Raw genomic sequence first — 56,209 nt, forward strand, 5'->3', positions numbered from 1 at the left:
CGCCGGTGGCGCCCGCCGGGCCAATGGCGCCGGTGCCGCCGCTGCCGCCGCTGCCGCCTGCTGCCGCCGCGCCACCGCCCGGACCGGTGACCCCGACGGCGCCGTTCGCCCTGACCTGGGGCTCCGACCTCGACAACGAGGATGCGATCCGCGCCGCCTTCCGCAGCCTCTCCGAACCCGGATCACCCGCCGCGTCCCCGGAGACGGCTGCGCCGGCCGCGTCAGCGGCACCGACGCCCCCCGTCCCGCCGACGCTCCCGACGCACGCGCAGCAGCAGGCTGCCGCGCCGCCGTTCGCCGGCTACTCCTCGCCGCCCGTCGCACGCCAGTCCTTCACGCCGGTCCCCACCGGGCCGACGTCGGTCCCGCCGATCGCGCCCGCGACGCCCGATTCCAGCGCCTTCGACGAACGGCCCTCCTTCCCGCCGGAAGACCCTCCGCGGCATCCGATCGCACCGTCGACCGCCCCCGCCGGGTGGGACGAGCGTGCGGCAACGTCGGCTCCGCTCGGCACGCCCGTGACCCCTGCTGCGCCGGCGTCGTTCGGCACGGCGGCTCCCGCCGCGGGCTTCGACGCGGAACTCTGGTCGGCGCTCACCACTCCCGACGAGCCGGCCGCGGCGCCGCCGAGCGCCGCCGCGGCGTCCGAAGCGGGCCGGACGCCCGAGGCGATGCCGGTGCCCGAGGCGATGCCGATGCCGGAAGCGACGCCGGCAGTCGATGCGACGCCCACCGGGCGGTTCACCGCCTTCGCAGCCGAGACCGCCGACCCCTTCAGCGCGCTGTTCGCCGACCGTCCGTCGTCTCAGGGCCCGGTCGCGGCATCCGGTGACGCGGGACGCCCGGGTGCGGCATCCGAGTCGCCCGCCTCTCGACCCGAGGTGAACGCCGATGGGGGCCAGACGCCGGTCGCCGGCACCGGCTTCCCGTTCATCGAGGTGCGTGGCGCTGCCGGAACCCCGGTCTCCGAGCCTGCCGGCCTTCGCGCCGAAGCGGCCGCCACCCGTCGACCGCCCTTCCCGGCGTTCGCGTCGGCCCGCGACGACGAGCCCCAGCGGCCCCCGCAGACCGGCGAGCCGGTGGACGACCTCCTGGCCGCGCTCGGCTCCGGCTCCGCCTCCGGTCGCTCCCGAGACGACGAGCGCGCCGACGTCGATGTGCCGTCCGACGCATTCGGCTCGGGTACGCCTGCCCGCGGCGGCACGCCACCCCCCGGCGATGACGACGCGCTCGGCGCCCTGGGCCTCGGCTTCGACGACGACGTCGACGATGACGACGACGTGGACGAGCGCGAACCGCCGCGCGCGCCCCGTGGCCGCCTCTTCGGACGCGACAGCTCGCTCGACGACGTCGATGAGGCCACGCACGCCGACCGGCTGGGTGACGCGACGGCCGGCGATGGATCCCAGATCGCCCGTGAGATCGAGGAGACCGGCTACTTCTGGAACCTGACGCCCGATCCGTCGGCGCCCGACCCCAAGGCAGATCCCGAGCGTGACGCGAACGGGCTCGAACGACCGTTGCCGTTCGTGGCGGCGGGGCTCGACACCGATGGCCACGCCTCCGATGTCAACGCTTCCGAAGCCGGCCCGGGCGACCCCATCATCGAGCCTGAGGCACAGGCCGAGCCCGAAGCGGAGCCCTTGCCCGATTGGCGGTTCGGCGACGATGCACCGACGGCCGCGTACCGCACCGACGACGCGACCGCGGGGTACCGCACCGACGACGCCACCGCCCGCTTCCCGCAGGCGCCCGAACCCGCGGCATCCGCGGCTCACGACGGCGACCCGCTCGCCGCACTGTTCGGCGGCGCTGCCGCAGCCGCGGCGCCGACCGACCCGTGGAGCCCGGCCGTGAACGCCGCGCCCGCGTCGGCCGCGCCCGTCCGCCAGCAGCCGACCGCGCCGGCCTCCACGCCTGCGGCGACCGCGCGAGCGTCGAGCACCGCGACCGGTGGCGCGTCGGGCGGCACCGGCTCACGCGGTTCCGGCGGCTCCGGCGCGGGAGGCTCCGGCACGGGCGGTTCCGGCGCCAAGAGCTCCGGTGACAAGCGCACCGTACGCACGCTCATCTGGGTCGCGGGCGGACTGGCCGTGCTGCTCGTCCTCGCCGGTCTGTTCTACCTCGGAACCCTCCTGTCGGGCGGATCGGGCGGAGCGCCCGACGCGGCGTCGCCCTCGGCCACGCCGAGTGCCACCGAGACTCCGGTCGCCGCGCCCACGGGCCCGCAGCCGGCCGGCGTGCACGCCTGGAACACGCTGTTCGGCGGCGAGTGCGTCGACCCCTACGCGAATCCGTGGGCCGAGGAGTTCACGGTCGTCGACTGCGCGGCCCCGCACGCCGCACAGCTCGTCTACCGCGGCGCACTCCCCGGCGACGCGGCAGCGCCCTTCCCCGGCGAGGCCGAGATCGCGTCGCAGATGGGCCTGCTCTGCACCGCAGACGGCGTCATCGACCAGGCCGCGATCTCGGGCATCACCGACCTGCAGGTGCAGGCGGCGTTCCCGGTCACCGAGGAGCAGTGGGCCGCAGGCGAGCGCACCTACTACTGCTTCGCGAACCGCTCGGGCGGCGAACCGCTCACCGCGAGCATCGCGGGCCCCGGCCCCGCGGCCTGACGTGGCGGCATCCGCCCGGGTCGTGGTCGTCGGCTCGCTCAACGTCGATTCGACGAGCTACGTCGAGACGTTCCCGGCGCCGGGCGAGACGATCCTCTCGCACGCGTTCCAGGTGGCGCTCGGCGGCAAGGGCTCGAACCAGGCCGTCGCCGCGCACGTCGTCGGAGCATCCGTCGACCTGGTCGCCCGCATCGGGGCGGATGCCGCGGGCGACTTCGCACTCGCGACCCTCGAGCGGCTCGGCGTGCCCACGAACGCGGTCGACCGCGAGACGGATGCCCCGACCGGCGTCGCCCAGATCACGGTCGCCGACTCGGGCGAGAACACGATCATCGTCACGGGCGGCGCCAACCTCGCCCTCACGCCGGCGGTCGTCGACGCCGAGCACGAACGCCTCGCGGCGGCATCCGTGGTGCTCACCCAGGGCGAGCTGCCCGTACCGACGATCGAGCGCATCGCCGAGGTCGCGGCCGAGTCGGGCGTGCGGTTCGTGCTCAACCTCGCACCCCCGGCCCCCGTCAGCGCCGCGACTCTGCGCTTCGCCGATCCGCTCGTCGTGAACGAGCACGAGGCGCGCGCGGTGGGCATCGCGCCCGTCGCCGACACGCGCGGCCTCGACGCGGGCGACCCGGATGCCGCGGGCGGGTCGATCGACGCTTGGCGCGCCGCCGCGGCCTCCGCGGTCGGCCGCATCGCCCAGTCCGTGGTCGTGACGCTCGGCCCCGCGGGCGCCGTGGCCGCGGCGAGCGACGGATCCTGGGTCGCGGCCGCCCCCCGCGTCGACGCCGTCGACACCACCGGAGCCGGCGACGGCTTCACCGGTGCGCTCGCCGCCATGCTCGCGGAAGGGCGTTCGCTCGACGAGGCGGTCCGCGTGGCCGTCGCCGCCGGCGCGCTGGCCGTGCAGGCGCGCGGCACGGTCGACTCCTACGCCGGCCGCGAGGCCGTGCTGCGGGCGGCCGGAGTCGGCTCCGCCCGGCCGGCCGGCGACGACCCCGTGGGATCCGCATGACGGTGCCCGTGATCGTCGACTGCGACCCCGGGCACGACGACGTCTTCGCGCTGTGGCTCGCGGCGGGGCATCCGTCGCTCGACCTGCTGGCCGTCACGACGGTCGGCGGCAACGTGCCGATCGAGCACACGAGCCGCAATGCCCGCATCGCGCTGACCGTCGCGGGCGTCGCCGGCGTGCCCGTCGCCGCCGGAGCCGCAGGCCCGCTCGCTCGCACGCTCGAGACCGCCGAATGGATCCACGGGGAGAACGGGCTCGGCGGACCCGTGCTGCCCGAGCCGAGCGTGCGGCTCGACCCGCGGGGCGCCACCGAGCTCATGGCCGACACGCTGCTCGCCGCCGACGAGCCGGTGGCGATCGTCGCGACGGGACCGATCACGAACGTGGCGATCCTGCTGCGCGACCGCCCCGACGTCGCCGACCGCATCCGCGAGATCGTGTGGATGGGCGGCTCCACGGGGCGGGGCAACGTCACGCCGTACGCGGAGTTCAACGCGTGGGTGGACCCCGAGGCGCTCGCGCTCGTCGTGAGCAGCGGCATCCGCTTCACGATGGTCGGACTGAACGTGACGCACCAGGCGCTCGTGACGGCCGGGGTGCGCGAGCGGCTGGCCGGCGTCGGCAACGTGACCTCAGCCTTCGGCGACGAGCTGCTCGAGTTCTTCTGCCGCACGAACGACGAGGTGTTCGGCATGCCCGACGGGCCGTTGCACGATCCCGTCGCCGTGGCGGTGCTCGCCGACCCGGCCTGCGTGCAGCTCGTGCGCACGCGCCTCGACGTCGAAGTCGCCGGCGCCGAGACCGTGGGCGCGACGAGCGTCGATCTCGACGGGATGCTCCGCCGCGAGCCGAACGCGTGGGTCGCGACCGGCCTCGACGTCGACCGCTTCTGGGGCGTGCTCGAGACGGCCATCTCGCGCCTCGCCTGACGGCGCGGCCGACCCACCTGCTCCGTGCGTCAGCCGAGCGTGCGGATGACCCGCGCGAGCCGCCCGACCGCCTCGTCGACCAGGGCGTCGGAGAGGTTGCCGTAGCCGAGCACGAGCGCCTCGGCAGTCGGCGTACGACCCGACGCTCGATATCGGTTCAGGTCCGAGACGCCGACGTCGAGCTCCGCGGCGGCACTGCGCACGTCGGCCGCCCGTACGCCGGGCGGCAGCTCGAGCACGGCGTGCATGCCGGCGGCGACGCCCGTCACCGCGAGGTCGGGCAGCTCCAGGGTGAGCGCCTCCAGCAGTGCAGCCCTCCTCCGTCGGAACCGCCCGCGAGCCGCACGCAGGTGGCGTTCGAGGTCGCCGCTCGTGATGAAGTGGGCGAGCGCGACCTGCTCGAGGGTCGAGGGGCGCGCCGACTCGGGCAGGCGCACACGTGCCCGGATCTCGGCAGGGATGATCGCCCAGCCGAGCCCGAACGCCTGCGCGACCGACTTCGACAGCGAGCCGACGAGCACGATGCGCTCGGGTGCGAGCCCCTGCAGGGCCGCGATCGGCCGCCGGTCGTAGCGGAACTCGGCGTCGTAGTCGTCCTCCACGAGCAGCCCGTCGACCCGCCTCGCCCAATGCACGATCGCCTCACGTCGGGCCGGTGACAACGCCGCTCCCATGGGGAACTGGTGCGCCGGCGTGATGAGCGCCGCGCGGGCCCCGGTGCGCTCGGCCGCCGCTTCGAGCGCCGCCACGTCGACGCCGTCCGCATCGACCGGGACCGGCACGGGCGTGAGCCCCGCGGCCGCCGCGACCTCGCGCATCCCGCTCCACCCCGGGTCCTCGACGAGGAGGCTCCGATGCCCGGCTGCCCGCAGCCCCGCTGCGAGGCCGACCATGGCATCGCCGGCGCCGTGCGTGATGACGACGTCGTCGGGCCGGGCGACCGCGCGTCGCGACCGCACGAGATACGCCGCCACGGCGGTGCGGGCGAGCGGATGCCCCAGCCGATCGACCACGGCGAGTTCGGCGTCGGGCAGCAGTTCGAGCGCCCGCCGCACGGCGGCCGACCACCTGGCGCGCGGCACGTTGCGCAGGTCGGGCACGCCCGGGCCGAGGTCGTACGCCGGCCGCCGGTACTCGGCGCGAACCGAACCCGACTCGGCCGATCCGACGGTGGGCGGATGCCACGAGCCTGCCGCCACCCGAGTGGCCGCGCCCACCCGGGCGTCGAGGAGCCCCTCGGCGACGAGCTGCCCGTACGCCTCGGTCACCACCCACCGGGAGACGCCCAACGTCTCGGCGAGGCCCCGGCTCGGGGGCAGCGCGGCGCCGGCGGGGATCCGCCCTGCCTGCACGGCCTCGCGGATGGCGCCCTCGAGGCGATCCCGCAGCGCTGCGGTGCCATCGCCGAGGTCGAGCAGGGTCTCCCACGCGAGGGTCGGCGCGGCGGGCGGTCGCGGCATCCGGAGCCCCCTTCGCGGGCACGGTCATCGAATTGGTCTGGCAGAACGGTAGCCGATTGGAGTGTATGCCCGTGCCGGTACGTTCGTACGCTCGATCCATCACCGGATCGAAAGGATCATCATGCGCTACCGCACCATCGGCGACGGACGCACGTCGTTCGACGTCTCCACCCTCTGCCTCGGCACCATGTGGATGGGGACACGCACCGACGAGGTCACCTCGTTCGCCATCCTCGACCGCTTCGTCGAGGCCGGAGGCACGTTCCTCGACACCGCCAACAACTACAACGCGTGGGGGTTGGGCCACGGCCACGACAGCGAGGACGTCATCGGCCGCTGGCTCGCCAGCCGCGGCATCCGGCACCGGGTCCGCATCGCGACGAAGCTCGGCGCGGCGAAGAAGGACCCCGCGCTGCCGCTGTCGACGAGCGAGCCCACCAACTACCAGGGCCTCGCCGCAGACATCATCGCCCGGGAGTCACGTGAGAGCCTGCGCCACCTCGGCGTCGACCACCTCGACGTGCTCTACGGCCACGTCGACGACCGCGACACCCCGCTCGCCGAGACCGTCGGCGCCTTCGGCGAGCTGCAGGACGCCGGGCTCGTCGGCATCACCGGCATCTCGAACGTCGCCGTCTGGCGCGTGGTCGAGGCACGGGAGGAGGCCATCAGGCAGGGCCTCGCGCCGTACGGGCTCGTGCAGCAGCAGTACAGCTTCATCCACCCGGCGCCGAAGCCCGGCCGCATGAACTTCGTCACGCCCGAGCTGCTCGACTACGCCGACGCCAGCGGGGTCGACGGCCGGCCGCCGCTGGCCGTGACGGCGTACTCGCCGCTGCACCAGGGCTCCCTCGCCCGACCCGACAAGCCGCTCTGGGGCGGAGTCGACCACCCCACCACGCACGCCCGGATCCGGCTGCTGCACGAGGTCGCCCGCGACGTCGGCGCGACGCCCAACCAGGTCGCCCTCGCGTGGCTCCTGGGTGGCGAGGTGCCGGTCATCCCCGTCGTCGGGGCCTCCAGCGTCGCCCAGCTCGACGAGGTCCTCGGAGCGGCCGAGCTCGACCTCGACGCGTCGGTGCGCGAGCGCCTCGACGCCGAGCCCATGGAGCGGCTCGCGGCGGCGTGAGCCCGGGACGCTGGCCGGCGTCACCCCGCCCGTCTCGGCGCGTGGCGGGAGGAGTTCGGCGCGGAGGGAGGTCGGAGCGGGGGAATCCGACCTCCCCTCGGCCGAATCGCCTCCCCCGCCTCCGGCCTCCCGTCACCCGGGCCGCGCCAAGCAGCCCGCGATTCAGGCGATCGGCGGCTGGTCAGGCCGAACGGCGCCGAATCGTCCTGAATGGCGGCTGTTCGCCTGAATCGCCGCGCCGCGCCGTGCGGGGCGGCCGGCGCCGGGGCCTCGCGCAGCCCTACAGCTCGACCTCGACCGGCTCCGATCGCACGAGCTCGTGCACGCCCGAGAGGATCTCCTCGGGCCGGAACGGGTACCGCTCGATCTCGGCCTGGTCGCTGATGCCCGTGAGCACGAGCACCGTGTGCAGGCCGGCCTCGATGCCGGCGACGATGTCGGTGTCCATGCGGTCGCCGATCATCGCCGTGTTCTCGGAGTGCGCGCCGATCTTGTTGAGCGCCGAGCGGAACATCATCGGGTTCGGCTTGCCCACGACGTAGGGCTCCTTGCCGGTCGCCTTCGTGATCAGGGCGGCGATCGCCCCGGTGGCGGGCAGCGGCCCGTCGGCCGACGGCCCCGTGGCATCGGGATTGGTGACGATGAACCGGGCGCCGTTGCCGATCAGGCGGATCGCCTTGGTGATCGCCTCGAACGAGTAGTTGCGGGTCTCGCCGACCACGACGAAGTCGGGCGCGGTCTCGGTCATCACGAAGCCGGCCTCGTGCAGCGCGGTGAGGATGCCGGCCTCGCCGATCACGAACGCCGTGCCGCCGGGCAGCTGCTGCTTGAGGAAGTCGGCCGTCGCGAGCGCGGAGGTCCAGATGCGGTCCTCGGGCACGTGCAGCCCGCTCGCCCGCAGCCGCGCCGAGAGGTCGCGCGCCGTGAAGATCGAGTTGTTCGTGAGCACGAGGTAGGGCGTGCCGGCGTCCTCCCACTGCTGCAGCAGTTCGGCCGCGCCGGGCAGGGCGTGGTTCTCGTGCACGAGCACGCCGTCCATGTCAGTGAGCCAGCACTCGACTTCATCACGTCGTCCCATGCGCCAAGCCTAGGCCGACGAGATGAGCGGTCCATGACCGTCGGATGCAGCGCCTACGCCGTCACCCAGATGGCCTCGGCGGCGGCGCGCGGCAGCGTGTGCGCGGGCGGCTCGCCGGACCCGCCGGCGTCGCCGACGGTCACGTGCACGGATGCCGCCGCGGCATCCGTCACCCGGAGCACGGTGTCGAGGCCGATCCCGGCGTCGTCGAGGTCGCGCAGCACGGCGGGGTCGCGGTCACTGATGCGGACGACGGCACCCGAATGACCCGGGGCGGCATCGGCGAGGAGCACGGCGTCGCGCATCTCGAGGATGCCGGCCGCCGAGGGGATCTGGTCGCCGTGGGGGTCGCGGGCGGGGCGGCCGAGCCGGTCGTCGATGGCCTCGAGCAGCCGGTCGGAGATCGCGTGCTCGAGGATCTCGGCCTCGTCGTGCACCTCGTCCCAGCCGTAACCCATCTCCTGCACGAGCCAGGTCTCGATGAGCCGGTGCCGTCGCACCACCGCAAGCGCGCGCGCCCGACCGGCATCCGTCAGCCGTACCGCGCCGTAGGGCACGTGGGAGACGAGGCCGGCCGCGGCCATCTTCTTCACCATCTCGGTGACCGACGAGGGCGCGACGCCCAGCCGGTCGGCGAGCACCTTGGGGGTGATGGCGTCGGGCTGCCACTCGGTGTGGGCGTACACCGTCTTGAGGTAGTCCTCGATCGCGGGGCTGGTGGCTGGCATCGGCCTCAGGATATCGGGAGCGGTCACGCGACGCGGCCGGCGCCAGCGACTCTGAATCGTGTCAATTTGTTCGCGAAGGGTTGACCCGTCCCCGTCCGGGGGATACCTTCGACCCTGCACGGAAAGCGCTATCCCACCGACGGGCCATGAGCCCAGAGAAGGATTCGACGATGAATCTCGGTCAACATCCATTCCGCGCGGCACTGGCGGTGGCCGCCGCCGGCTGCCTGATCGCCGGTGCCGCCCAGTCCGCGGCCGCCGCCCCCCTCGACTCCGCCCGAGCGAACGCGGCGACGAACGCGGCGACGAACCCCGCCACCGCCCCGGCCCCCGTGCCAGACGGCGTGCCCCAGCTCGAGCAGCTCGACCGCGGCCTCGTCGCGGTCTCCACGTCCGAGGGCGTCTTCCTCAGCTGGCGCCTGCTCGCCTCCGAGGCGACCGGCGCGACCGACACCGGCGTCGCCGGCCCCGACTTCGCGGTCTACCGCGACGGCACGAAGATCGCCACCGTCAGCGACAGCACCAACTACGCGGATGCCGCGGGCACGGCGACCGCGCAGTACACCGTGGCTCCCGTGGTGAACGGCATCGAGCTCGAGGCATCCGACGCGGTGTCGGCGTGGGCGCAGGGCTACACCGACCTGCCGCTGAAGAAGCCGGCCGACGGCGTGACGCCGCCGAGCGTCATCCCGAACCAGCCCACGACCTACACGTACTCGGCCAACGACGTCTCAGTCGCCGACGTCGACGGCGACGGCGCCTACGAGTACGTCGTCAAGTGGGACCCGTCGAACTCCAAGGACGTCTCGCAGCGCGGCTGGACCGGGCCCGTCTACCTCGACACCTACGAGCTCGACGGCACCCTGCTGAACCGGCTCGACCTCGGCGTGAACATCCGCGCCGGCGCGCACTACACGCAGTTCCTCGTCTACGACTTCGACGGCGACGGCCGGTCCGAGACCATGCTGAAGACGGCGCCCGGCACGAAGTCGATCACGTACAACGCCGACGGCACGGTCGCGAGCGAGCGGTACATCACGATGCCAGAGGCGGATGTGGCCGCGGGCTACGCGCACACCGACGACTACCGCATGAGCGCCGCCGACTACGAGCAGCACCTCGTCGAGCTGTTCCAGGGCTGGACCGAGCACCCCGAGGTGGTCGCCGGACACTGGCCGGCGACGCTCGAGCAGGCGTGGGGCATCCCCGTCACGCACGAGTACCCGCTCTCGGAGGCCGACGCCCAGGAGCTCGCCGACTACTTCATCGACGTGTATGCGCCGAGCCGCAGCGCGAACAACAAGCTGCGCGAGTTCGAGGGCTTCATCGTCGACGGTCCTGAGTACCTCACGGTGTTCGACAGCGCCACGGGCGAGGAGCTCCAGACCATCGCCTACCCAACCGGGCGCGGCGACGACGGCCTGCTCTGGGGCGACTACGCGATGTCCCGCATCGAGCCGGGCAACAGGGTCGACCGGTTCCTCTCGGGCATCGGGTACTTCGACGGCCAGCACCCGTCGGCGGTGTTCGCCCGCGGCTACTACACGCGCACGACGATCACCACGCTCGACTGGGACGGCGAGACGCTGAGCCAGCGGTGGCAGGTCGACAGCGGCCACGTGCCCCTGACGAACCCGTTCAACGACGGACCCCACGGCCGTGACGGCACGAACCCCGAGTTCGCGACGATCACCACGCAGGGCGACCACTCGCTGAGCCTCGCCGACGTCGACGCCGACGGCAAGCAGGAGCTCGTCTACGGCTCGGCGACGATCGACGACGACGGCAGCCTGCTCTACAGCTCGTTCGACGTGCTGCCTCCCGGCAGCGCCAACCCGGGCGCGACCGTGCGCCTCGGCCACGGCGACGCCATGCACGTGACCGACATCGACCCGTCGCGCGACGGCGTCGAGGTGTGGACCGCCCACGAGGGCGCGACGGGCGCCCCCTACGGTTCGGCGATGCGGGATGCCGCGACCGGCGAGGTGCTCTTCGGCGCCTACTCGGGCCGCGACACCGGCCGCGCCATGATCGGCGACGTGCGCAGCGACGTGCCCGGCATCGAGGTCTGGTCGAGCCTGCCCGGCGGCACCGACGCGAGCGGACTGCTGAGCGCCAAGGGCGAGATCCTCTCGGCGGCGACGCCCGGCACGAACATGTCGATCCGCTGGGCGGCCGACCTCACGACGCAGATCGTGGGCGGCGGCCTGGCCGGCAACCCGCAGGTGCAGGTGACCCCGACCGTCGACGACTGGACCCGGGGCAACCTGCTCACCGCGACGGGCACGTTCACGAACAACGGCACGAAGGGCAACCCGTCGCTCGTCGCCGACGTGTTCGGCGACTGGCGCGAGGAGCTGCTCCTTCGCACGACCGACTCGAGCGCGCTGCGCATCTACACGAGCACCGAGGTCACGACGCACAAGCTGCCCACGCTCATGCACGACGTGCAGTACCGGGCCGAGACCGCCCGCCAGCAGACGACGTACAACCAGCCGGCGTACACCTCGTTCTACCTGGCGAGCGACATGGACTTCGCGAACGTGCCGATCCTGACCACCCCGGTCACGCCCGGCGAACCGAAGTTCAAGGACCGTCCCGGCACGAAGAAGGACGAGATCCAGGTGCCGAACGACCGCACCGGCGTCGACTACTACGTCAACGGCGAGCTCGTCACCTCGGCGAACGGCAAGGTCGCGGTCGTCGGCGACGCCACGGTCGTGGCCGTGCCGTCGCCCTGGTACCGCATCGCCGACGGCGCGACGGCGGAGTGGACGGTGTCGTTCGACGACTGACCGTCCGAAGGCCCGGTCGGGCGACGGATGCCGCGAGCCGCACGGGTTCGCAACGCTCCGTCGCTCGGCCGCACCAGACGACCGCCCCGGGTACCGCAATTCCGTGCCGGCACCCGGGGCGGTCCCACGCCCGCACGCGGCATCCGCCCATCACCTCATCGGACGCTCGGCTCACGCCCCCGTGAAGACCAGCCAGAGCAGCAGGCCGTTCAGGGTGATGAGGAACACGGATGCCGCGACGCCGGCGGCCGTCGTGCCCCAGTGGTTCGCGTAGCGCCCGAGCACGCTGCGTCGCGCGGTGACGGACACGAGCGGGATGAGCGCGAACGGGATGCCGAACGAGAGCACGACCTGGCTGAGCACGAGCGAGACCGTGGGGTCGAAGCCGAGCGCGAGGATGACGAGCGCGGGGATGAGCGTGACGAGGCGGCGCGCTATCAGGGGCACGCGCACGTGCAGCAGCCCGCGCATGATCTCGGCGCCCGCGTAGGCGCCGACCGAGGTCGAGGCGAGCCCCGAGGCGAGCAGGCCGACCGCGAAGAGGGTGGCGACGAGCGGACCGAGCGAGACCTGCAGGGCGGCGTACGCGCCCTCGAGGCTGTTCGTGCCGGCGACGCCGGCGAGGTTCGCGGCGGCGAGCAGCAGGATGCAGAGGTTCACGGTGCCGGCGATCGCCATCGCGATCGAGACGTCCCAGCGGGTGGCCACGAGCAGGCGGCGGGTGGGGATGCGGCGCCCGGCCTCGACGGGGTCGCCCGCGTCTGCCGCGACATCCGCCGGCGGCTCCCCGAAGGGGCGCGCCTGGGGCGAGAAGCGGTCGCGGCTCAGGGCCGAGTGCGCGTAGATGGCGTGCGGCATGATCGTGGCGCCGAGGATGGATGCCGCGAGCAGCACCGAGTTGGCGTCGGCGAACCGCGGCACGAGCCCGCCGATGACCCCGGCGGCGTCTGGCGGGGCGACGAAGACGCCGACGCTGAAGCCGATCGTGATGACGACGAGCAGGCCGATGATCACGAACTCGAACGGTCGTGCTCCGCGGCGCGACTGGATGACGAGGAGCACGAGCGAGACGCCGCCCGTGATGAGGCCGCCCCAGACGAGCGGGATCCCGAAGAGCAGGTTGAGCGCGACCGCCCCGCCGATGACCTCGGCGAGATCGGTGGCCATGGCGACGAGCTCTGCCTGCAGCCAGTAGGCCCGCCGCCCCCAGCGGTTGCCGATGCGTTCGCCGAGCACCTCGGGGAGGCTCTTACCGGTGACGACGCCGAGCTTGGCCGAGAGGTACTGGATGAGCCACGCCATGGTGTTGCCGAGCACCACCACCCAGACGAGCAGGTAGCCGTATTGCGCTCCGGCCGTCATGTTGCTTGCGACATTGCCCGGATCGAGGTAGGCGACGCCCGCCACGAGCGCCGGGCCGATCAGCCAGGCGAGCCGCGGCAGCGAGGCCGGCGGGCCGCCGGCTGCCGTCGCAGCCGCCCGCGTCGGGGACCGCGTCGTCGCGGCATCCGCTGATTTAGGCATGCCGAAAGATTACCCGGATTTCGGTGACCCGAAAAGACTGATGGCGTCGCCGGGACAGGAGTATGGTGCGTCGCATCGGGCGGCCTGCACTGGGCCGGGGCCTCACCATGTTGGGGCGCATCGTGGTCGTCCGGCACATCACCCGGAGGTGGAACATCATGAAACGAGCAGTCATCGGCTGCGCCGTCGCACTGGGCCTCGTGCTCGGTGGCGGTGCCGGAGCGGCATTCGCCGGCGAGACCGGCGGCCATGGCCAACCAGTCCCTGGAGCGGAGACGGCCAATTCGGCCTGCGCCTACTCCGGGCGGGATGTGCCCGATGCGATGGAGGGCAACCCGCCCGGCTTCGATGACGACTTCGTCACCGGCGGCCACGTGCAGAGCTACGGCCAGTGGGTCCGCGGCGGATACAAGGACGCCGTGCCGAGCCCCGGTGACGCCTGCCGTGGCGGCGTCGAGTTCGGAGGTTGATGCGCTTCCGCACCACCAACCGACCCCGGCGTGAGCGCGCCGGGGTCGGCCTCATCCCACCCGGCTAGCCTTGCCTCGTGGATACAGCCGACCCCAGCCGCGACGTCGACGCGCATGAGCGAGTGGATGCCGCGGAACCGACGGAACCCGCCGAGCCGACCCTTCCGCACGGCGTCGGCCCGTGGCCAGGCGGGCCCTCCGCGTGGCCGGCCGATCCGCACTTCGACCCCGAGCTGCTCGAGCGCGGCGACACCCGCAACGTCGTCGATCGCTATCGGTACTGGCGCATGGAGGCGATCGTCGCCGACCTCGACACGCGGCGGCATCCGTTCCATGTCGCCATCGAGAACTGGCAGCACGACATGAACATCGGCTCGATCGTGCGCACCGCGAACGCGTTCGCCGCCGACACCGTGCACATCATCGGGCGCCGTCGCTGGAACAAGCGGGGCGCCATGGTCACCGACCGATACCAGCACCTCCTGTACCACCCGGATGTCGCCGCCTTCGCCGGGTGGGCGCACGCGGCATCCGTGCCCATCGTGGCCGTCGACAACGTCGAGGGCGCCGTGCCCATCGAGGCGTTCGAGTGGCCCGAGCGATGCGTGCTGCTCTTCGGCCAGGAGGGACCGGGCCTCTCCGCCGAGGCGACCGCCGCAGCCGACGCCGTCGTCGAGATCACGCAGTACGGGTCGACCCGGTCGCTCAACGCGAGCGCCGCCGCCGCCATCGCGATGCACTCGTGGGTGCTCATGCACGCGGTGCGCGGAGCGTAGGTTGGGTGGCATGGTCGAGCAGAGCGAACGCGGCGTGCCCATCACCTCGGTCAGCGAACTGGAGGCGATCGTCGGCAGGCCCTTGCCGGCCGCTGCCGGCAAGTCCCGGTCCCGCCTGCACGAGGTCGACCTCGCCTGGCTCGCGGCGGCACCCCTCGCGTTCGTCGCCACCTCCGACGAGCGCGGCGCCCTCGACGTGTCGCCGAAGGGCGATCCCGCGGGCTTCGTGACGGTGCTCGACGACACCACGATCGCCCTCCCCGAGCGGCCGGGCAACCGCCGCGCAGACGGCTTCCACAACATCCTCCGCAACCCTCGCGTCGGGCTGATCTTCGTCATCCCGGGGCGGGGCGACACGCTGCGCATCAACGGTCGCGCGACGATCGTGCGCGACGCCCCGTTCCTCGACCGCATGGTGGTGCGCGGCCACACGCCCGCCCTCGCCATGCTCGTCGACATCGAGGAGGTGTTCTTCCACTGCTCGAAGGCGTTCCTGCGCTCCAAGGCCTGGCAGCCCGAGACGTGGACGCCCGAGGCGGCGCCGCGACGCGCGGTGATCGCGCAGGCGGTGGAACGCCAGGGCGAGTCGCTCGACGCGCTCGACGAGTACTACGGCCCCCGGTACGCCGAGGGGATCTACGGCTGACGCGCGGTCTCGGCGGGCGTCCGGCACGCGGCATCCGTCGCCCTCGTGCGCGTGTCGATGGGCCTGCGGATGCCGCGTCCGACCAGACTTGTGACGATGCCCGTCGTCGACAACGCGATCTACTCGGGCGGCCGCCGGGTCGCCACCCCCGCCTCGCTCGAGGAGACCTTCGAGACCCGTGAGGCGCACGGCGGCTTCGCGTGGATCGGGCTGTACCGCCCCACCGACGGCGAGCTGGACGCCCTCGCGAGCGAGTTCGGCCTGCACCCGCTCGCCGTCGAGGACGCGAAGAAGGGGCACCAGCGGGCCAAGCTCGAGCGCTACGGCGAGAGCCTCTTCGTCGTGCTGCGGCCCGCCCGCTACCTCGACGCCCAGGAGCAGGTGGAGTTCGGCGAGCTGCACGTGTTCATCGGGCCCGACTTCGCCATCACCATCCGCCGCGCCGAGTCCCCCGACCTCGCGCGCGTGCGCCACCGGCTCGAGTCCTCGCCCGACCTGCTCGCGAAGGGACCCGAGGCCGTGCTCTACGCGGTCCTCGACGAGGTCGTCGACGAGTACTCGCCGGTCGACGCGGGCCTCGAGAACGACATCGACGAGATCGAGGAGCAGCTGTTCTCGGGCGACCCCGAGGTGACCCGGCGCATCTACGACCTGGCGAGCGAGGTCATGGAGTTCCAGCGGGCGACCCGACCGCTCGTGGCCATGTTCGACGGCCTCGAGCGGGGCTTCGAGAAGTACGCCGTCGACCTCGAGCTGCAGCGGTACCTGCGGGACGTGAAGGACCACGTCATCCGGATCATCGAGCGCGGCGACACGTTCCGCCAGCTGCTCCAGAACGCGCTGCAGGTGCACTCGACGCTGGTGGCGCAGCGGCAGAACGAGGAGACCCGGGTGCTCTCCGAGACGGCGCTCGCGCAGAGCGAGCAGTCGAAGAAGATCTCCAGCTGGGCCGCCATCATCTTCGCGCCGAGTCTCATCGCCGCCCTCTACGGCATGAACTTCCGGTACATGCCCGAGCTCGGCCAGCCGTGGGGCTACCCGTTCGCGATCGCGCTCATGCTCGGCTTCGCCGGCGGCCTCTACCTCGTCTTCAAGCGCAAGGGCTGGCTCTGAGCGGATGCCGCGGCTAGCGTTGCCGGCATGACCGAGATCACCGACGATCTGCCCGCCCGTCTGCTGCACGAGGAACACGCCGGATGGAAGGCGATCCTCGACGGTCGCGGCGGCGAGCACTACCAGCGCGCGATGACCCGCGACGCGCTCATGGTCGTCGAGGGGGCGATGCTCGGCCGTGACGAGATCCTCGCCGCGTTCCGCACCACCCCGCCGTGGGACTCGTACGAGCTGCACGAGCCCGCCGTCATCCGACTCGGCGACCACGCCGGCGTGGTCGTGTACCGCGCGGTCGCACGGCGTGGCGACGACACGGTGAACCTCCGCATGTCGACGACCTACCTCTACGACGACGGCGCCTGGCACGTCGCCGCGCACCAGCAGACGCCCGCCTGACGGCTGAGGCCGGCCGCGGCATCCGCTCAGCCGATGAGGCTCGGCTGCAGGTCGCGCAGGGTGCGATAGTGCGTCATGCGGGTGACGCCGACGGCGGCGAGCACGAGGGCGCCCACCAGCCAGGCCAGGAGCACGAGCGCGTCGACCCCGGCGCGCGACAGGTCGCCGCCGTACATGAACTGGCGCATCGCGTCGACGACGTAGCCCATAGGCAGCACGTGGTGCAGGGCGGCGAGCGGTGCCGGCAGCGTCTGCCACGGGAACGTGCCGCCCGCGGTGACGAGCTGCAGCACCATGAGCACGAGCCCGAGGAACTGCCCGACCGACCCGAGCCACACGTTGAGAGCGAGGATGATCGCCGCGTACGTGACCGACGCCAGCAGCATGACCCCCAGGGTGCCGACCGGGTTCGCCATCGGGAAGCCGAGGGTCACGGCGAGCACGACGAAGAGCATCACCATCTGCACCGCACCGAGGAGGCCGGGGGTGAGCCAGCCGGCGAGCGTGACGCGGATCGGGGAGTGCAGCGCCGTGACCGCCCGTCGCGAGATCGGCTTCACGATGAGGAACAGCGCGTAGATGCCGATCCAGCCGGCGAGCGCCGCGAAGAACGGGGCGAGGCCCGCGCCGTAGTTGCCGGCCTGGGTGAGCGCCGACGTGTGCAGGGCGATCGGATCCGAGATGGTGTCGGCCTGCGCGTCGCGCGTGGCCTGGTCGGAGTCGGGGATAGCGGCGACGCCGTCGTCGAGCCCGTCGCGCAGGGTGCCCGTGCCGTCGCGGAGCGTGTCGAGCCCGCCCTCGAGGGTGCCGATGCCGTCGCGCAACGCACCGGCGCCGCTCGCGGCACTCGCGGCGCCGTCGGCCGCGGTGCGCGCGCCCGCGGCGAGCTGCGCCGAGCCGTCGGCCACCTGCGCACTGCCGGCGGCGAGCTGGTCGATCTGGCCGACGACCTGCTGCACGCGCGCGTTGCCCGTCTCGATGTCGTCGCCGAGCGGGTCGAGGCGGGCCAGTACGTCGTCGATCGTGGCCTGGTCGACGCCCTGGGCGGCGAGCCGCGCGGCGATGTCGGCGCGCACCTGGGGGAGCGCAGCGGTCGCGTCGCCGACGGCGCTGCCGACGCGGTCGGCGGATGCCGCGAGCTGCGCGTTGCCCGCCGCGACCTGCTGCGCGCCCTCGGCGAGCTCGGCCGACCCGGTGGCGAGCTGCTCGTTGCCCGCGGCCAGCTGCGCGGTGCCGTCCGCGAGCTCCGTCGCGCCTGCATCGAGCTGGGAGGCGCCGTCGGCGGCCTGCGTGGCGCCGTCGGCGAGCTGGGCTGCGCCGTCGGCCGCCTCGACGAGGTTGTCCCGGATGGTCGAGATCGAGCCGAGCAGCATCGACGCGGCCTCGCGGTTCACCGTCTGGGCGATGGTGGTGCGGATCTGTTCGATGGCCTGCTTGCCGATGGTGCCGGCGAGGTAGCTGTTCGCGTCGTTGGTCTCGAGGGTCAGCTCGGCCTGGCGGGGGGTGTCGGTACTCACCGAGGCGAGCGCGTCCGAGAAGTCGGCGGGGATGGTGATGGCGAAGTCGTAGTCGGATGCCTCGAGGCCGGCCTGCGCCTCGGCCGCCGTGGTGCGGTGCCAGTCGAAGGCCCCGTCGGCGATGAGCTCGTCGGCGACCTCGTCGCCCACGTTGCGCGGTGCGGCGCCGTCGGATGCGGGCGTGCCCTCGTCCTCCACGACGAGCGCGACGGGCACCTCGGGGAACTTGGCGTACGGGTCCTGGTTCGCCCAGAGGTAGAGGCCGCCGTAGAGCACGGGTACGGCGATGAGCGCGAGCAGCGCGATGACCGACATGCGGGTGGAGGTGAGCCGCCGGAACTCGGCGGCGATCATCTGCGGGACCTTCACGCGAGGCCTCCCTCGGCGATGGCGGCCTGCTCGTCGGTCTCGTCGACCTCGTCGGCCTGCATGCGGGCGATCATCGCGGCGGCGCCGATGGCTGCGGCAGAGGCGTCTCCGGCGATGACGAGCACGGCGTATCCGCGGTCGGCGAGCCGGCGAGCGAGCGTCCACCACTCCTGCGGGTCGCCGCCGTGGCGGTCGGGTGAGACGAGCACGATGCCCTCGACCCCGTCGCGCAGGACGGCGAGCTCGGTGAGCAGGCGCAGGCGCACGACCGGGTCGACGTTCGCGATCGGCACGCGCGCGAACTCGCGCAGGCCGAGGTCGTCGAGCCAGCGCGACACCGAGACCGGGTTCGAGGGGACGCCGGCGAACATGAGCTCCTCGGCGGCGACGCCCGCGAGGGTGATGTCGGGAGCGGGGTCGGAGACGCCGGGCGCATCGACGAGGGCGACGGCGCGGCGGATCGCCGCGGCATCCGCTCGGCCGTCGATCGTGACGGAACCGGAGTCGGGCCGCATGCGCCCTGCGGCGAGCAGTCCGAGGACGGTGGGGCGCTGCTCGGTCTCGGCGCGGGCGAGCGTGGCGCGGCCGGATTCGTAGCCGACCGTGGTGGCGGCGAGCGCCTGGCCGTTGCGCCCCTTGCTCACCCCCCGGAGTTCGATCCTCATGCGTGGGTCTCCTGCTGGTCGTCGGCGACGGCGGGGGTGGCTCCGTCGACGGAGAGTTCGGGTGCCCGCGCGATGAGGTCGGCGCTGTCCTGCCACCCGAGGCCCGCGGTGCCGAGCACGGCGAGCATCACGAGGCGGCGGCCCTCGACGTCGTCGATGCCGGTTGCGGCGGCCTCGAGCAGCACCGAGATCGCGGCGGACTCGATGAGGCGCGCGAGCACCTCGGGGCGGATGTCGGGGCGCACCGTGCCTTCGGCGATGCCGCGCTCGACCAGCATGCGCAGCCGTTCGCGCACGGGCTGGAGGGCCTCGCCGGCGTGGGCGGCGTAGGGCTCGCGCACGGCCATGCCGGCGAGCATGCGCACGTGTGCCACCGCGCCCCACAGCCGTGCGCCCAGCAGGGCGATGGCGGTGGGTGCGTGGGGATGGTCGGTCGCCGCCGCGACGGCGTTGAGGCGCGCGGCCCCCACGTCGATGACGGCGACGACCAGGGCGTCGCGGTTGGCGAAGTGGCCGTAGAAGGCGCGCCGGGTCAGGCCGGCGGCGCTCGTGATGCGCTCGAGTGGGGCGTCGGATGCCTCGCCGAGCGTGTCGGCGGCGGCGGCGAGCAGGGCTTCGCGGTTGGCGGTCGCGTCTCGACGTGGCGCGCGACGGCCCGCGTCGATGTCGGACATGACTCCAGTCTACGAAATTGCACACCGATGTGCAAGTTGTGCGGGCGTGTCCCCCGTTCCGGCCCCGAACGAGTGGCACTCGCATTGGGGCGGAGCCGAAGGGGCACGACATGAGGATTGCTCTTGCAGCCGAATTGCGGCTGCTGCTTGGCTGGCGACGTGTCGAAACCGAGAGGAGACACCTCGATGTCCAGAACCTCCACCGCACGCCTCGTGGCCGGCCTCGCCGCCCTGCCGTTCGTGGCCCTCAGCGTGCTCGGCGGCGGTCTCGCCGCGAACGCGACGTCGCCCGTCGACGGGGACCACCGGGTCCCCTACTGCCACGCCACGCACAGCGAGAAGAACCCCTTCGTCTTCATCGAGACCGACAAGGTCGCGGTCGTGCGCGCGCACGAGAAGCACCAGGACCTCGAGGACGTGTACCCCGGTTTCTGGTACGACGACCACGGCACCCCGACCTGGTTCGAGGGTCGCGGCGACGCGGCCTTCGCTGAGCGCGGATGCGTCGGAGGCGGCGGGGGCGGGCACGGCTGACCTCGCCGGTCAGAGTTCCGTGAGCCCCGTCCCGATGATGAACACGCCGATGAGGATGAAGATCAGGGCGGTGACGGTTGTGCTGTTGCGGCTGATCCAGTCCTTCATGGCCAGCAGCCGAGGTTCCATCCCCTTGCGGTCGGCGAGGGAGAGGATCACCGGCACCGCCACGGTCGAGGCGCCGATGACCGTGTAGATCACGATGACGATCGCCGCTTCGCCGACGGACAGGTCGGGCGCCCGGATGGCGAGCCCGGCAGCGATCGCGAGGAGCAGTCCCTTCGGCCGGACGTTCAGTGCGAAGGCGATGCCGAAGGCGCTCCACGGCCCCAGCTTGTCGACCGAGTTCAGCCACTTGGGCATCGCATCGGAAGGATTTCGCAGCGCGCGACGCCACTCGATGCTCGCGATCACCACGAGCGCGATGCCCACGAGGATCTCGATGATCGCGATGACCGTATCGGGCCGCCGATCGAATCGAGGCGACGGGACCGCTTGCGCGCCGAGCGTGAAGATGGTGACCATCGTCGCCATGCCCAGCACCCAGCCGATCAGGAAGGGCAGCGCCGTCTGCGCGCCCTTCGGCGAGAGGAGGATGACGATGGTCGCCATGATCGGCACCGAGCTGATCGCCACGGCGAGCGCGATCGGGAGGATGTGGCCGATGGCCTGCAGCATCCGTTCTCCCCTCTGCTACTGCAGCGCTGACGTGAGGCGTGCGATGCCGTCGAGGAACGTCGCCGATGCGGGCTCCCGCTCCCACTCCTCGAGCGTCAGCTGCCGGCCGACGGCTCGATAGCCCGCCTCGACCTCGCGCATGTCGGCCACGAACGAGGCCCCGCGCACCAGCATGATCACCTCGAAGTTCAGGTTGAACGAGCGGATGTCCATGTTGCTCGAGCCGATCACCGCCACGTCGTCGTCGATCGACAGGTGCTTCGCGTGCAGGATGTACGGGCCGGGGTACAGCCAGATCTGCACGCCCGCCCGCAGGAGGGCGCCGTAGTACGACCGCTGCGCGTGCCACACCGAACCCTGGTCGCCGATCTCCGAGACGAAGAGCTGCACGTCGAGCCCGCGCAGCCGGGCCGACGTGATCGCGTACATCATCGCCTCGTCTGGCACGAAGTACGGGCTCGTGATGATCACCCGCTCCTGCGCCGAGTTCACGAGCGACAGGAAGAGCCGCAGGTTGTTCTCGCCCTCGAACGCCGGACCGCTCGGAAGGATCTGGCAGTCGAGGGCGTCGGGCGAGGTATCGAACGGCACGGCGGTCGCGCGGACGTTCTCGTCGTCGGCGAGCAGCTCGTCGGTCTCGGCGTACCAGTCCGACATGAACACCGCATTGAGCGCCGTCACGGTCGGGCCGGTGACCCGGGCCACGAGTTCCTGCCACTGCAGGCCGCGCTTGATGTTGCTCTTCGAGTTGTAGCTGCGGTCGATGAGGTTCTGCGAGCCGGTGTAGCCGACGCGCCCGTCGACGACGACGATCTTGCGGTGATTGCGCAGGTCGGGGCGCTGGAACTTTCCCTTGAACGGCTGCACGGGGAGCATGAAGCTCCACTTGGCCCCGATCCGGTCGAGCTCCGCGTAGGTCGCCTTGTGCGTGGCCGAGCGCCCGGTCGAGATGTGGTCGAGCAGCACCCGCACCGTCACGCCGCGCTGGATGGCGCGCTCCATGGCCGCGAAGAAGTCCTTCGTCGTCACGTCGAGCGACACGATGAAGAACTCGACGTGCACGTAGTGCTCGGCCGTCTCGATGTCCGCCGTCATGGCGTCGATCGATGCCTGGTAGTCGCCGATGAGCGTCGCGGTGTTGCCGCCGATGACCGGGAGGGCGCCCAGTCGCCGGTTCTGCTCGGCGATGGTGGCGAACCAGGTGGGCCACTGCGATCGATCCGGGGCCAGCTCGACGCCCGCCGCGCGCTCGGTGATGAGCCGGTTCACCTCCGCCTGGCGCACCCGCCACTTCTTCGGCAGCTTCACGTTGCCGATGAGCAGGAACAGCAGGATGCCGATGAACGGGATCAGGAAGATGGCGAGGAGCCAGGCCATCGCCGCCGTGGGCTTGCGATCCCGCGGGATGATGATGAGGGCGGCGATGCGGATGGCGAAGTCCGCCGCCACCAGCACCCACCCGATGATGGTCGCCGTCTCGGCGCTCATTCCGGCACGACCGCTCGACGTGTCGCTGCAGCACCGGCCATGGCGCCCTCCCCAGTACGGTCGCTCTCGCCGCCCGCCTCGCTCAGGCGACCGGTCGGTCGTCTGAGTATGGCACCGGCAGTGCGGCCGTCCAAGACCTGCCGCGCCGGGGATCGGGCGCGTCGCCGGTGGCGTCCCCCGTCAGTCGGTGCCGAGGTCGAACGCGGCTGCCTCGTTCGCGGCATCCGTGGCGGCCTCGAGGTCGGTCTCGAGCTCGCCGGCAGTGATCGCCGCGGACTCGCCCGCCTCGAGGTCGCCCACGAGCTCGGCCGTCGCGCCGCCCACGATGCCCTGGAGCGCGTACTGCTCGAGACGCGCACGGGAGTCGGCGATGTCGAGGTTGCGCATGGTCAGTTGCCCGATGCGGTCCTCGGGGCCGAAGGCGGCGTCGCCGACCCGTTCCATCGACAGCTTCTCGGGGTGGTAGCTGAGCGCAGGGCCCGAGGTGTTCAGGATCGTGTAGTCGTCTCCGCGACGCAGGCGCAGGGTGACCTCGCCGGTGACGGCCGAGCCGACCCAGCGCTGGATGGACTCGCGCAGCATGAGCGACTGCGGGTCGAGCCAGCGTCCCTCGTACATCAGGCGACCGAGGCGGCGGCCCTCGGCGTGGTAGTTGGCGATGGTGTCCTCGTTGTGGATCGCGTTGAGCAGGCGCTCGTAGGCGATGTGGAGGAGCGCCATGCCGGGCGCCTCGTAGATGCCACGGCTCTTCGCCTCGATGATGCGGTTCTCGATCTGGTCGGAGACGCCCAGGCCGTGCCGCCCGCCGATGGCGTTCGCCTCGTACACGAGGGCCACGGCGTCGGAGAACTCCGCGCCGTTGATGGCGACCGGGCGGCCGGCCTCGAAGCGCACCGACACCTCCTCGGTGGCCACCTCGACGTCGTCGCGCCATGCGGCCACGCCCATGATGGGCTCGACGATGTCGAGTCCGGCGTCGAGCTCCTCGAGGCGCTTCGCCTCGTGCGTGGCGCCCCAGATGTTCGCGTCGGTCGAATACGCCTTCTCGGTGGCGTCGCGATAGGGGAAGCCGCGCGCGACGAGCCACTCGCTCATCTCCTTGCGGCCGCCGAGCTCGGTCACGAACGCCGCGTCGAGCCACGGCTTGTAGATGCGCAGGCGCGGGTTGGCCATCAGGCCGTAGCGGTAGAACCGCTCGATGTCGTTGCCCTTGTAGGTGGAGCCGTCGCCCCAGATGTCGACGCCGTCCTCCTTCATGGCACGCACGAGGAGCGTGCCCGTCACGGCCCGGCCGAGCGGCGTGGTGTTGAAGTAGGTCTTGCCGCCCGAGCGGATGTGGAACGCGCCGCACTGCAGCGCGACCAGGCCCTCCTCGACGAGCGGGGCCTTCGCGTCGACGTGGCGGGCGATCTCGGCGCCGTACTCCTTCGCGCGCTCGGGCACCGCGGCGATGTCGGGCTCGTCGTACTGGCCGATGTCGGCCGTGTACGTGCAGGGCACCGCGCCCTTCTCTCGCATCCACGCGACCGCCACCGAGGTGTCGAGGCCGCCGGAGAAGGCGATGCCGACGCGTTCGCCGACGGGCAGGCTGGAGAGGACTTTCGACATGCCCACCAGCCTACTTGCGCCACTTCCCCGGCGACGACGCCGCCAATAGACTCGCGCCACCGGTCGCGCGGCACCATCGACGTCGCCGTCGTCGCATCCACTGGACGGTCCGGGCCGCCGACCGACCCACGGCCGGCGGTGCACTCCACACGAAGGAGAAACACGCATGCAGAAGCACAGGGTGATCGGCGCGGCATCCGCCGTGGCCATCGCCATCGGCCTGATGGGCGCCGCGGTCGCACCGGCCGCAGCCGCCTCCGGGCCCGAATCCACGTACCTCGTGCTCGCCCCGCAGGGCAAGAGCACAGCGAAGGCCGCGGCCCGGGTGGCCGCAGCGGGTGGCACCGTGGTCGCCGCCTACGACCAGATCGGCGTGCTCGTCGCCAAGTCGACGAACACGGCGTTCGCGGGCGCGGTCGCGGGCTCGGGCGTCGACTCCGTCGCCTCGACCGACGGGCTCGGCACGACGCTCATCGACGACGAGGCCAGCGACGTCGTCGGCTCCGCGACCGCAGCGGCGACGGGCGACCCCACGCAGGAGCCGCTGTGGAACTCGCAGTGGGACATGGCGCAGATCGACGTGCCCGCCGCACACGCCATCACGACGGGTGACCCGTCGATCGTGGTCGGCGTGCTCGATTCCGGCATCTCGCCGACGCACCCCGACCTCGCGTCGCAGATCGCGTTCGACCAGAGCGCCTCGTGCATCGGCGGCGTGGTCGACACGAGCGTCGCGGCGTGGAGCCCGACGACCTCCGATCACGGAACCCACGTCGCAGGCACCATCGCGGGCGCCATCAACGGCGTGGGAATCGCCGGCGTCGCGCCGGGCGTGAAGGTCGCCTCCGTCAAGGTCGTCAACGACGACGGCTTCATCTACCCCGAGGCCGCGGTCTGCGCGTACCTCTGGGCGGCCGACCACGGCATGCCGATCACGAACAACAGCTACTTCATCGACCCGTGGGAGTTCAACTGCGTGAACGACCCGCGCCAGCGTCCGGTCTGGCAGGCCGTGCAGCGGGCACTGCGCTATTCCTCGGCGCAGGGCACCCTGACGGTGGCCTCGGCGGGCAACAGCAACGTCGACCTCCAGCACAAGTTCGTCGACTCCACGAGCCCCAACGACGGCAGCTACCCCATCGAGGACCGCACCGTCACCGGTGCGTGCCGCGACCTGCCGGCCGAGGCGGCCGGCGTGGTGACGGTGTCGGCGGTCGGCCCGACCGAGCAGAAGAGCTATTACTCGTCGTACGGCCAGGGCGTCGTCGACGTGACGGCTCCCGGCGGTGACACCCGGTTCCGCACCGGCGGTGCCTCGTCGACGCTCACCGACGGCATCCTCTCGACCACGTGGAGCCCGGTGACCGGGAACGGTTGGGGGTACAAGCAGGGCACCTCGATGGCGGGCCCGCACGCGGCCGGCGTCGCGGCGCTCGCCCTGTCGGCCCACCCGGGCATGAACCCCGGGCAGCTCGCCTCGTTCCTCGAGCGCACGGCGACCCCGCTGGCCTGCCCGGTGGGCGTCTACGAGCCGCGGCCCGGCTTCCCGGCCACGTGCACGGGTGGCGCGCGCAACTCCTTCTACGGAGCGGGCAATGTCAATGCGCTCAACGTCGTGCAGTAGCCGACTGAGCGGATGACGCCGCGAGGGGCCGGGCCGAGAGGTCCGGCCCCTCGTGCATGCATGCGGGGTGGTTCATGGGCGTGCGAAACGCCTCGCGCTAAGGTTGAGTGTGACCGCAGACCAATCAGCACCCGAGGGCGAGGCGTCACTCGCCGACGAGCCCGAGGTGCGGCAGGCACTGGCCGAAGCCGATCGCGCATCCGTCGCGTCGGTCGTGTCGGGGCATCCGTCGTCACCTCTCGCGTGGGCCGAACTGGCCGACCTTGCCGACTCGGAAGGCCATGCCATCGACGCGTTCGCGTACGCGGCCGTCGCCGTCGACCTCGCCCGCGAGCAGCTCACGGCCGCCGGCTGGCAGCCGGGCGACGCCGTGCCGTGGTCCGACGAACCGAACCGCGCCTACCTCAGGGCGCTCGATGCGCAGCGACGCGCCGCCGAGCACCTGGGGCTCGAGGGGCACGCCGCGCGTCTCGCCGACGAACTGGCCGCCGCCGACGCCTCCGCTCCGGCACGCATCGCGTCGGAGTTCACCCCGACCCAGATGATGCCGATCGTGGCATCCGCCGGCCGCTTCGAGCCGGCCACCGGTTTCGACGCCCACGCCGGCGAGCCGCTCGCCGAGCCCACCGCCGCGGACGCGGCAGGAGAGGACTGACATGCCCGCAGCCGTACTCATCGGAGCGCAGTGGGGCGACGAGGGCAAGGGCAAGGCGACCGACCTCCTCGGGTCGCGCCTCGACTACGTCGTGAAGTTCAACGGCGGCAACAACGCCGGGCACACGGTCGTCGTCGGCGACGAGAAGTACGCCCTGCACCTGCTGCCGTCGGGCATCCTCACGCCCGGCGTCGTCCCGGTGATCGCGAACGGCGTCGTCGTCGACATCGAGGTGCTGTTCGAGGAGCTCGAGGGGCTCGAGAGCCGCGGGGTGGATGTCTCGAAGCTCCGCGTCTCGGCGAACGCGCACCTCATCACCCAGTACCACCGCACGCTCGACAAGGTCACGGAGCGCTTCCTCGGCAGCCGCCAGATCGGCACGACCGGCCGCGGCATCGGACCGGCGTACGCCGACAAGATCAACCGCGTCGGCCTGCGCATGCAGGACCTCTTCGACGAGAACATCCTGCGGCAGAAGGTCGAGGGCGCCCTCGACCAGAAGAACCACCTGCTCGTGAAGGTCTACAACCGGCGTGCCATCGGCGTCGACGAGGTGGTCGACGACCTGCTCGGCTACGTCGAGCGACTGCGGCCGATGGTCACCGACACGTCGCTGCTGCTGCACCAGGCGCTCGAGCGCGGCGAGACCGTGCTCTTCGAGGGCGGCCAGGCGACCATGCTCGACGTCGACCACGGCACCTACCCGTTCGTCACGTCGTCGAACGCCACGAGCGGCGGCGCGGTCACCGGCTCGGGCATCGCGCCGAACCGCATCGACCGGGTCATCGCGGTCGTGAAGGCTTACACCACCCGCGTCGGCGCCGGCCCGTTCCCGACCGAGCTCTTCGACGAGTGGGGCGAGTTCCTCAGCGAGAAGGGCCACGAGTTCGGCACCACCACGGGGCGTCGCCGCCGCACCGGCTGGTACGACGCGCCCATCGCCCGCTACGCCTCGCGGGTCAACGGCGTCACCGACTTCGTGCTCACGAAGCTCGACGTGCTCACCGGCCTCGAGCGCATCCCCGTCGCGGTGGCCTACGAGGTCGACGGCCAGCGCGTCGACGAGGTGCCGGTGTCGCAGTCCGACTTCCACCACGCCACTCCCGTCTACGAGGAGTTCCCCGGTTGGCAGGAGGACATCTCGGGTGCACGGTCGTTCGAGGAGCTGCCCGCGAATGCGCAGGCCTACGTGCGCGAGCTCGAGGCCATGAGCGGGTCCCGCATCTCGGCGATCGGCGTCGGCCCCGGCCGCGAGGAGATCGTGCAGCTGCACGACCTGCTCGACTGAGGCACGACATGACCGCGCGCCGCCCTGCCGCCGAGCCGCTCGTCGGCCGATTCATCCGCCTCACGCCGTTCTCGACCGACGACATCCCCGAGCTGTATCGCGCGCTGGGACGCCCCGAGGTGTTCGCCGGTGGGTTCGGTGGCGGACCGGCCGGGCAGCCGGCCGACCTCGCCGCATTCGAGGCGTTCGCGCTCCGCTCCTACGCGCCCGCTCCCGACGCCCTCCCGTTCACCGTGCGCCTCGAGGGGGGACCCGACCATGACACCGTGGTCGGCGCCACGAAGCTCGGCGACCTCGACCTGCCGAACGAGTCGGCGCACATCGGCTGGACCGGCTACGACCCGAGGGTCTGGGGCACCGCCGTGAATCCCGAGGCGAAGCTGCTGCTGCTCGGTCTTGCGTTCGACCACGGCTTCGGCCGGGTGAAGCTCCAGGCCGACGCGCGCAACGCGCGTTCCCGAGCGGCCATCCTCAAGCTCGGCGCGCAGTTCGAGGGGCTCGCCCGCCGGCACAAGCCGCGGGCCGACGGCACCTGGCGGGACTCGGCGATCTTCTCGATCATCGTCGACGAGTGGCCGGCGGTGCGTGCGGGGCTCGAGGCCCGACTAGACGCCCGGGGCGGCGAGCCCGTGCTGCTCGAGGTCAGCCCGCGAGGGTGATCGCGCCGTCGACGATGGCGACCACACCGCCCAGGTAGGCGATCGCGATGACGCCGGCGCGGGCGGCACGGTGCCCGATGCGCGCGTGGAGCAGCTCGCCGAGCGCGAGCCCGACGAGCAGCGCGGCGATCGAGACCGGCCAGACACCCGGGTCGACCTCGGGCATCGCCCAGCCCGACGCCGCGAGCTTGCCGACGAGCGAGCTGAGGCCGATGACCACGAAGTACGGCTGCGCGGTCGCGGCGAAGCCCGCCTGCGGCCACCTCGTCGCGACGGCATAGACGCTCAGGGCAGGCCCACCCACGCCGGCGGCGGCGTTCATGAATCCGGATGTCGCACCCGCGACGACCGCGGGCGTCCGCCCCGTGGCGACGTGCTCGGTGCGGGTGACGGCCAGCGAGACGGTGAGCGCCACGATCACCAGGATGCCGATGCCGAGTTGCAGCACCGGCCCCTGCAGCCGCGCGGCGACGAGCGCTCCGATCACGGTCCCTGCGACGGCGGGCACCACCAGCCAGCGGAACCGCGGCCAGTCGATGTGCCGCCAGACCCGCGGCAGGATGAGCAGCGACGACAGCACGGCGCAGGCGTTCACGATGATCACCCCGTCGAACGGCCCGAGGAGCACGACGAGGGCGGGCGCGGCGATGAGGGCGAACCCCATGCCGGTGACGCGCTGGGCGAACGCACCCACGAGCACCGAGACGGCGACGGGCAGGAGCACCGGGCAAGCCTAGTGCGGCCGGCCCGGTCGCCCGACACGCGGCTGCCGGGTCCGCGACCGGTCACGATCGGTCGCCACGCGGCATCTGCGAGCCACCGATCGTGACCGCTCGGCGAGCGGTGGCGGCGCGGCGGGGCGGGGCCGGGCCGGGATCAGGCCGACCCGCGGTGCCGCGCCGCCTCGGGGACGTGCAGCCGGGTGAGGAATGCGTCCGCACCGCGGGGCGCGCCCCGCCGGTCGGTGCGTGACACGAGCACGGTGACGAGCACCGCGAGCGGCACCGTCCAGGCGGCGGGCTGTTCGAGGAACGGGCGGATGCCGGGCGCCCACGTCGCGAGCGCGGAGCCGCCGAGGATCGCCGCCCCCGCAAGCGCCGCGCCCGTGAGCATGCCCGCGACGGCGCCCCGGGCGGTGAGCCCGCGCCACCAGATGCCGAGGATGAGCATGGGTGCGAGCGTCGACGCGGTGAACGCGAACACGAGCCCGACGCTGCCGGCGAGGCCCGTCGACTCGGTGGCGAGGGCGACGACGAGCGGCACGAACGTGGAGATCACCGCGGCGATGCGGAAGCCGCGCACGCTGCCGCCGAGGAGGTCCTGGCTGATCACGCCGGCGAGCGACACCACGAGGCCCGACGACGTCGAGAGGAATGCCGCGAAGGCCCCGGCGATCACGAGTGCGGTGAGCAGCTGGCCGACCGGCCCGGGCACCAGGCGGTCGGGGAGGAGCAGGATGAGCGCGTCGGACTCCCCGGGCGCGGCCAGGTCGGGCGCGAACGCCCGCCCGAGGAATCCGAACGCCGTCGGGAACAGGTAGAACACCGAGAGCAGCACGAGCACGATCACGGTGGTGCGCCGCGCGGCGACGCCGTCGGGGTTCGTGTAGAAGCGCACGAGCACGTGGGGGAGCCCGAGGGTGCCGAAGAGCAACGCCACCATGAGCGACACCGTGCGGTACCCGTCGAGGTCGCCCGGTCCGGCCGACGCCGGGAACGCCTCGGTAGGGCTGAGCTGCGCAGGCGGCTCCCCGCCGTTCACGACGAGCAGCACCACGAACACCGGCACGGCGAGCGCGGTGAGCTTCAGCCAGAACTGGAACGCCTGCACGAACGTGATCGACCGCATGCCGCCCGCCGCCACGACGACCGCCACGATGACGGCCACCGCGAGCGACCCCGCCCACGCCGGCAGTCCCGTCGTGATCCGCACCGTCAGGGCGGCGCCCTGCAGCTGCGGCACGATGTAGAACCACCCGATCACGATCACGAGCAGGCTCGTCACGCGCCGCGCCGCGGTGGACTCGAGCCGGGCCTCGGTGAAGTCTGGGATCGTGTAGGCGCCCGAGCGGCGCAGCGGCGCCGCCACGAACAGCAGCAGCATCAGGTAGCCGGCCGTGTACCCGATCGGGAACCACAGCGCCGCCGATCCGGTGAGCAGGATGAGCCCCGCGATGCCGAGGAACGACGCCGCCGACAGGTACTCGCCGCCGATCGCCGACGCGTTCCACCACGGCCGCACGGTACGGCTGGCGACGTAGAAGTCGCTCGTCGTGCGCGAGACGCGCAGCCCGTAGAACCCGATCAGCGCCGACGCGAGGGCCACCACGATGATCGCCGTGTAGCCGATCGCCGGGTTCACTCCTCCTCCACGAGCGAGCGGTAGCGAGCCTCGTTGCGCGAGGCGGCGCGCACGTAGAGCGCGCCCACGGTGATCGCGAGGGGGTACACGCCGGCCCCGAGGAGCAGCCACGACAGCGGCACGCCGATCACGAACGTGGTGTCGAGCTGCGGCACGAGCGCGATGGCGAACACGAACAACGCCGTCGCGACCGCGAAGCCGACGGCGAACACGATGCCGAGCCGCAGCTGCGACCGGATCAACGACCGCACGTACACGCCTGCGATGTCACTCGTGGGCGCCTCGCGTCCGGCCTGGTGGTGCGGGCGAGCGGATGCCCCGGGCGAGCCGGCGTGGGGTGCGGTCACGCGCACGCGGGCGGGCGGCCCCGCGGCATCCGTGGAAGCGGGAGGACGCGCCGGCTCCGCGGCATCCGCTCGGCCCTCGTCGCTCATGATCTCGGCCGGATGGTCGCCGAGTCGAGCCGCTCGCGCAGGGCGGGCAGCAGCCGCCGGCTCACGGGCAGCTCGGCCGCGCCCACCGTGACGCTCGGGTGGTCGCCGCCGAGCCGGATGCGCGTGAGGTGCGGGATCGCCACGAGGTACGAGCGGTGCACCCGCACGAAGGCGTCGCTCCACTGCCGCTCGAGGTCGGACATCGGCACGCGCACGAGGTAGCTGGCCTCCTCGGTGTGCAGCCGCGCGTAGTCGCCCTGCGCCTGCACGTAGCGCACTTCGTCGCGGCGAATCATGCGCGTCGTGCCGCCCAGGGTGACCGCGATCATCTCGGGCTGCGCCTCGGATGCCGCGGCGCCGGCGTGCGCGGCCGCCGAGGCCTTGAGCGCCTCGACGATGCGGGTCACCGAGCGGTGCAGGCGCTCGGTGCGCACGGGCTTCAGCAGGTAGTCGACGGCGGCGAGGTCGAATGCCTCGAGCGCACCCTCCTCGTCGGCGGTGACGAACACGAGGGCGGGCCGCCGCTCGAAGCGCTGCATCGCCCGCGCCAGGTCGAACCCGTTGAGGCCGGGCATGTGGATGTCGAGGAACGCGGCGTCGACCGGCTCCCGCGTGAGCAGGCGGATGGCCTCGGCGCCCGAGGCGGCCTGGTGGATGACCCCGATGCGCGGGTCCTGTCCGAGCAGGAACGCCAGCTCGTCGATCGCGGGCTGCTCGTCGTCGGCGATGAGCACGGAGATCGTCATCGTTCCAGTCTTCCACCGGGGGTTCGGTTGGCACCGGGACTGCGCGAGGCGTCTGCGGATGCTGCGACGCGGCCGGGCTGCGACTTCGGCACCCGCATCCGCACGAGCGTGCCGGCGCCCACGTTCGTCTCGACGACGAGCCCGTGCTCCTCGCCGTAGACCTGACGGAGGCGCGCGTCGACGTTGCGCAGGCCCACGTGCTCGCCCGGGGCGCCGCCCGCGAGCACCGTCTCGAGCCGTTCGGGGTCGATGCCGACGCCGTCGTCCTCCACGCTGATCTCGGCGAACGCACCCAGGTCGGACGCGGTGATGGTGATGCGCCCGCCGCCCTCCTTCGACTCGAGGCCGTGCCGCACCGCGTTCTCGACGAGCGGCTGGATGGACAGGAACGGCACCACGGTCGACAGCACCTCCGGCGCGATCTGCAGCGTCACCCGCAGCCGGTCACCGAAGCGGGCCCGCTCGAGCCGGAGGTAGCTGTCGATCGAGCGGAGCTCCTCGGCCACGGTCGTGAAGTCGCCGTGGCGGCGGAACGAGTAGCGCGTGAAGTCGGCGAACTCGAGCACGAGCTCACGGGCCTGCGCCGGGTCGGTGTTGATGAACGACGCGATGGCGTTCAGCGAGTTGTAGATGAAGTGCGGGCTGATCTGGGCCCGCAGGGCCCGCACCTCCGCCTCGGCGAGCGCCGCGCGCGAGGCATCCAGCTCACCCAACTCGACCTGGGCGGCCACCCAGTCGGCGACCTCCCCGGTGGCTCGCACGAGGCCGGCCCGCACTGGCGCCCCGAACGCGACGATCGCGCCCACCGCCCGGCCGCCGGTGCGGATCGGGGCAGCCACGGCGTCGGTCTCGCGGTCGCCGAGGGGGATGCGCCGCTGCACCTGCGACTTGCCCGAGGCGCTCGCCTCCGCGGCGAGACGCCCGGCCACCGCGCGCACGGCGTCGTCACCCTCGACGACGACCCCACCCGAGCGATCCACGAGCGCGAGCGTCTCGCAGCCGAGCAGCGCCCGGAGGTAGCGGACCGCCCGAACCGCGTCGACCTCGTCGATGCCGCCGCGCAGGTGCTTCGCCGCACGGCTCGCGAGGTGGAGGGTCTGGTACGTCGCCTGTTCGACGTCGGTGCCGAGCTCCTTCGAGGATCCGACGATGCGTCGGAGGAGCAGCACCACCCCGACGGCGAGCGCCCCCGCCACCACTCCGGCGGCAGCGGCGAGCAGCATCGACTCGGGCATGCAGGTCAGCGTAGCCGTCGTTCGTCGTCACGGCGGAGCCGTTCGTCGCACGATGGGCGCCGCTCGGCGACGACGAACGGCGAGCAGCCCCGGCGCCCGGGGGCGAGCGCCAGCATGGTGCCACTGCATCGCCCCGCCGCCCTGACGGCTCGGTGCAGCGGCGCGGCGGACGGTCCGCCGAGACCCCCCTCGAAGGAGAGAGACGCCATGGGCAACGACGCCCTGAGCGCGGACACGTCGACGGCACTGGCCGACGTCGATTACCCCGCCATCCAGCAATCACCGGAGTTCCAGACCCTTCGCCGCACGCACCGGGGCTTCGTGTTCCCGGTGCTGGCCGCCTGCCTCGTCTGGTACTTCGCCTACGTGCTGCTCGCCAGCTACGCGCACGACTTCATGTCGACGCCGGTGTTCGGCAGCGTCAACGTGGCCATGGTGCTCGGCATCGCACAGGTGCTCACGACGTTCGCCGTGACGACCTGGTACGTGGCCTTCGCCAACCGGCGCCTCGACCCGCTCGCCACCGAGATCCGTGAGGGCATCGAAGCGGATGCCGCCGCGGCATCCGACACCGAAGGGGCGAACCGCTGATGACGCACACGCAGACCCACACGCACCTCGCCGCCGAGGCCGCCGCCGCCTCGCCCGGCGACCCCTGGCTCAACATCGCCATCTTCGGCGCGTTCGTCGCGATCACGCTGGTGATCGTCTTCCGCGCCAGCCGCAACAACAAGACCGCCTCCGACTACTACGCCGCGGGCCGCTCGTTCACGGGTGGGCAGAACGGCGCCGCGATCGCGGGCGACTACCTGTCGGCGGCCTCGTTCCTCGGGATCGTCGGTGCCATCGCGGTGACCGGCTACGACGGGTTCCTCTACTCGATCGGCTTCCTCGTGGCGTGGCTCGTCGCGCTGCTGCTCGTCGCCGAACTGCTGCGCAACACCGGCCGCTTCACGATGGCCGACGTGCTCTCGTTCCGGCTCAAGCAGCGCCCTGTACGGATCGCCGCGGCCACGACCACGCTCGTCGTGTGCTTCTTCTACCTGCTGGCGCAGATGGCCGGCGCGGGCGGGCTCGTCTCCCTGCTGCTCGGCATCGGCGACAAGCTCGGCCAGGCCGTGGTCATCACGGTCGTCGGCGCGCTCATGATCCTCTACGTGCTCATCGGCGGCATGAAGGGCACGACCTGGGTGCAGATCATCAAGGCGGGCCTGCTCATCGCGGGCGCCGCGGTGATGACGGTGTGGGTGCTCGCGATCAACGGCTTCAGCTTCTCGACGCTGCTCGACAACGCGGTCGCGACCGCCGGCAACCCGGCGATCCTCGACCCGGGCCTGAAGTACGGCGTCTCCGAGGTCGCGAAGCTCGACTTCCTCTCGCTCGGCCTCGCGCTCGTGCTCGGCACCGCGGCCCTGCCGCACGTGCTGATGCGGTTCTACACCGTTCCCACGGCGAAGGAGGCGCGCAAGTCGGTCGTCTGGGCGATCTGGCTCATCGGCATCTTCTACGTGTTCACGCTCGTGCTCGGCTATGGCGCTGCGGCCCTCATCGGCCCCGAGGCCATCGCCGCGGCCCCGGGCGGCGCGAACTCGGCGGCCCCGCTGCTCGCGTTCGAGCTCGGCGGCCCGGTGCTGCTCGGCCTCATCGCCGCGATCGCGTTCGCCACGATCCTCGCGGTCGTCGCCGGGCTCACGATCACCGCCGCCGCGTCGTTCGCGCACGACATCTACGCGAGCGTGGTGAAGAAGGGCAAGCCCGAGCCGGGTGCCGAGGTCAAGGTCGCCCGTCGCACGGTGGTCGTGATCGGCATCATCGCGATCATCGGCGGCATCGGCGCGAACGGCCAGAACGTGGCGTTCCTCGTGGCCCTGGCCTTCGCCGTCGCGGCATCCGCCAACCTGCCCACCATCGTGTACTCGCTCTTCTGGAAGCGGTTCACGACCCAGGGCGCACTCTGGAGCATGTACGGCGGCCTCGGGTCGGCGATCGTGCTCATCGCGCTCTCGCCCGTCGTGTCGGGCACCCCCACCTCGATGATCCCGGGCGCCGACTTCGACATCGTGCCGCTGTCCAACCCGGGCATCATCTCGATCCCGCTGGCCTTCTTCCTCGGCTCGCTCGGCACCGTGCTCGACAAGGGCACGGAGGACCCGGCCAAGCAGTCCGAGATGGAGGTGCGCTCGCTCACGGGCGTCGGCGCCGAGAAGGCGGTGCAGCACTAGAGGGTTCCGGCGGCGGGCTGGGAAGTTCCGCCGCCGGGGCGTCATTCGACGCGGCAGGAACGCCTGCCCGGCCGCGTCGATGGAACACCAGGGGCGGATGCCGCAACCTCGCGTCGCAGCATCCGCCCCGCTTCGCGTGTGCGCCTACATGTTGATCATGTGGCCAGTCAGGCCGTGGAACGCCTCCTGCAGGGCTTCGGAGAGGGTCGGGTGCGTGTGCACGTTGCGGGCGAGCTCGAGCGCGCCGAGGTCCCACTTCTGGGCGAGGGTGAGCTCGGGCAGCAGCTCCGAGACATCCGGTCCGATGAGGTGGCCGCCGAGCAGCTCGAGGTACTTCGCATCGGCGACGAGCTTCACGAAGCCGACCGGGTCGCCGAGGCCGTTCGCCTTGCCGTTCGCGGTGAACGGGAACTTGGCGACGACCACGTCGTAGCCCTCGTCGCGGGCCTGCTGCTCGGTGAGCCCGAAGCTCGCCACCTGCGGCGAGCAGAACGTCGCCCGTGGCATCATCCGGTAGTCCCCGAGCTCCAGGGTCTCGGCGTCGCCGATGGTCTCGGCCGCGACGACGCCCTGCGCCTCGGCCACGTGGGCGAGCATGAGCTTGGCGGTGACGTCGCCGATCGCGAAGATGTGCGGCACGTTCGTGCGCATCCGCTCGTCGATCGCGATCGCGCCCCGTTCGGTGAGCTGCACGCCCGTGTTCTCGAGGCCGAAGCCCTCGACGTTCGGGGCGAAGCCCACCGAGATGAGGGCCTTGTCGACCTCGAGCACGCCGGGCTGCCCGTCGGCCCCCGTGTACGAGACGGTGACGGATGCCCCGTGGTCGACGACCGTCTCTACCTTGGTCGAGGCGAGGATCGGGATGCCGAGGTTGCGGTACTGCCGCGTGATCTCCTTCGAGACCTCCACGTCCTCGTTGGGAAGGGCCCGATCGAGGAACTCGATGACCGTGACCTGGACGCCGTAGTTGCGCAGCACGTAGGCGAACTCCATGCCGATGGCGCCGGCGCCGACGATCGCGATCGAACGCGGCAGGTCGCGGGTGAGGATCTGCTCCTCGTAGGTGACGACGTTCTGCGACAGCTGGACGCCGGGGAGCAACCGCACCCGCGAGCCGGTCGCGATGATCGCGGTGCGGAACCCGATCGTCTCGACCGACCCGTCCGCCTTCGTGACGTCGAGCGTGTTCGCGTCCCGGAAGGTGCCGCGGCCGTCGACCTCGGTGATGCCGTTCTTCTTCATCAGGAAGTGCACGCCCTTGACGTGCTTCTCGGACACCTGGCGGCTTCGGTCGAACGCGGCACCGAAGTCGAAGTGCGCCTCGCCCGAGATGCCGAAGGTCGTGGCCTGGTCGTGGAAGATGTGCGCCAGCTCGGCATTTCGCAGCAGCGCCTTCGAGGGGATGCATCCCACGTTGAGGCACACTCCGCCCCAGTACCTCTCCTCGATGACGGCCACCTTCAGGCCGAGCTGCGCGGCGCGGATCGCGGCAACGTAGCCGCCGGGGCCCGCGCCGAGGACGATGACGTCGAAATCGCTCATGCGGGCCAGCCTAGGTCGGGAGCGCTCCCGCGTCACGGGTGGGATGCGACCCCGCCGGTGATCAGCCCGACGGAGGGGTGATGCGGGACATGATCACGGTGAACTGGCCCGTGTTGTCGTCGCGGGCGAGATCGTTCACGCCCAGCACGACCTGGCCGATCCGACCGCCGCCGCCGTAGCAGTCGAAGTACGACTCGGTGCCGAGTCCCACATAGGGCGGCAGGCCGTCGATGGCTCCGATCAGGGAGCCGTGCTCGGCGTCCTCGAGGCCCGGCACGTTGTCGCGCGGGTCGTTCGCCTGCTGCGTGAACACCTCCGCCCCGTCGGCGTCCACCGACGTGAGCTCCTGGTCCTCGCCCCACATGATCACGCCGTTCCCCCAGACGGAGTAGGTGGCGCCCGGGAGGCACGTGATCCCGGTGGGCACCCAGTCGCCGGCACTGGCCGGCACGTCGACGGTGATGGGCGTGAGAGCGTCGAGCGTGATGGTCGCGTCCTCGGTGACATCCGAGGCCGTCACCGTGAAGGATCCCACGTTGCCGCCGGGATCCGAGTCGTTGAAGCCGAGCTGGAGGTCGCCGTCGACGGGGCACTCCATCGCCAGCCGTGAGCCGACGACGAACGGCAGTCCGCTGTCGCTCACGCGCCCGATGAGCGAGGCGTGCGACGCGTACGGTTGCGGGTCGATCGCGGAGTACTGCTGCTGGGCGCCCTCGGGCGTCAGCGCGATGCCCCCGAGGTCCTCGACGTCGACCTCGCCGGTGGCGTTGAGGAGGAGACGACGGCCGCCGGTGCACTCGAGACCGGTCGGCGTCCACGCCGTGTCTCCTCGGACCTCGATCTCGGCGGGGAGCGTCACCGCCCCGACATCGGCCGCGCCGCCGCCGTCGCCGCCGGCGTCGCCGCCGGCCCCGCTCAGCGCCGCCATCACCGCGACGGTGCCGCCGATCCCGAGGAGGAGCGCGGCGCCGGCCGCGGCGGCGGCGACCAGCCGGACCCGGCGCGGGTCGGGCTTCGGCGTCGGCGTCGGCATGGGCCCGGGCGGGGCGCCGGGGATTCCCGGGATGTCCGCCGCGTCATCCGGGTCGTCCGCGGACTTCGGCAGGATGAACAGGCGGGTGTCGTCGCCGCGCAGGCAGAGCACCGGCGTCACCCACTCGAGCGTGTCCCGACCGAGGCCGAGGATCGCGATCCGGCCGCTGACCACGGCCTCGTCGATGCGACGGCCGTAGGCGAGCGCCGAGTAGAAGCCCTGCGAGAACGCGACCGCCGCCGCGTCGCTGATCGTGAACTGCATCGCGGCGACGGCGTTGATGCCGCTGTTGACGAGCGCGGCGGCCGTGCCGGAGTACAGCTCGTTCGTGCTCCCGGCGCCCGACATGCACGAGTTGATCACGACCAGTCGGGGGGTCGGCTCGGCCTCGTCGAGCAGGTCGGCCAGCGCCGACGCGTCGACGTACTCCGCCCGCCCGTCGGGGCCGACGAACGCGAGCACGCCCTCCTCGGAGGAGGGGTCGTACGAACCGTGCCCGACGAAGTGGAGCACGTGCCACGGCGCCGAGAGCAGCTTCTCGTGCACGTTGGTCCACGTGACGTCGTCGAGCCACTCGACGAGGATCCGGCCGCGGGCGATATGGGGCCCGAGCGCCGTCTCGAGGCGCATCCGCTCACCCGCGGCGTCGATCGCCGGCAGGTCGCTGGGCGCGGCGACCATCGCGAGCACCCGCAGCGGCGGGTCGAGGTTCAACGGTTCCATCGCGTCCGTCGTCGGGATCTGACGGATCAGCGGCTCCTTGCGGCAGACGTACACGCCTGCCTGGGGGTCGAACAGCGACTCCCACGGGAGGGCGGCGAGCGTCGGCGCGATGAGCCGCAGGCGCACCTGGAGGCTCTCCCCGTGCTCCTTGGCGACGGCACGGCTCGTGCGATACGCCTCCTCGACCTCGCCGGTGAAGACGGCGGAGAACAGCTCCGTGCCCACGCGCTGGATCTCGGTCTCGCCCGCGGTCAGCACCCGCCGCGCGGGAACCGCAGAGGCGAGCACCGTGGAGTCCATGAACGGCAATCGGGTGATGAGGGTGTCGACGTCCAGCCGGAACGACGCGGATGCCGCGTCCGCCCCGGCCGATCGGAGCACGCGAACGGCCCACGTGCCCGGCTCCTCGCCGGGTCCGATCTCCAGCTCGATGATCGCGCTCACCAGCGGCTCCCGGGCGGTTCCGGGGAGACTGGCCCGGAACCGATACGGAAGCAGGCTACTCCCGCGCTGCCCGGGCGGTCATCAGGTCGGGCACGGGTCGGGCGGCGGAAGCATCCTGCCGACCTCCGGCGGATTCCGGACAAGCACCTTCCGGAGGCGCGACCGCCGTCGGCGGCCGGGCGTACGCTCGACCGGTGAGCACGAGCACCAGCGCGAAGTCCGCCGTCGCGGCATCCGGGCCCAGGCCATCGGGACGGCTGTCGACGTGGGTGCAGTTCCTCGCGATGGGGGTCGTGTGGGGGGCGAGCTTCCTCTTCATGAAGGTCGCGCTCGAGGGGGTGTCGTTCGGGCAGGTCGCGTGGACGCGCACGCTGCTCGGCGCCCTCGCGCTCGGCACGATCGTGCTCGTCACGCGACCGCGGGTGCCGCGGGCCGACGGCACGCCGGGCCCGGTGCTGCCGCGCGAGCGGGTGGTGTGGCTGCACTTCCTCGTCGTGTCGCTCACGACCTGCGTCATCCCCTACCTGTGCTTCGCGTGGGCCGAGCAGTACGTATCGTCGAGCCTCGCGTCGATCTACAACGCGACGACGCCGATCATGACCGCCCTCATGGCCACCCTGGTCTTCCGCGTCGAGCGGCTCGGCCTGAGCCGCTGGGTCGGCGTCGGGGTCGGCATCGTGGGCGTGCTCGTCATCATCGGACCGTGGCAGTACCAGGCGCTCACGGGCAGCCTCGCCGGGCAGCTCGCCTGCCTCGTGGCCACGCTCTGCTACGGGTTCACGTTCGGCTACCAGCGCCGGTTCCTCAGCCAGCGGCCGATCGCGCCGGCGACCTTCGCGTTCCTCTCGATCGGCGTCTCGGCCGTCGTGATGCTCGCCCTCACGCCGTTCATCGCGCTGACCCCGGTCGACCTCGACTGGACCATCGTCGGCTCGCTGCTGGCCCTCGGCGTGCTCGGCACCGGCCTGGCCTACATCTGGAACATCAACGTGCTGCGCGCCTGGGGGCCGACCGGCACCTCGACGGTCACGTACGTGACTCCGGTCGTCGGCGTCGCCCTGGGCGTGCTGCTGCTCGGCGAGCGCTTCAGCTGGCACGAGCCGGTCGGCGCGGTGCTCGTGCTGGTCGGCATCCTGCTGACGCAGGGGCGCCTCCGCCTCCCGCGGCGCGCCACCGCCGCCTCAGCGGCCTGACGGCAACGCCCTCGCCAACCGCCGCGTACCCCGAAGGTCTTGACAGCGGCATCCGTGCATGGTTGGTTAGTTACACAAGTAATGAACCAACGAGGTTCGCGCACAACACCAGAACGCACGACCAGATAGGCCGGCATTGGACGAATCACGCCCGATCTTCATCCAGATCGCTGAACAGGTCGAGAACGACATCATCGAGGGATCGCTGCCCGAGGGTGGCCAGATCCCGTCGACGAACGAGTTCGCGACCTTCCTGCGCGTCAACCCGGCCACGGCACTGAAAGGGGTGAATCGCCTTGTCGACGACGGAATCGTGGAGAAGCGACGGGGGATCGGCATGTTCGTGACCCAGGGCGCGCGGGCACGGCTCATCGAACGTCGCAGGGCCGACTTCGCCGCCGAGTACCTCCGGCCGCTCATCATCGAGGCCGAGAAGCTCGGCATCGACATCGACGAACTCGCGGGGCTGCTCCGCGCGGAAAGGATCGACTCATGACCCGCACCGTGGTCCGCGCGAGCGGACTCACCAAGCGCTACGGCTCGTTCACGGCGGTGGACGCCGTCGACTTCACGCTCGAGGAGAACCGCATCTACGGCCTCCTCGGCCGGAACGGCGCAGGCAAGACCACCGTGATGCAGATGCTGACCGGCCAGATCTTCCCGAACGACGGCGAGCTCGAGGTGTTCGGCCGCACGCCGGCCGAGCACGCCGACGTGCTGCGACGACTCTGCTTCATCGCGGAGTCGCAGCGATACCCCGACGCCTTCCACGCCTCGCACGTGCTGAAGGCGGCACCGTGGTTCTTCGAGAACTGGGATGCCGAGTTCGCCGCGCGACTCGTGGACGACTTCCGGCTCCCGCTCAATCGCCCCGTCAAGAAGCTCTCGCGCGGCCAGCTCTCTGCGGTGGGGGTCATCGTCGGCCTCGCCTCACGCGCACCGCTGACGTTCTTCGACGAGCCCTACCTGGGCCTCGATGCCGTCGCGCGGCAGATCTTCTACGATCGGCTCCTCGCTGACTATCTCGCGCACCCCCGCACGATCGTGCTCTCGACGCACCTGATCGACGAGGTGGCCAACCTCCTCGAGCACCTGCTGATCATCGACCAGGGACGCATCCTGCTCGACCGCGACGCCGACGAGGTGCGCGGTTCGGCCACCACGGTGGCGGGCGGCCGTGCCGCGGTCGAGTCGTTCGTCGCCGATCGCGCGGTGATCGGTCGCGAGAGCCTCGGCGGACTGGCGTCCGTCACGATCGACGGCCGGCTCGACCAGGCCGACCGCATCCGAGCCGCGGAGCTCGGCCTCGAGCTCGCACCGGTCTCGCTGCAGCAGCTCATCGTCCACATGACCGGCGCCGACCTCCGCACCGACTCGACCGAACAGGAGGTCGCAGCATGACCGCCGTGATCGAACAGCCGTCCGTCCGCACGGAGCCGCGGACGCGATTCACCGAGGTGTGGCGCGTCGTGCGCCTGCACGCCCTCACGCCGTCGGTGTTCTTCGGCATCCCGTGGATCATCCTCGGCGCCGCATGGCTGGTGATGATCGTCATCGGCATCATCGCCGGTGCCGCGGGCGCGGACACCGAGAAGATGGGCGAGGGCATGCGCTACAGCTGGGCGGTGCTGTCGCCGCAGTGGTACCTCGTCGTCGTCGGCGTCCAGGCCATCGGCCTCACGATGTCGTTCGCTCTGGGATTCGGCGCGACGCGACGCGACTTCTGGCTCGGGACGAGCGCGATGTTCGGCATCGTCTCGCTGCTGAACGCCATCGCCATCGCCACCCTCGTGCAGGTCGAGAAGGCCACGAACGGCTGGTGGCTGAACGTCTCGATGTTCGACGCGCTCTGGTATGGGCAGAACGGCTGGCTGGTCGACTTCTACACGACGCTCGCACTCCAGCTGTTCGTGCTCTTCATCGGGGCGAGCGTCACGACCGTGTACCTGCGGTGGCGGATGCGCGGGATGCTGACCCTCGCTTCGGGCGCGGTCGCGCTCCTCCTCGGCGGAGTCGCCATCGCGACCTTCACCGAGAGTTGGCCGGCGATCTTCGAGTGGTTCGGGGGGATCGGCGTCGTGGGGGTGTTCACCGTCGTGCTCGGGGCCGCCCTCGTGTGCGCGATCGGCGGCTACTTGGTGATCCGGCGGGCCACGCCCCGCTGACCCGCCGGGGTCATCCCCGAGGATGACGCCGAGCCGCCTCAATCCACCTCGGGTGCGACGCGAGCGGAGACCCGGCGGCGCGAGGCTCGGAGCATGAGTTCCTTCGTGATCGAGGCCGCCGGCCTCAGCAAGACCTTCGGGTCCACCCACGCCCTCGCCGGCGTCGACCTCTCGGTGCGTACCGGCGAGTCCGTCGCCATCATGGGCGCCTCGGGCTCAGGCAAGACGACGCTGCTGCACTGCCTCGCGGGCATCACCCGCCCCGACGCGGGGACGGTCGGGTTCCACTCGGGCGCCGGGCGCGTCGAGGTGACCGCCCTCAGCGAGCGCGAGCGCTCGAGGCTGCGGCGCGAGGCGTTCGGGTTCGTGTTCCAGCAGGGGCTCCTCATCCCCGAGCTCACCGCCGTCGAGAACGTCGCGCTCGCGCTCATGCTGAACGGGATGCCGCGCGCCCGCGCCGAGGAGTACGGGCGCGGCTGGCTCGCCGCCCTCGGCCTGGCAGGCATGGAGGGCCGTCGCATCGGGCAGCTCTCGGGCGGGCAGGCGCAGCGCGTCGCCATCGCCAGGGCGCAGGTCACCGGGGCATCCGTCATCTTCGCGGACGAGCCGACCGGCGCCCTCGACTCGACCACATCGGCCGAGGTGATGCGGGCGCTGCTCGACTCGACGACCGGCCAGGGCCGCACGCTCGTCGTCGTGACGCACGACGCCGAGGTCGCCGCGCGCTGCTCGCGCATCGTCGACGTGCGTGACGGCCGCATCGTGGGCGAGCGGGTGCCCGCATGATCGCCCGGGTCGCGTGGCTCCTCGCACGTCCGGGCTCGGCGGGCGCCGCGGCATCCGTGCTGCCCGTCACCGCGTTCGGCATCGTCACGGCGCTGCTGCTCACCGTGATCGGCGGCGCGCAGACCTTCTGGACCTGGACCGACGACGACGGCATCCTCTACCAGGCGCTCGCGGTCATCGCCCTCGTGCTGCTCGTCGTGCCGCTCGTCTCGCTCGGCGGAGCGGCCGCGCGGCTGTCGGCCCGACGGCGCGATGACCGGCTCGCCACCCTGCGGCTGCTCGGGGCGACTCCGGCGACCGTCTCGGCGCTCGCCGTGATCGAGTCGTCGGTGCTGGCGCTCGTCGGCGCGGTCGCGGGCGTGGCCGTGTACCTCGCCATCGTGCCGCTGCTCGGGCTCATCGAGTTCCGCGGCGAGCCGCTCGGGGCATCCGGTGTGCTGCTGCCGTGGTGGGTGCTCGTCGCCGTGCCGTTCGGGATCGCCGCGCTCGCCGCGCTGAGCGCCGTGCTCGGGCTACGGCAGGTGGTCATCTCGCCGCTCGGCGTGCGCACCCGTCAGGAGGCCCCGCGGATGCACTGGGTGCGCGCGGTCGTCGCCGTGGTCGTGGTCGCGCTCGCGTTCGGCGTGATGTCGGTGCTGCAGGTCGCGGGCAGCGTGATGGTGATCCTCGCCATGCTCGCGTTCGGGTTCGGCGCCTCCCTCGCGGTGCTGAACCTGGTCGGCCCATGGGCGATCCGGCTCGTCGCGAAGGGGCAGGCGAAGCGGGCGAAGTCGCCGGGCCGGCTGCTCGCCGCACGCACGGTGCTCGAGTCGCCGAAGGGCGCCTGGCGCCAGGTCGGCGGCGTGGCCATGACGAGCTTCATGGCGGTCTTCGCCGGCACCGGCGTCGCGGTGCTCGACGCGCTCGGCACCGGCGGCGACGCCGACTCCGACGTGCTGATGGCCGACATCCGCACCGGCATCCTCATCACGGTGATCGGCTCGTTCCTCATGGTCGCGTGCTCGGTGGGCGTCAACCAGGCCGCCGGCATCCTCGACCGAGGCGAGCTCTACCGCAGCCTCGACATGCTCGGCATGCCGATCGGCACGATGGATGCCGCGCGCCGCCGTTCGGTGATGTCGCCGCTGCGCATCACGGCGATCGGCTCGGCCGTCACCGCCGCCGTCGTGATGCTGCCGCTGACGGGCATCACCCTCATCGTCGCGCCCGCGTCACTGCTCGTCATCGCGGGCGTGCTCGCCATCGGGATCGGCATCGTCTGGCTGGGGCTGCTGTCCACGCGACCGGTGCTCGTGCGTGCCGCAACAGGGTGATCCGCGGGCCGGTCGCGCGGGTACGCTCGATGCATGACTGACGGGGCGATCGACGAACGGGATGCCGCGATGAGCGAGCTGCTCGGCATCCGCTCGAGCATCGACAACATCGACGCGGCCCTCATCCACCTGCTCGCGGAGCGCTTCAAGTTCACGCAGCAGGTCGGGCGGCTGAAGGCCGAGCACGGACTGCCGCCGAGCGATCCCGAACGCGAGCGCCGGCAGATCGCTCGGCTGCGGGCGCTCGCGGTGGATGCGCACCTCGACCCGGCGTTCGCCGAGAAGTGGTTCAACTTCGTGGTCGCCGAGGTCATCCAGCACCACGAGGAGCTCGCCGGCAACGGCGGCGCCGGCGACGGCCTGTGACCTGGTACCCGCTCCCGCTCCCGTCGCAGACCGGGCGGCGGTATCTCGTCACCGGCGCGAACGCCGGCCTCGGGTTCTTCACGGCGGCACGGCTCGCCGGTGCGGGAGCCCACGTCGTGCTGGGCGGGCGCAGCCCCGAGCGGCTGGATGCCGCGGCGGCGGCGATCCGCGGCGCCCGGCCAGCGGCATCCGTCGACACGCTCGTGATGGACGTGTCGTCGCTTGAATCTGTGACGGATGCAACCGGCCGGCTGCTGGCCGAGGCGCCCCTCGACGGGATCGTGGCCAACGCCGGCATCGTGCACCCGCCGCGCCACCGCGAGGAGTCGGTCGACGGCAACGAGCTCGTGCTCGCGACGAACGTGCTCGGGCACTTCGCGCTGCTGGGCAGGCTGGTGCCGCATCTGGCGCCGGGACGCCGGGTGGTGTCGCTCGGGTCCCTGGCGACGAGGCTGTCGACGTTCCGGGTCGACGACCTGCAGCTCGAGCGCGGGTACGACGGGTGGCGAGCGTACGCGCAGTCGAAGATCGCGGCGCAGTCCGTCGGGTTCGAGCTCGATCGGCGACTGCGGGCGGTCGGGAGCTCCGTGGCGAGCGTGGTCGCGCATCCGGGCTACTCGGTGAGCGGACGCACGCCCACGGTGCCGGGCGTCAACGAGCCGAGCCGCGGCGGACGCTTCGGCGACGCGCTGCAGGCCGCATGGGCGCAGGGCAAGCACCGGGGCGCCGAGGTCGTGCTGCACGCACTGACCGCCGCTGACGTGGAGGGCGGCCAGTTCTGGGGACCCCGCTTCCTGACGCGGGGCGAGCCGACGCTGCAGGAGCCGACCCGGGTGTCGTCCGACCCGGCCGTCGCCGCGCGGGTGTGGGCGTTGGCCGAGCAGGCGACGGGTCGCCCGTTCGTGGTCGGCGCGTGACGGCGGAGCGGCGTGCGGGCGCCCGGTGGTTCACCCCGCGCGTGCGGATGCTGCTGGCCCGCGTCGTCGTGGTCGTCGGCGTGGTGATCGCGCTGCTCGCGCTCGTCACGGCCCGGTGGGGGCTGCTGTTCGTCGCGGTCATCGTCGTGGGCCTTGGCGCCGCGATGAGCCCGGCACGCCGCCGCTCCTGAGCCGCGCCGCAGCCGCCGGACGGGCGCGGTTCACCTGCGCGCAACCCGCACGTCGGGTGGCGTTGGCGGCCGCTGCATAGCGTCGGGGCAAGGTATCGCGGGCGGAGTTCCGCGCGGCGGAGCGGCCTCACCCAACCGGGGCCGTCTGAGGAGGCCCAGCCATGTCCAGGCACACCATGCTCGTCGACCTGTTCGAGCAGCTCGACAGCGCCGACGAGCACGACATCGACCTGCTGGTCGACCTGCTCGGCCTCGGCCGGCGCTAGGGCACGCGCGTGCACACCGTGCAGCACGTCGGCGAGCTCGACGTCATCGTGAAGCCCTCCCCCGTCGCCATGGTCTGGAACGACCCCGGTCGCCCGCACGACGCGATCGCGGCGCCGGGCGTACGGCTCTCGCCGGGTGAGGCGCTCGTCGAGGTGGAGCTCGCGACCATCTGCCCGTCCGACGTGCGCACCGTGCGCGGCGAGCGTCCGGCGCACCGTCCGCTGGTGCTCGGGCACGAGCAGGTGGGGCGGGTCGTCGCCGTGGGCGAGGGCGCCCGCCGGGCCGACGGCGTGCCGCTCGAACTCGGCGACCGGGTGGTGTGGTCGGTGCTCGTCGCCTGCGGCACCTGCGACCGCTGCGCGCGCGGCCTGCCGCAGCGGTGCCGCGAGCTCGCCCGCTACGGGCACGAACGCGTGCACCGCGGCTGGGAGCTCTCGGGCTCCTTCGCCACCCACGTGCAGCTGCGCGTCGGCACCGACATCGTGCGGGTGGGCGAGGACATCCCGAGCCGGGTGCTCGCACCGGTGTCGTGCGCGACGGCGACGGCGGTCGCGGCGTTCGACGCGGCATCCGCTCGGCTCGACCTCGACGGCCGCCTCGTGCTCGTGACCGGCGGGGGGCTCGTCGGGCTCACGGTGGCCGCGCTCGCGATCGAGGCGGGCGCCGAGGTGATCGTCTCCGAGCCGGATGCCTCGCGGCGGGCGTTCGCGCGCCTGATCGGCGCCGTCTCGGTCGACCCGACGGCCCGGTCGGCCTCGCCCGAGCGGCTGGACCAGGCGCTCGCCGACTTCGAACGGCGCGGGCTGCCCGAGGTGCTGGCCGCCGTCGAGACGTCGGGCGCGCCGTCGGCGGTGCGCACCGCGATCGGCTCCCTCGGTGCGGGCGGCACGGCCGTGCTCGTCGGCAGCGTGCCGCCCGGATCCGAGGTGTGCCTCGACCCCGACTCGCTCGTTCGACGCCTCGTGACGGTCACCGCCGTGCACGACTACACGGGGTCGCAGCTGCGGCGCGCCGTCGACTTCCTCGAGCGCTCGTGGCGGCGTGTGCCGTTCGACGAGCTCGTGGGCGCCACGCATCCGCTGGTCGAACTCGACGAGGCACTCGCGGAGGCCGCGACGGGCCGGTACGTGCGGGTCGGCGTCGCGCCGGGACGACGAGCCGTGTGAGCGGTCCCACGCCGCGCCATACGGGGGCGTGACGCCGCGTCCGGTTCAGGGCAGCATGGGGTGATGATCAGCAGGGAGCTGGCGCTCGCGCTCCGGGAAGCGGGCCTCACCTGGCATCCGGAGTCCGGCGACCGCTTCCAGCTCGACCTGGCCGAGAACGTCGAGGCCGAGGTCGAGGCCGATGTCTTCACGGTGAGCGAGATGACGATCGAGGCGCGGCGGTACCCGACGGGCACGATCCTCGCGTTCAACGGAACGACCGAGTGGGCGCTCGACTCGGTCGCGCTCGCCGATGCGGTGTGGCTGCCCCGTGAGGACCAGCTGCGCGAGCTGCTGCGGGCGACGTTCCGGTCGCTGACCCGCCTCGACGACGCGTTCGAGGTCGAGGTCGAGGTCGCCGGCTCGCGCATGCGGTTCGAGCACCCCGACGTGGCCGAGGCGTACGGGCTGGCACTGCTCGAGCTCATCGGCAGGTCGAGATGACGGATGCCGCGGCCGCGGCCTCCGTCGCCCGCGCCAGGCGGCTCGTGGCCGACGCCGTCGCCGCACTGCGGGATGCAGGGGCCCGCCAGGAGGTGCTCGCGGAGCTCGTGCCCGAACGACGTGTGCTCGGAATCCCGCGCGCCGCACGCATGACCCCGCTCGGACGGGTGTGGCGGCTCGGTGTGCTGCTGCTCGACGAGTCGGGCGGCGCCTGGGACACCGGCCGGGTCGTGCGAGCCGAGCGGGCGGCGCGCAAGAGCATCACCGCCGCGGCGGTCGCCGAGCAGCGCGCCCTCCGGGCCGCGGCGGTCAAGGGCGGCATCCACGAGGGCGAGACGGTGGCGTTCGACGCGCGACCGATCGACTTCGACGAGCTCGGCCGCGCCGGGGCATCCGGCCCGCTCGTGCTGCGCGACGGCGAGGTGCTCGTGCGCTGGAGCCACGCCCAGCCCGACGCGCTCATGCCGCTCGATCGCTACCTCGCCGACCGCGTCGACCTGCTGGCGCACCCGCCGCAGGGCGCCTAGCGCCCGCCCGCCGCAGGGCGCCGAGCGCCCGCCCGGAGCAGCGCGAGCAGCGCCCACAGCAGCACCGCACCTGCGACGTAGGCCGCGAGGTCCATCGGGTCGAACGCGCTGCCGAAGAGGAGCCTGGACACCGGCACGGCGCCGACGATCGCCGCCGGCACGGGGGTGAGCTGCAGCAGCTCGATCGCCACGGCGAGCGCCAGGGCGATGCCGGTCGCCGTCAGTGCCGAGAGCCTCGGCCACGCGAGCACGATCAGCAGGCCGAAGAAGACGACGTAGAGCATGCTGCCGAGCACGTCGATGAGGGGCGTGCGGGCGAGCAGCTGCAGGGCGAGGCCCAGCACGAGGCATCCGGATGCCGCGACGACGGCGAGCACGCGGAGCCGCCGGGTCTCGGCGGGCGGGGTCGTCTGCGGCATCCGATCAGTGAAGCACACGCCGTCGATCTCGCTTCGGCAACGATCCGGCATCGCTCCGGCAACGATGTGCCCCGTTCGGGGTGTCTCCCGGGAATGAGGCGGAATCATGTCTCTTGCGGTCGGCGCATTCGTCGGCCGTTCGGTGACCGCAGCGGGGGAGGACGGGCACATGGCGTCGATCACGTCGACCGACCGCGCGTGGGTTCCCACGGTCGCCACGGCATCGGTGTTCTGGGTGCTGCTCGTCGTCGCCGCGCTCATGCCCGAGGTCTGCGCGATCGTCGGCCCGACCGGCGCCGGGGCGGCGTGCGTGACGGGCGCGCGCAGCTCGACGGCGATGACCGGCGGCGTCCTGGTGCTCGCGGCAGCGTCCCTCGGCGTCTCGCTCACGTACCTGCTCCCGATGGCGTCGCGCCCCCTCGTGCAACGGCTGTCGATGATCGCGGTCGCCGCCGTCGGATCCGCCGCGCTCGTGATGACCGTCGGGGCGTCGGGCTTCCGGCTCTTCTAGTCGTCGCCATCGGTGCGCGACGGGCGCACCTCGGACTCCTGGATCGACTCGATGACCGAGTCATGCAGGCCCTTCTGGCCGGTGTGCAGCTCCTGGTACGTCTCGCCGGCGCCCATCAGCGGGCCGAACGCCGCCCGCGCCCGCTGCCCGCTCGGCGCCCGGATGGCGCGCACCGTCATGCCCACGACGATGGCGAGCGCGAACAGCGCGGCGAGGGCCCCGATCACGAGCTCCATGGCGTTCTCACCCACCGTCGCCAGGCGGGTTGCTCGGTGAAGCCGAGCGACGACCACAGCGACCGGCCGGCGTCGGTTCCGGATGCCGCGGGGCCGCCGGCGCCGTCAGTGGCGTCGACACCGGCGACGGCATCCGCGATGCCCGGCTCGCCGCCGAACCCGTAGGCCGTGAGGGGCAGCAGCGTGCCGTCGCGGTAGCCCTCGAGCACGAATCGCTCGTGGTGCACCACGTGCCCGGGCAGCGCGTCGAGCCGGAACCACTCGAGCCCGGTCGCCTTCTGCTCCATGAGCGACGGCGTGCCCCGCCAGGAGCGACAGGCGAAGAACACGTCGAGGCGCTCGTCGACGGGCCGGCCGGTGCCTCCGGTGCGGTGCATGGCCGTGAGCGGCTCGAGGGCCGCCTCGACGACGTCGACGCCGAGCTCCTCCGCCGTCTCGCGCACGCCGGCCGCGAACACGGTCTCGCCCTGCTCCACGTGCCCGGCGGCCGCGGCAGCCCACCAGTCGTCGTAGTAGCCGGTGCCCGCTCGCCGCTGGAGGAGCACCCGCTCGCCGGCGTCGCCGCGCTCCCCGTCGAGCAGGAACACGTAGGCGGCGGGGATCAGCGCGAAGCGGCCGTGCTCGGCGGCGTATTCGTCGGAGTACGCCTGCCGCTCGTCGTCCATCGCGTCGTTCGCCTCCGTCGTCGACCCGGTCGAGTCGGTGTCAGTACCCGACGATCGGGCCGAATGCGTCGGCGAGCGGTGCGCGGTTCACGCTGCGGAGCTCCTCGACCGCCACGGTGAACAGGCCCTGCACCTCGAGCGAGCCCGACGCGGCATCCGTCACGCCGATGCGGCGCACCGGGTAGTCGCGGCCCTCGCAGAGCCCGCGGAACTTCACGTCGTCCTCGCGGGGGACCGACACGATGACTCGCCCGGTCGATTCGGAGAAGAGTGCGGTCGCCGCGTCGATGCCGGCGTCCTGGATCACCTCGTCGAGCACCACGCGTGCGCCGACGCCGAAGCGGCCGACCGCCTCGGCGAGGGCGATCGCGAGACCGCCGTCGCTGAGGTCGTGGGCCGAGTCGATGAGCCCCTCGAGCGCGGCCGCGGCGAGCAGCTCGGCGAGCGCCTTCTCGCGGCCCAGGTCGACGGCCGGGGGACGGCCGCCGAGGTGGTCGTGCACGACGCCCGCCCAGGCCGAGCCGTCGAGTTCGGCCGCCGTGTCGCCGAGCAGGTAGATGTTGTGGCCGTCGTCCTGCCAGCCCGACGGGATGCGGCGGGCGACGTCGTCGATCACGCCGAGCACGGCGATGACCGGCGTCGGGTGGATCGGCACGTCGCCGGTCTGGTTGTAGAACGACACGTTGCCGCCCGTAACGGGAATGCCGAGCTCGAGGCATCCGTCGCTCAGGCCCTCGACCGTCTCGGAGAACTGCCACATGACCTCGGGGTTCTCGGGGGAGCCGAAGTTCAGGCAGTCGCTGACGCCCATGGGCTTCGCGCCCGATACGGCGACGTTGCGGTACGCCTCGGCGAGCGCGAGCTTCGCGCCCTGGCGCGGGTCCAGCTGCGAGTAGCGGCCGTTCGCGTCGGTCGCGACCGAGACGCCGAGGCCCGACTCCTCGTCGACGCGCACCATGCCCGCGTCGTCGGGGTAGCTGAGGGCCGTGTTGCCGAGCACGTACTTGTCGTACTGGTTCGTGACCCATGCGGCATCCGCCTGGTTCGCCGAGCCGACCAGCTGCACGAACTGCTCGCGCAGCGCCTCGGGCGTCGAGGGACGCTCGAGGGCGGATGCCCCGTCGGCCTGCAGCGCGTCGAGGTACGACGGGTACGCGACGGGGCGCTCGTAGACCGGGCCGTCGACGGCGACGGTGCGCGGGTCGACGTTCACGATCTCCTGGCCGTGCCACATGATCGAGAGGCGGCCGGTCTCGGTGACCTCGCCGAGCACGCTCGTCTCGACGTCCCACTTCTTCACGACCTCGAGGAAGCCGTCGAGCTTCTCGGGCCGCACGATGGCCATCATGCGCTCCTGGCTCTCGCTCATGAGGATCTCCTCGGGAGTGAGCGAGGGGTCGCGCAGCAGCACGTCGTCGAGCACGATGGCCATGCCGCCGTCACCGTTCGAGGCGAGCTCGGAGGTCGCGCACGAGATGCCCGCCGCCCCCAGGTCCTGGATGCCCTCGACGAGGTCGCCGGCGAAGAGCTCGAGGCAGCACTCGATGAGCACCTTCTCGGCGAACGGGTCGCCCACCTGCACCGCGGGGCGCTTGGTGGGGCCCCCCTCGGCGAACGTGTCAGAGGCGAGGATCGACGCGCCGCCGATGCCGTCGCCGCCGGTGCGGGCGCCGAAGAGCACGACCTTGTTGCCGGCGCCCTTCGCGTTGGCGAGGTGCAGGTCCTCGTGGCGCATGACGCCGACGGCGAGCGCGTTCACGAGCGGGTTCGCCTGGTAGGTGGGGTCGAACCAGGTCTCGCCGCCGATGTTCGGCAGGCCGAGGCAGTTGCCGTAGAAGCTGATGCCCGACACGACGCCGTGCACGACGCGGGCGGTGTCGGGGTGGTCGATCGCGCCGAACCGCAGCGCGTCCATGACCGCGACGGGGCGCGCGCCCATCGAGATGATGTCGCGGACGATGCCGCCGACGCCGGTTGCGGCGCCCTGGAACGGCTCGATGTAGCTCGGGTGGTTGTGCGACTCGATCTTGAAGGTGACCGCCCAGCCCTCGCCGATGTCGAGCACGCCGGCGTTCTCGCCCATGCCCACCATGAGGTGCTGCTTCATCGCCGGCGTGACCTTCTTGCCGAACTGGCGCAGGTAGATCTTCGACGACTTGTAGGAGCAGTGCTCGCTCCACATCACCGAGTACATCGCGAGCTCGGCGCTCGTGGGGCGCCGGCCGAGGATGTTGCGGATGCGCTCGTACTCGTCGGGCTTGAGCCCGAGCGCGGCGTACGGCTGCTCCTTCTCGGGCGTGGCCTGCGCGACCTCGACGGTGTCGAGCACCGGCGTCTGGGTCGTCGGGGCAGCGGTCGTGGCGGGGGCTTCGATGGTCACGAGTGGCGAGCTCCAGAGAACGGCGGCGAGCGGATGCCGCGGGGCGGATGCCTGACCGTGCAAGTCTACCCGGCTCGCTCACCTGAGCAGGCGGGGCCGCCTGCTCAGGTGACCGCGCCCGGTGGACTCAGCTGCCGGTGCTGTTCGTTCCGGCGGACTGCGTACCGTTCTTCGACGGAGGTGTCGGGAGGGGCTTCGCGGCCTGGCCGCTCGACTTCGCCTTGGTGGGGGTCGGCGGCAGTGGCTTGGACGTGCCGGTCGCCTTCGCGGTGCCTCCGGCGCCGCCCGAGGTGCTCGTCGCATTCGAGGCCTGGCTGCTGTTCACCGCCGGAGTGCCGCCCGCCGTCGCGTTGCCGGTTCCGCCGCCCGCAGGTTGCGAGGTGGTCGTGGCCGCCGCCTTCTCGCCGCCGAACTTCGCCCGCTTGCCGTAGGGCGCACCGAGCTTCACGGTGCCGGCAGCCGGGTCGATGTCGAGGATCGGGTTCGGGTCGGCGACCTCGGCGGCGTCCTGCCACTTCTTGGCCGCATCGCGGTCCATGCCCACCCCGAGCCGCACGAACGCCTTGGGCAGGTGATTGGCCTTGCCGGCATCCATCGCCTGGCCGGCGGCGCCGAGCGCTGAGAATCCCGACATCTTGTTCGCCGCGTCACTCGCGTCCCAGGCCGCCCGCACGATGTCGTTCGCCTTCGCGATGGTGAACAGCGCGCCGCTCGGATCGGTGTACCTGATGGCATTGGAACCCGCGTAGGCGTAGGACGCCTGCAACTCGGGGGATCCGACCAGGCTGTACGGGTCGTTCAACGCCGGGTCGACCGTGAGGAACAGCTCACGCCGCGCGTCGTACCATCGCTCGCCGAAGTCCATCAGGCTCCGCCGCTCGTCGGTGTAGGCGCCCGCGTACTGGTACGGCGTGCGATACACGGTCGAGTGCTCGTCGATCCACACCTCGCCCGTCGGGAAGTACTCCTGGTGCTGGAACGTCTGCCCCTGGGCGTCGGTGACGACGTTGGTACTGCCCTGCAGGTCCTTGTGCAGGAAGTACCGCTGCCCCTCGGCGGTGTACGGGTCGTCACCGGGATCGCGCTGCTGAGCGATCAGCTCGTCGTCGACCCAGATCTGCTTCGTCAGCTCGTTGCCGTTGCGCACCGTGACCCACGGGTTGATGAACGCGGTCTCGCCGTTCGGCCCGCGTTCGATGACCCGGCGGCCCTCGTCGTCGTAGGCGTACTCGGTCGTCGCGCCGTACTCGTCGACGAGGACCATGTGACCGGCCCAGTCCCACGTGAGTTCGCGGGCGATCTTCGCCTTCTTGCCGGTGCCGTTGACGATCTGCACCAGCTCGCCGTCGGCGTCGTAGTGGAACGTGTCCTGCCCCTGCGCGCTCACCTGGTGCGGTCCATCGGCGTCGAAGGTGCGGCTGAACGAGTACGACGTGGCCGACTGCACCTTGCCGCCGAGCTTGTCCACCTGCGCCTTCGTCTCGACGTTGCCGGCGTCGTCGAAGTCGAGGCCGAACGAGTAGGTGCGCGTGTTCTTCCACACCTTGGCGGAGCCCGTGGAACCGACGAGCCGGTCGTACGGGTCGTAGTCGAAGGTCATCGAGACCGGGCTGCCGAACAGGTTCGTCACCGTCGAGGGCACGTCGTTCGCGTAGGTCTTCGGGTTGCCGACGACGTCGTAGGTGTACGACTGGTCCTGCACCTCGGAGTAGTGCGCCGGGTTGCCCTTGAGCGGCCGGTTGGCCGAGACGGTCCGCACGTTGTCCATCCACCGGGTGAGCTCGTCGTAGCGCCAGGTGGTCGTCGCGCCGTTGCCGTAGTCGATCGCCGCGGGCACGAGGAACTCGTCGTAGCGCCGGTCGTTCACGTAGTCGTAGTGCCACGTGGTCGGCTCGTCGGTGAACGTGGGCTTCCCGTCGGCGCCGAGCACCGGGTTCCCATTGGCATCGAGCACGGGCACCTTCTTGAGGCCCGGTTCGTCGCCCACGACCGACTTCGTGAGGCCGCCCGCGTCGTAGTCGTAGGTCAGCACCTCGCCGTCGGGGTACGTCATCGCCTTCACACGGCTGAGCCCGTCGTACTCCCACTCGGTGGTCCACTGGAACCTGGGATCGCCGGGCACCCAGTTGTGCAGCTTGATCTCGCTGAGCTGGCTCGTGGTGTTGCCGAGCGGGTCGTATCCCAGGGACACCACCCGCGAGGCGTCGTCGATCTGCACGATCCGCCCGGCGCCGTTGTCGGGCGCGCCGGCAGCGCCGTACGTGTACGTCACGTCGGGAGTGTCCTCGGGGTACACGATCTTCACGAGGTTCTGCAGTTCGTAGTGGTAGGTCGTCTCGACGTCCTCCTCGCGCAGGGTCGCCGAGACCTCCTTGATCACCTTGCCCTCGGCGTCGTACCAGGTCTCGAGCAGGCCGCCGTCGGGCGTGTCCGTGCTCAGCTTGTTGCCGACCCCGTCGTACGTGTGCGTGGTCGTGTTGCCGGCGACGTCGACGACCCGCAGCAGCTCGCCGAGCGGGCTGTACTCGTAGCGCGCCGTCTTGGGCGCCAGCAGGTCGGCCGGGTTCGGCGTCGCCGGATCCAGCGGCTGGTCGTCCATCCGCACCTCGTTGCCGCGGATGTCGGTGAACGTCGTCGTCACCCGACCCCGCGGATCGGTGCTGACGGCCTTCATCACGGTTGCCGGGTCGCCGCCCACCGCGGCAGCGCCGAAGCCGTACGCGGATGTCGTGGTGCGTGCGCCGGGCTCGGTCTGCGAGATCTCGTGATCGAGCAGGTCGAATGCGAAGACCGACTTCGTCGCGGCATCCGAGGTCGCCGTCTCGTACGCGGTCTGCGCGACCGTGTCGAACGTCGGCCGGTACGTCTCGACCTCGTGGCCGAAGACGTCGTACACGACCGCACCGCTGACCACTCGGCCGTCGGCCGGCACGCCCTGCGCGTTCACGACCCGGGCGTCGCGCTTCTGCTGCGTGATGCGCCCGATGCCGTCGGCGAACTGCACGGTCTCGATCGGGTCGGCATTGAACGCATCCGCGTGCCTCGCGATCGCATAGCCGTAGTCGGGCGCGCTCGGGTGGTACTCGAACGTCACTGCGTCGGCCTGCAGCGGGTTGCTGATCGAGGTGAGCCTGCCGAGGGCGTCGTACGTGTACGAGGTCGTGTTGTGGTTCGCGTCGGTGCGGCTCTCCACTTCGCCGGACGCCCAGTCGAAGGTGGCGGTCGACGTCAGGCCCGTGCGCAGCGGCGCCGGATCGGTGTCGGCCTCGTAGTCGAGGAAGACATCGACCTCGTCCTGGCTGTCGAAGTCGTACTCGGTCACCTCCGCGATGTTGGCGTGGCCCACGTTCGTGTCGTAGACGTACTCGACCGCGTAGCGCACGCCCCCCTCGCCCTCGGGGTAGACGATGCGGTTGTAGCTGCCCCACGAGTCGTACTGCAGTTCGGTCAC

General features: G+C 71.9%; 52 protein-coding genes (1 of these 52 cut by a window edge). 30 read left to right on the forward strand and 22 right to left on the reverse strand.

Annotated elements, in window-relative coordinates; all coding sequences use genetic code 11:
* From AC1DZA_RS00005 to AC1DZA_RS00015, 3 genes are all read left to right on the forward strand, one after another.
* Positions 1–2,618, forward strand: a 2,618-nt coding sequence (locus tag AC1DZA_RS00005) for a hypothetical protein (protein ID WP_476771195.1), incomplete at its 5' end; no start/stop codon positions are given.
* 1 nt (position 2,619) lies between these two features.
* Positions 2,620–3,630: a ribokinase gene (locus AC1DZA_RS00010; protein WP_476771196.1), complete on the forward strand. Its 1,011-nt coding sequence runs from the start codon at positions 2,620–2,622 to the stop codon at positions 3,628–3,630.
* Positions 3,627–4,559: a nucleoside hydrolase gene (locus AC1DZA_RS00015; RefSeq protein WP_476771197.1), complete on the forward strand. Its 933-nt coding sequence runs from the start codon at positions 3,627–3,629 to the stop codon at positions 4,557–4,559. Before AC1DZA_RS00010 ends, AC1DZA_RS00015 begins: the two co-directional genes overlap by 4 nt.
* Before the next feature lie 29 nt (positions 4,560–4,588).
* On the opposite strand, the gene pdxR is transcribed toward AC1DZA_RS00015, so the two are convergent.
* Positions 4,589–6,019 carry a MocR-like pyridoxine biosynthesis transcription factor PdxR gene (gene pdxR, locus AC1DZA_RS00020; RefSeq protein ID WP_476771198.1) on the reverse strand — a complete coding sequence of 477 codons (1,431 nt, stop codon included), beginning with the start codon at positions 6,017–6,019 and terminating at the stop codon, positions 4,589–4,591.
* Between the two features lie 121 nt (positions 6,020–6,140).
* Here pdxR and AC1DZA_RS00025 point away from each other — a divergent pair, with 121 nt between their 5' ends.
* Positions 6,141–7,148 carry an aldo/keto reductase gene (locus AC1DZA_RS00025; protein ID WP_476771199.1) on the forward strand — a complete coding sequence of 336 codons (1,008 nt, stop codon included), beginning with the start codon at positions 6,141–6,143 and terminating at the stop codon, positions 7,146–7,148.
* Between the two features lie 280 nt (positions 7,149–7,428).
* On the opposite strand, the gene AC1DZA_RS00030 is transcribed toward AC1DZA_RS00025, so the two are convergent.
* Both AC1DZA_RS00030 and AC1DZA_RS00035 read right to left on the reverse strand, forming a co-directional pair.
* Positions 7,429–8,226 (reverse strand): HAD-IIA family hydrolase, encoded by a 798-nt coding sequence (locus AC1DZA_RS00030; protein WP_476763328.1) that lies wholly within the window; start codon positions 8,224–8,226, stop codon positions 7,429–7,431.
* A gap of 53 nt (positions 8,227–8,279) precedes the next feature.
* Positions 8,280–8,954, reverse strand: a complete 675-nt coding sequence (locus AC1DZA_RS00035) for a metal-dependent transcriptional regulator (protein ID WP_476763327.1) — start codon at positions 8,952–8,954, stop codon at positions 8,280–8,282.
* Between the two features lie 170 nt (positions 8,955–9,124).
* Between AC1DZA_RS00035 and AC1DZA_RS00040 the strand changes: the two genes are divergently transcribed.
* Positions 9,125–11,749 carry a rhamnogalacturonan lyase gene (locus tag AC1DZA_RS00040; protein ID WP_476771200.1) on the forward strand — a complete coding sequence of 875 codons (2,625 nt, stop codon included), beginning with the start codon at positions 9,125–9,127 and terminating at the stop codon, positions 11,747–11,749.
* A 171-nt stretch (positions 11,750–11,920) separates the two neighbouring features.
* Here the strand turns inward: AC1DZA_RS00040 and AC1DZA_RS00045 are convergent, their stop codons facing one another.
* Complete coding sequence (locus AC1DZA_RS00045) at positions 11,921–13,273, reverse strand: Nramp family divalent metal transporter (protein WP_476771201.1); 1,353 nt, start codon at positions 13,271–13,273, stop codon at positions 11,921–11,923.
* Between the two features lie 158 nt (positions 13,274–13,431).
* Here AC1DZA_RS00045 and AC1DZA_RS00050 point away from each other — a divergent pair, with 158 nt between their 5' ends.
* The 5 genes from AC1DZA_RS00050 to AC1DZA_RS00070 all read left to right on the forward strand — a co-directional run bounded on the left by AC1DZA_RS00050 (position 13,432) and on the right by AC1DZA_RS00070 (position 16,674).
* Entirely contained in the window at positions 13,432–13,743 is a 312-nt protein-coding gene (locus AC1DZA_RS00050) for a hypothetical protein (protein ID WP_476763023.1), read from the forward strand.
* A gap of 122 nt (positions 13,744–13,865) precedes the next feature.
* Positions 13,866–14,519, forward strand: a complete 654-nt coding sequence (locus AC1DZA_RS00055; protein ID WP_476771622.1) for a TrmH family RNA methyltransferase — start codon at positions 13,866–13,868, stop codon at positions 14,517–14,519.
* Between the two features lie 10 nt (positions 14,520–14,529).
* The gene (locus AC1DZA_RS00060) at positions 14,530–15,165 is read left to right on the forward strand and encodes an MSMEG_1061 family FMN-dependent PPOX-type flavoprotein (RefSeq protein ID WP_476771202.1); all 636 of its coding nucleotides are present in this window, start codon (positions 14,530–14,532) and stop codon (positions 15,163–15,165) included.
* 96 nt (positions 15,166–15,261) lie between these two features.
* On the forward strand, positions 15,262–16,278 hold the full coding sequence (locus tag AC1DZA_RS00065; RefSeq protein ID WP_476771203.1) for a magnesium and cobalt transport protein CorA: 1,017 nt from the start codon (positions 15,262–15,264) through the stop codon (positions 16,276–16,278).
* 27 nt (positions 16,279–16,305) lie between these two features.
* Positions 16,306–16,674, forward strand: a complete 369-nt coding sequence (locus AC1DZA_RS00070; protein WP_309976303.1) for a nuclear transport factor 2 family protein — start codon at positions 16,306–16,308, stop codon at positions 16,672–16,674.
* A 26-nt stretch (positions 16,675–16,700) separates the two neighbouring features.
* Here the strand turns inward: AC1DZA_RS00070 and AC1DZA_RS00075 are convergent, their stop codons facing one another.
* The 3 genes from AC1DZA_RS00075 to AC1DZA_RS00085 are packed head-to-tail and all read right to left on the reverse strand — an operon-like array spanning position 16,701 to position 19,899.
* Positions 16,701–18,560, reverse strand: coding sequence for a YhgE/Pip family protein (locus AC1DZA_RS00075; protein WP_476771204.1), 1,860 nt, complete (start codon positions 18,558–18,560; stop codon positions 16,701–16,703).
* Entirely contained in the window at positions 18,557–19,225 is a 669-nt protein-coding gene (locus AC1DZA_RS00080; RefSeq protein WP_476771205.1) for a hypothetical protein, read from the reverse strand. The genes AC1DZA_RS00075 and AC1DZA_RS00080 overlap by 4 nt, the downstream gene beginning before the upstream one ends.
* Positions 19,222–19,899, reverse strand: coding sequence for a TetR/AcrR family transcriptional regulator (locus AC1DZA_RS00085; RefSeq protein WP_476771206.1), 678 nt, complete (start codon positions 19,897–19,899; stop codon positions 19,222–19,224). Before AC1DZA_RS00085 ends, AC1DZA_RS00080 begins: the two co-directional genes overlap by 4 nt.
* A 186-nt stretch (positions 19,900–20,085) precedes the next feature.
* Between AC1DZA_RS00085 and AC1DZA_RS00090 the strand changes: the two genes are divergently transcribed.
* Positions 20,086–20,433, forward strand: a complete 348-nt coding sequence (locus AC1DZA_RS00090) for a hypothetical protein (RefSeq protein ID WP_476771207.1) — start codon at positions 20,086–20,088, stop codon at positions 20,431–20,433.
* A 9-nt stretch (positions 20,434–20,442) separates the two neighbouring features.
* Here the strand turns inward: AC1DZA_RS00090 and AC1DZA_RS00095 are convergent, their stop codons facing one another.
* The 3 genes from AC1DZA_RS00095 to argG form a co-directional block, all read right to left on the reverse strand.
* Positions 20,443–21,111 (reverse strand): GAP family protein, encoded by a 669-nt coding sequence (locus AC1DZA_RS00095; RefSeq protein ID WP_476771208.1) that lies wholly within the window; start codon positions 21,109–21,111, stop codon positions 20,443–20,445.
* Positions 21,112–21,126: 15 nt separating this feature from the next.
* On the reverse strand, positions 21,127–22,599 hold the full coding sequence (gene cls, locus AC1DZA_RS00100; RefSeq protein ID WP_476771209.1) for a cardiolipin synthase: 1,473 nt from the start codon (positions 22,597–22,599) through the stop codon (positions 21,127–21,129).
* A gap of 180 nt (positions 22,600–22,779) precedes the next feature.
* The gene (argG, locus tag AC1DZA_RS00105) at positions 22,780–24,207 is read right to left on the reverse strand and encodes an argininosuccinate synthase (RefSeq protein ID WP_476762762.1); all 1,428 of its coding nucleotides are present in this window, start codon (positions 24,205–24,207) and stop codon (positions 22,780–22,782) included.
* A gap of 166 nt (positions 24,208–24,373) precedes the next feature.
* Here argG and AC1DZA_RS00110 point away from each other — a divergent pair, with 166 nt between their 5' ends.
* The 4 genes from AC1DZA_RS00110 (at position 24,374) to AC1DZA_RS00125 (ending at position 28,433) form a co-directional block, all read left to right on the forward strand.
* Positions 24,374–25,831, forward strand: coding sequence for a S8 family peptidase (locus AC1DZA_RS00110; RefSeq protein ID WP_476771210.1), 1,458 nt, complete (start codon positions 24,374–24,376; stop codon positions 25,829–25,831).
* A gap of 109 nt (positions 25,832–25,940) precedes the next feature.
* Positions 25,941–26,486, forward strand: coding sequence for a DUF3151 family protein (locus AC1DZA_RS00115; RefSeq protein WP_476771211.1), 546 nt, complete (start codon positions 25,941–25,943; stop codon positions 26,484–26,486).
* A gap of 1 nt (position 26,487) precedes the next feature.
* Positions 26,488–27,774, forward strand: a complete 1,287-nt coding sequence (locus AC1DZA_RS00120; RefSeq protein ID WP_476762774.1) for an adenylosuccinate synthase — start codon at positions 26,488–26,490, stop codon at positions 27,772–27,774.
* Positions 27,775–27,782: 8 nt separating this feature from the next.
* Positions 27,783–28,433: a GNAT family N-acetyltransferase gene (locus tag AC1DZA_RS00125; protein WP_476771212.1), complete on the forward strand. Its 651-nt coding sequence runs from the start codon at positions 27,783–27,785 to the stop codon at positions 28,431–28,433.
* Here AC1DZA_RS00125 and AC1DZA_RS00130 read toward each other — a convergent pair.
* The 5 genes from AC1DZA_RS00130 to AC1DZA_RS00150 form a co-directional block, all read right to left on the reverse strand.
* Entirely contained in the window at positions 28,417–29,157 is a 741-nt protein-coding gene (locus AC1DZA_RS00130) for a sulfite exporter TauE/SafE family protein (protein ID WP_476771213.1), read from the reverse strand. The two genes, AC1DZA_RS00125 and AC1DZA_RS00130, sit on opposite strands and share 17 nt — an antisense overlap.
* 152 nt (positions 29,158–29,309) lie before the next feature.
* Positions 29,310–30,794, reverse strand: a complete 1,485-nt coding sequence (locus tag AC1DZA_RS00135) for a sodium/solute symporter (RefSeq protein ID WP_476771214.1) — start codon at positions 30,792–30,794, stop codon at positions 29,310–29,312.
* A complete protein-coding gene (locus tag AC1DZA_RS00140) occupies positions 30,791–31,228 on the reverse strand; it encodes a DUF485 domain-containing protein (RefSeq protein WP_476771215.1) in 438 nt (145 codons plus the stop codon). The genes AC1DZA_RS00135 and AC1DZA_RS00140 overlap by 4 nt, the downstream gene beginning before the upstream one ends.
* Positions 31,225–31,974, reverse strand: a complete 750-nt coding sequence (locus AC1DZA_RS00145; protein WP_476771216.1) for a LytR/AlgR family response regulator transcription factor — start codon at positions 31,972–31,974, stop codon at positions 31,225–31,227. The genes AC1DZA_RS00140 and AC1DZA_RS00145 overlap by 4 nt, the downstream gene beginning before the upstream one ends.
* Positions 31,971–33,209, reverse strand: coding sequence for a sensor histidine kinase (locus tag AC1DZA_RS00150; protein ID WP_476771217.1), 1,239 nt, complete (start codon positions 33,207–33,209; stop codon positions 31,971–31,973). The genes AC1DZA_RS00145 and AC1DZA_RS00150 overlap by 4 nt, the downstream gene beginning before the upstream one ends.
* Before the next feature lie 207 nt (positions 33,210–33,416).
* Here AC1DZA_RS00150 and AC1DZA_RS00155 point away from each other — a divergent pair, with 207 nt between their 5' ends.
* Both AC1DZA_RS00155 and AC1DZA_RS00160 read left to right on the forward strand, forming a co-directional pair.
* Entirely contained in the window at positions 33,417–33,800 is a 384-nt protein-coding gene (locus tag AC1DZA_RS00155; protein ID WP_476771218.1) for a DUF485 domain-containing protein, read from the forward strand.
* Positions 33,800–35,431 (forward strand): solute symporter family protein, encoded by a 1,632-nt coding sequence (locus AC1DZA_RS00160; protein WP_476771219.1) that lies wholly within the window; start codon positions 33,800–33,802, stop codon positions 35,429–35,431. Before AC1DZA_RS00155 ends, AC1DZA_RS00160 begins: the two co-directional genes overlap by 1 nt.
* Positions 35,432–35,575: 144 nt before the next feature.
* Here the strand turns inward: AC1DZA_RS00160 and lpdA are convergent, their stop codons facing one another.
* Both lpdA and AC1DZA_RS00170 read right to left on the reverse strand, forming a co-directional pair.
* The gene (lpdA, locus tag AC1DZA_RS00165) at positions 35,576–36,973 is read right to left on the reverse strand and encodes a dihydrolipoyl dehydrogenase (protein ID WP_476771220.1); all 1,398 of its coding nucleotides are present in this window, start codon (positions 36,971–36,973) and stop codon (positions 35,576–35,578) included.
* Positions 36,974–37,034: 61 nt separating this feature from the next.
* Positions 37,035–39,173 (reverse strand): CHAT domain-containing protein, encoded by a 2,139-nt coding sequence (locus tag AC1DZA_RS00170; protein WP_476771221.1) that lies wholly within the window; start codon positions 39,171–39,173, stop codon positions 37,035–37,037.
* A gap of 284 nt (positions 39,174–39,457) precedes the next feature.
* Here AC1DZA_RS00170 and AC1DZA_RS00175 point away from each other — a divergent pair, with 284 nt between their 5' ends.
* The 12 genes from AC1DZA_RS00175 to AC1DZA_RS00230 all read left to right on the forward strand — a co-directional run bounded on the left by AC1DZA_RS00175 (position 39,458) and on the right by AC1DZA_RS00230 (position 48,547).
* On the forward strand, positions 39,458–40,366 hold the full coding sequence (locus AC1DZA_RS00175) for a DMT family transporter (protein ID WP_476771623.1): 909 nt from the start codon (positions 39,458–39,460) through the stop codon (positions 40,364–40,366).
* A 136-nt stretch (positions 40,367–40,502) separates the two neighbouring features.
* Positions 40,503–40,862, forward strand: a complete 360-nt coding sequence (locus AC1DZA_RS00180) for a GntR family transcriptional regulator (RefSeq protein WP_476762174.1) — start codon at positions 40,503–40,505, stop codon at positions 40,860–40,862.
* A complete protein-coding gene (locus AC1DZA_RS00185) occupies positions 40,859–41,767 on the forward strand; it encodes an ABC transporter ATP-binding protein (RefSeq protein ID WP_476762173.1) in 909 nt (302 codons plus the stop codon). The genes AC1DZA_RS00180 and AC1DZA_RS00185 overlap by 4 nt, the downstream gene beginning before the upstream one ends.
* A complete protein-coding gene (locus AC1DZA_RS00190; protein ID WP_476762172.1) occupies positions 41,764–42,531 on the forward strand; it encodes a hypothetical protein in 768 nt (255 codons plus the stop codon). Before AC1DZA_RS00185 ends, AC1DZA_RS00190 begins: the two co-directional genes overlap by 4 nt.
* 93 nt (positions 42,532–42,624) lie before the next feature.
* Positions 42,625–43,317 carry an ABC transporter ATP-binding protein gene (locus AC1DZA_RS00195; RefSeq protein ID WP_476771222.1) on the forward strand — a complete coding sequence of 231 codons (693 nt, stop codon included), beginning with the start codon at positions 42,625–42,627 and terminating at the stop codon, positions 43,315–43,317.
* Positions 43,314–44,630, forward strand: coding sequence for an FtsX-like permease family protein (locus AC1DZA_RS00200; protein WP_476771223.1), 1,317 nt, complete (start codon positions 43,314–43,316; stop codon positions 44,628–44,630). The genes AC1DZA_RS00195 and AC1DZA_RS00200 overlap by 4 nt, the downstream gene beginning before the upstream one ends.
* Before the next feature lie 33 nt (positions 44,631–44,663).
* Entirely contained in the window at positions 44,664–44,996 is a 333-nt protein-coding gene (locus AC1DZA_RS00205; protein WP_476771224.1) for a chorismate mutase, read from the forward strand.
* Positions 44,993–45,913 carry an SDR family NAD(P)-dependent oxidoreductase gene (locus AC1DZA_RS00210; protein WP_476771225.1) on the forward strand — a complete coding sequence of 307 codons (921 nt, stop codon included), beginning with the start codon at positions 44,993–44,995 and terminating at the stop codon, positions 45,911–45,913. The genes AC1DZA_RS00205 and AC1DZA_RS00210 overlap by 4 nt, the downstream gene beginning before the upstream one ends.
* Positions 45,910–46,104: a hypothetical protein gene (locus tag AC1DZA_RS00215; protein WP_476762166.1), complete on the forward strand. Its 195-nt coding sequence runs from the start codon at positions 45,910–45,912 to the stop codon at positions 46,102–46,104. Before AC1DZA_RS00210 ends, AC1DZA_RS00215 begins: the two co-directional genes overlap by 4 nt.
* Before the next feature lie 275 nt (positions 46,105–46,379).
* Positions 46,380–47,537: an alcohol dehydrogenase catalytic domain-containing protein gene (locus tag AC1DZA_RS00220; RefSeq protein ID WP_476771226.1), complete on the forward strand. Its 1,158-nt coding sequence runs from the start codon at positions 46,380–46,382 to the stop codon at positions 47,535–47,537.
* 63 nt (positions 47,538–47,600) lie between these two features.
* On the forward strand, positions 47,601–48,020 hold the full coding sequence (locus AC1DZA_RS00225; protein ID WP_476762164.1) for a pilus assembly protein CpaE: 420 nt from the start codon (positions 47,601–47,603) through the stop codon (positions 48,018–48,020).
* Positions 48,017–48,547, forward strand: coding sequence for a hypothetical protein (locus AC1DZA_RS00230; protein ID WP_476771227.1), 531 nt, complete (start codon positions 48,017–48,019; stop codon positions 48,545–48,547). The genes AC1DZA_RS00225 and AC1DZA_RS00230 overlap by 4 nt, the downstream gene beginning before the upstream one ends.
* Here the strand turns inward: AC1DZA_RS00230 and AC1DZA_RS00235 are convergent.
* A complete protein-coding gene (locus tag AC1DZA_RS00235; RefSeq protein WP_476771228.1) occupies positions 48,544–48,966 on the reverse strand; it encodes a ribosomal maturation YjgA family protein in 423 nt (140 codons plus the stop codon). The two genes, AC1DZA_RS00230 and AC1DZA_RS00235, sit on opposite strands and share 4 nt — an antisense overlap.
* Positions 48,967–49,072: 106 nt before the next feature.
* On the opposite strand from AC1DZA_RS00235, the gene AC1DZA_RS00240 reads away from it, so the two are divergent.
* Positions 49,073–49,477 carry a hypothetical protein gene (locus tag AC1DZA_RS00240; RefSeq protein WP_476763910.1) on the forward strand — a complete coding sequence of 135 codons (405 nt, stop codon included), beginning with the start codon at positions 49,073–49,075 and terminating at the stop codon, positions 49,475–49,477.
* Here AC1DZA_RS00240 and AC1DZA_RS00245 read toward each other — a convergent pair.
* From AC1DZA_RS00245 to AC1DZA_RS00260, 4 genes are all read right to left on the reverse strand, one after another.
* The gene (locus tag AC1DZA_RS00245; protein ID WP_476763909.1) at positions 49,474–49,713 is read right to left on the reverse strand and encodes a hypothetical protein; all 240 of its coding nucleotides are present in this window, start codon (positions 49,711–49,713) and stop codon (positions 49,474–49,476) included. The two genes, AC1DZA_RS00240 and AC1DZA_RS00245, sit on opposite strands and share 4 nt — an antisense overlap.
* Positions 49,701–50,378 (reverse strand): NUDIX domain-containing protein, encoded by a 678-nt coding sequence (locus AC1DZA_RS00250; protein ID WP_476771229.1) that lies wholly within the window; start codon positions 50,376–50,378, stop codon positions 49,701–49,703. The genes AC1DZA_RS00245 and AC1DZA_RS00250 overlap by 13 nt, the downstream gene beginning before the upstream one ends.
* 40 nt (positions 50,379–50,418) lie before the next feature.
* A complete protein-coding gene (gene purL / locus AC1DZA_RS00255) occupies positions 50,419–52,758 on the reverse strand; it encodes a phosphoribosylformylglycinamidine synthase subunit PurL (RefSeq protein WP_476762618.1) in 2,340 nt (779 codons plus the stop codon).
* Between the two features lie 127 nt (positions 52,759–52,885).
* Positions 52,886–56,209: the 3' portion of a SpvB/TcaC N-terminal domain-containing protein gene (locus AC1DZA_RS00260; RefSeq protein WP_476771230.1), read on the reverse strand. 5,913 nt of this gene lie beyond the right edge of the window; only the last 3,324 of its 9,237 coding nucleotides appear in the window; its start codon lies off the right edge, out of view — the gene reads right to left on this strand; the stop codon is at positions 52,886–52,888.

The organism is Agromyces sp. P2_B3 (assembly GCF_056404815.1).

Excerpts from the sequence above, each read along its gene's own strand:
- AC1DZA_RS00015 (WP_476771197.1), top strand. The coding sequence starts at position 3,627 with ATGACGGTGCCCGTGATCGTCGACTGCGACCCCGGGCACGACGACGTC.
- pdxR (WP_476771198.1), bottom strand. The coding sequence starts at position 6,019 with ATGCCGCGACCGCCCGCCGCGCCGACCCTCGCGTGGGAGACCCTGCTC.
- AC1DZA_RS00025 (WP_476771199.1), top strand. The coding sequence starts at position 6,141 with ATGCGCTACCGCACCATCGGCGACGGACGCACGTCGTTCGACGTCTCC.
- AC1DZA_RS00030 (WP_476763328.1), bottom strand. The coding sequence starts at position 8,226 with ATGGGACGACGTGATGAAGTCGAGTGCTGGCTCACTGACATGGACGGC.
- AC1DZA_RS00035 (WP_476763327.1), bottom strand. The coding sequence starts at position 8,954 with ATGCCAGCCACCAGCCCCGCGATCGAGGACTACCTCAAGACGGTGTAC.
- AC1DZA_RS00040 (WP_476771200.1), top strand. The coding sequence starts at position 9,125 with ATGAATCTCGGTCAACATCCATTCCGCGCGGCACTGGCGGTGGCCGCC.
- AC1DZA_RS00045 (WP_476771201.1), bottom strand. The coding sequence starts at position 13,273 with ATGCCTAAATCAGCGGATGCCGCGACGACGCGGTCCCCGACGCGGGCG.
- AC1DZA_RS00050 (WP_476763023.1), top strand. The coding sequence starts at position 13,432 with ATGAAACGAGCAGTCATCGGCTGCGCCGTCGCACTGGGCCTCGTGCTC.
- AC1DZA_RS00060 (WP_476771202.1), top strand. The coding sequence starts at position 14,530 with ATGGTCGAGCAGAGCGAACGCGGCGTGCCCATCACCTCGGTCAGCGAA.
- AC1DZA_RS00065 (WP_476771203.1), top strand. The coding sequence starts at position 15,262 with ATGCCCGTCGTCGACAACGCGATCTACTCGGGCGGCCGCCGGGTCGCC.
- AC1DZA_RS00070 (WP_309976303.1), top strand. The coding sequence starts at position 16,306 with ATGACCGAGATCACCGACGATCTGCCCGCCCGTCTGCTGCACGAGGAA.
- AC1DZA_RS00080 (WP_476771205.1), bottom strand. The coding sequence starts at position 19,225 with ATGAGGATCGAACTCCGGGGGGTGAGCAAGGGGCGCAACGGCCAGGCG.
- AC1DZA_RS00085 (WP_476771206.1), bottom strand. The coding sequence starts at position 19,899 with ATGTCCGACATCGACGCGGGCCGTCGCGCGCCACGTCGAGACGCGACC.
- AC1DZA_RS00090 (WP_476771207.1), top strand. The coding sequence starts at position 20,086 with ATGTCCAGAACCTCCACCGCACGCCTCGTGGCCGGCCTCGCCGCCCTG.
- AC1DZA_RS00095 (WP_476771208.1), bottom strand. The coding sequence starts at position 21,111 with ATGCTGCAGGCCATCGGCCACATCCTCCCGATCGCGCTCGCCGTGGCG.
- cls (WP_476771209.1), bottom strand. The coding sequence starts at position 22,599 with ATGAGCGCCGAGACGGCGACCATCATCGGGTGGGTGCTGGTGGCGGCG.
- argG (WP_476762762.1), bottom strand. The coding sequence starts at position 24,207 with ATGTCGAAAGTCCTCTCCAGCCTGCCCGTCGGCGAACGCGTCGGCATC.
- AC1DZA_RS00110 (WP_476771210.1), top strand. The coding sequence starts at position 24,374 with ATGCAGAAGCACAGGGTGATCGGCGCGGCATCCGCCGTGGCCATCGCC.
- AC1DZA_RS00120 (WP_476762774.1), top strand. The coding sequence starts at position 26,488 with ATGCCCGCAGCCGTACTCATCGGAGCGCAGTGGGGCGACGAGGGCAAG.
- AC1DZA_RS00125 (WP_476771212.1), top strand. The coding sequence starts at position 27,783 with ATGACCGCGCGCCGCCCTGCCGCCGAGCCGCTCGTCGGCCGATTCATC.
- AC1DZA_RS00140 (WP_476771215.1), bottom strand. The coding sequence starts at position 31,228 with ATGAGCGACGAGGGCCGAGCGGATGCCGCGGAGCCGGCGCGTCCTCCC.
- AC1DZA_RS00145 (WP_476771216.1), bottom strand. The coding sequence starts at position 31,974 with ATGACGATCTCCGTGCTCATCGCCGACGACGAGCAGCCCGCGATCGAC.
- AC1DZA_RS00150 (WP_476771217.1), bottom strand. The coding sequence starts at position 33,209 with ATGCCCGAGTCGATGCTGCTCGCCGCTGCCGCCGGAGTGGTGGCGGGG.
- AC1DZA_RS00155 (WP_476771218.1), top strand. The coding sequence starts at position 33,417 with ATGGGCAACGACGCCCTGAGCGCGGACACGTCGACGGCACTGGCCGAC.
- AC1DZA_RS00160 (WP_476771219.1), top strand. The coding sequence starts at position 33,800 with ATGACGCACACGCAGACCCACACGCACCTCGCCGCCGAGGCCGCCGCC.
- lpdA (WP_476771220.1), bottom strand. The coding sequence starts at position 36,973 with ATGAGCGATTTCGACGTCATCGTCCTCGGCGCGGGCCCCGGCGGCTAC.
- AC1DZA_RS00175 (WP_476771623.1), top strand. The coding sequence starts at position 39,458 with ATGGGGGTCGTGTGGGGGGCGAGCTTCCTCTTCATGAAGGTCGCGCTC.
- AC1DZA_RS00185 (WP_476762173.1), top strand. The coding sequence starts at position 40,859 with ATGACCCGCACCGTGGTCCGCGCGAGCGGACTCACCAAGCGCTACGGC.
- AC1DZA_RS00190 (WP_476762172.1), top strand. The coding sequence starts at position 41,764 with ATGACCGCCGTGATCGAACAGCCGTCCGTCCGCACGGAGCCGCGGACG.
- AC1DZA_RS00195 (WP_476771222.1), top strand. The coding sequence starts at position 42,625 with ATGAGTTCCTTCGTGATCGAGGCCGCCGGCCTCAGCAAGACCTTCGGG.
- AC1DZA_RS00200 (WP_476771223.1), top strand. The coding sequence starts at position 43,314 with ATGATCGCCCGGGTCGCGTGGCTCCTCGCACGTCCGGGCTCGGCGGGC.
- AC1DZA_RS00205 (WP_476771224.1), top strand. The coding sequence starts at position 44,664 with ATGACTGACGGGGCGATCGACGAACGGGATGCCGCGATGAGCGAGCTG.
- AC1DZA_RS00225 (WP_476762164.1), top strand. The coding sequence starts at position 47,601 with ATGATCAGCAGGGAGCTGGCGCTCGCGCTCCGGGAAGCGGGCCTCACC.
- AC1DZA_RS00230 (WP_476771227.1), top strand. The coding sequence starts at position 48,017 with ATGACGGATGCCGCGGCCGCGGCCTCCGTCGCCCGCGCCAGGCGGCTC.
- AC1DZA_RS00235 (WP_476771228.1), bottom strand. The coding sequence starts at position 48,966 with ATGCCGCAGACGACCCCGCCCGCCGAGACCCGGCGGCTCCGCGTGCTC.
- AC1DZA_RS00240 (WP_476763910.1), top strand. The coding sequence starts at position 49,073 with ATGTCTCTTGCGGTCGGCGCATTCGTCGGCCGTTCGGTGACCGCAGCG.
- AC1DZA_RS00245 (WP_476763909.1), bottom strand. The coding sequence starts at position 49,713 with ATGGAGCTCGTGATCGGGGCCCTCGCCGCGCTGTTCGCGCTCGCCATC.
- AC1DZA_RS00250 (WP_476771229.1), bottom strand. The coding sequence starts at position 50,378 with ATGGACGACGAGCGGCAGGCGTACTCCGACGAATACGCCGCCGAGCAC.